Genomic DNA, 57,671 nt, shown 5'->3' on the forward strand with positions numbered 1-57,671 from the left:
TTTTATTTTAGCTTTAACATCTTCGTTTCCACTTTGATACATTTCAATATCTTCTATACTTCTATGTTCTTGATCAGTAGTTGCAATCTCTGTAGAAATATCTTCGAAATGATCAATAAATAATGTCACTCTTGGTTTTACATTACTATCCAATTGTTCAACATCTTTTTCAAATTTTTGATCATTTGTAATACTAGACGATTGATATTTTGATAATATGCTATAAATCATTGTAAATGGATTAGATGCAGTTAAACGTTCATTAACAGCGATATGATTTCCCGAAATAGGCAATCTTTCTAGTTTATCTAATTCCTTTTCATCTTTAATTCTACCTATTAATATCAATTGTTCCTTGGCTCTTGTTAATGCTACATAGATTAAACGCATTTCTTCAGAAATCATTTCTTTTTCATTAATTGCAGAATAAGCGACTGAAGACAACGATGGATAAGCAATATCTTTTTCTACATCAAAGTAATCCATCCCTAATCCATATTTCTGATTCAAAACAACTTGTCCTCTTAAATCTGTTTTATTAAATTTCTTAGATAAACCAGAATATATGACAAATGGAAACTCTAAACCTTTACTACTATGAATTGTCATCATACGTACTACGTTATCGTTTGGCCCTACAATATTTTCTTCACCAAAGTCTTTACCTCTATCAATTAGCTCATCTATAAATCTAATAAATTGATACAATCCACGGAAACTGGAGTTTTCAAATTCAATAGCCTTATTAAATAGTCCATATAAATTTGCTCTACGTCCTCTACCACCTATTAAGCCACTAAAATATTGAATAACAAAATGATCGTTATAAAATTTATCAATTAATTGATAAACCGGATAACGTTGGCTATATTCTTGATAGTGTTGAATATCATCTAAAAAGTGTTTTAACTTTTTAACTAACTTTTTATTAGCAACATCATTATTAATATATTGGTGAATTGATTGATAAAAATAATCATCATTAGGACTAAATACACGAATATTTGCTAATTCATCTTCTGTAAATTGATAAATAACTGAGCGCATTAATCCAACCAAATAGATATCTTGTAACGGATTATCAACTGTACGTAAAAACGATAATATAAGTCGTACTTCTGTCTGTTCGAAATAACCTTCTCTACTGTTCACGTGAAATGGAATATCATTATCTTTAAAAGCTTGCTGTAAATTACGCGCTTGACCATAACTGCGTTCTAATATAACGATATCTTTATATGTCGCAGGTCGATATGAATTAGATTTCATATCATATACTTTTTTATGGTCTAAAATGTCTTTAACTTGCTCAACTATATAATAAGCCTCTTGTTCAGTACCAGTTAAATCACTATCTTCAGAACTCGCTTCAACCATTGTACGTAATTCTACATTATGATTAACATCGTCAAATGGCGCACCATAATATAATTGTGCCGCTTCATCATAAGTAATTTCTCCTACTTCTTCATCCATCATGTGTTTAAATAGATAGTTTGTCGTTGATAATACTTCTTTTCGAGATCGGAAGTTTTGAGACAAATCTATACGCATACCTGCTTCTTGTCCTTCGGTATTAAAACGGTTATATTTTTCGATAAATAAACTTGGATCGGCCTGTCTGAATTTATAAATCGATTGTTTAACGTCACCAACCATAAATAAATTCCCATTAGATTCTTCACCTGTTTTGATACAAGATAAAATCTTCTCTTGAACACGGTTGGTATCTTGGTATTCATCAACCAATATTTCAGAAAAATGTTGACGATACATTTCAGCAATTTGTGAAGGTGAACCATCTTCATTAGTTAAAATTTGTAAGGCAAAATGTTCATAATCCGCAAAGTCTAATACATTTCTTTGGCGTTTGTGTTTCCCAAATTCATTGATAACATCTTTCACAATATCCGATAAATATGAAACTCTTGGCGCTAACAATTGCATGTCATGTTTCAAATCTTCTGCAGTTCTTGAGAAATAATCACTTTTAACTTTAGTAATCATATCTTTATATTTAGTGTACGCAGCTTTCGCATCTTCTAATGCATCTACCATCATGGCATTTTCTTCTTTGATTTTTGTTGTTATAGCTGGAAATCTACTTGCAAATTGATGATTCACAAGCTTTTCAATTTGTAATGTATCATTTTCAAATAATTGACTCATAAATCGTCGTTCTGATTCTATGATTTCTAACTGCTTATCTACACTTTCCATCATTGAAAATAACTCATAACTTTTATCAAGTGATTCTTGTGCAGCATTTATAAAAATCATTGCCAAATCATTTAATAATTTTAATAACTCATCTTGTTGTGATTCATCCATATATGGTGTTGAAAGTTGATTTAACCATTCTTGAGGATTCGGGTTAGCAATACTAAAGAAATAAAGTTGTTTAATAATACTTCTAAATTGTGTATCACTACGGTCATTAGATAATTGTTCAGTTAAATCAATAAATTCTGGTTTCAAATAATCATAATGTCGCTCTAACACTTCATCAATCGTTTGTTCTAAAAGTAAGATATTTTCTGCTTCACTACTCGTTCTAAAATTAGGATCAATATCTAGTACGTCATAATGTTGTTGAATTAATTTCAAACAAAAACTGTGTAAAGTGGAAATCTGAGCTTGATGTATTTTGATACGCTGATTTTTCAAGTGTTCATTATTTGGATCTTCAATCGAAGCTTGTTGAATACGTTGGTCAACTCGATGTTTCATTTCTCTTGCACTTAAATTAGTAAATGTCACTACTAGTAAACGGTCTACATCAATTTCATCTCTTAAAATACGTTGAATAATTCTTTCAACCAGTACAGCTGTTTTACCAGAACCAGCAGCTGCAGCTACTAAAATATCTTGACCTTTGGCATAAATACTGCGCCATTGTGCATCTGTCCAAATAACATCTTGTGGTTTCGTAGGTATCATTCAGTTCCACCTCCATTTTCTTCCATTTGTTGAATCGCTTCTATTGGATTAATGGACTCATCAACAGTGCGATATCTTTTACTATCAATCATGCCATCTACATGACAAACAGATTGGTAACTACAATATTGGCATGGCAATGTTTGTTTATATTTGAGTGGTGCTACTTCTGTATGTCCATCCATAATATGACTTGCCGTTTCAATAAAATTCTTTTTATTATGTTCTATAAATTTGTAAATAGTGTTTTCATCTGCAACCTGACTACTAGCTTTATTTATTGTTCCTTTAGCAGTTAAACCAACTGGCACAATATCAGATTTGAATTTAGGTTCTAATCTAATATCTAAAGCATCTAACACATTTTCATCACTATTAACTAATCCACTCATCTTAAATTTATTAATGTGCTCTTTTTCTAATTTTTCTTGATCAATTTCTAACCAATTTTTCAATTTGAGTCTTGGTTCATGAACATGGAAGTATAGTAAGCCACCTGGTTTAACGATATCTGTTAAGCCTAATCTTTCTTGGTTTTGTAATACGATGTCCATATAAGTCATCATTTGCATTTGTAAACCATAGTAAACTTTTGTTAAATCAAGTGTTGCACTATTTTTTGATGATTTATAGTCAATGATATTAACGTAACTTTGATTTTCTTTTGTATAAGTATCTATTCGGTCAATTTGACCACGTATATTAATAGGAACACCTTGTGTAGTTGTTAATGATTTAGCCATCAATTCTTCATCAGATTTAGGTGATTTACGGAAGCCCGTTTCAAATTGTTGTGGTTTGAATTTCGTATAGTCTCCTTGATATTTCAAAGCACTTAAAGTTGTTTCAACAATTGCGCCTATTCTTCTAGATAAATAACGATAATAAGCTGATGAATTTAATAGATTAAATTGAACTTTAGGTAAAATTTGTTCAAGCGCTTCTGATGTTAATGTTTTGATTTTTTTCTGATCAAGATGTTTAAAGTCTCCATCTATACGATCAGATATATATTTCAATACAGAATGGAAAATATCACCTAAATCAAAGTTTTGTAGTTCATATTTTGTTCGCTCATTTAATCTTAAACCATGTGAAGCAAAATGTTTAAATGGACATTGTTGATATCCTTCGAATCTAGATACACTCGCATTAATCGTTTTACCGTATAAATCCTGTGCCAGTGTTTCACTAAGCTGCTTCGTCTCATTATCGTAAGTTAACGAAGTGATTAAATAATTCAATCCCTCATTAAGACGCTCATCGTCTCTCATTACTTGATATGCATCAAGCCATGTATCTGCTACAATTTCTTCATCTAACCAAGCTCTTAGTGACTCAAACAAATTAATTTTTGTTTGATGAACATGCTCAATTAATGAAATAGGATGTTCTTGATGCATTTGATGAATATTTATTACATCTAAATTGTCATAAATATCTTTTATTTGTGCTAAAAATGGACTCATTTCTTTTTCATCACCTGATGATCCCATCAAGCTATATGAAAATGTAACTCTATTTGTTGCACGAGTCATAGCAATATAGCATACAAATGCTTCATCCATTTGTAAGATATCTGACGTTGGGCTTAATTCTATTTGAACATTTTGTTCGAATAATTTTTTCTCATCATCACTAATTAAGCTTGAAGAAGAAATAGGTTGAGGCATAGAACCATCATTCATACCGACAAGATAGATATGCTTTTTATTATCTACTTTAGCTAAATCCATCGTACCAATGCTTATTTGATCAAGTGTTTGAGGAATCATCACAAATTCTAATTGTTCTAATCCAATATCAAATACTTCTAAAAAGCGAGTTAATGTCATGCTTTCATGTTCAAACACAGTTACCAAATCATCTAGTATTTGAATTAAACCATTCCAAATTTGATCAATTTCTTCAGCTTCTTCATGGTAACCATCATTATCTAAAATATCTCGTTGTGTCATTAACTGATTGGGTAATTCAAAATATTCCATACTTTCATAAAATGCAGTAGCAAACTCACGAACTGTGTTACCTTCATTCATTGCTTGTTCAAAATGAAGAATTTTATCAATCACATCATTTTTTAATTTAACAACTTGTTCGAATGTCTCTCTTTCTTCTTGTGTAAGTTGATGTTCTTTACGACCCATTTTTCTAAAATTATCTACATTAAATAAATCGTCATCTAACCATCTTTTTCCATAAATACCACGTTCTATAGCAAAATTTTCTAATAAATCTATTAGGTGTGTACTATTTTTATATTGGTTAGTCAGCACATCTGTTTTCAATAAACGCATCATTGCATTGATATGCCAATTAGTTTGGATTACTTCGATTAGTGAACGAATCATTTCCATAATAGGATGATGTGTCATTGAACGTTTTGTATCTATGTTAAAAGGAATTTGATATAGCGGTAAAATAGATTCAAATAAATCGGCATATGATACGTCTCGATATAAGATTGCAATATCTTGAAATCTCAATTGGTTATCACGTGTATCTTTAAGAATTTGTCTTGCAATTTCATTAATTTCTTCTCTCATACTAGAAGATTCAAGAATATCGATATGCCCCTGATTTTGTTGAGGCGTTAGTTGTAATGCGTCGAATTGGGATTCTAAAGCTTTTAGATCATTGTGATTAAATCGATAGACTTCATTGAAAAGACGCTTTTGAAGTTGGATATGTAAATCTTGAGCAATCTCTTCTAAATGATTTAAAACTTCAGATGGCTTTCTAAATAAACTGAAAGCATCTTGATTACCATCAGTAGTTAATAATACCGTTACTTTTTTAGCATTTCTTACTAATGCTTGAATCATTTCGTATTCAAGAGTTGAAAAGTTATGGAAACCGTCTATGTATATTTCTGAGCGTTTTAGCCATTCAGATTTATCCATTTGTTCGATAAATTTTCGTAACGAATCTTCAACTGTAATAAAATTGCCGTGAGTTCGAGACTCAAATTGTTTGTATATTAAAGAAATATCTTCTAATTTATGTTTAGTTCTGGTTTGAATATCGTGTGTATTTAGAAATTCATCAATATGTTCAGGTAAGACAGAATATTTTTTAAAATCTTGAATTTGTTCGGCTAATTTCTCACTAAATCCAAAGTATTTGGCTTGTGATTTATATAATTTCATATCTGATTGATATTGTTGTACTAAATGATAAATCATCATTTCAGTTGCCGCTTTAGATAATCGTTGTTCCGTAAATCCCCCAACTTCTTGGAACACTCTATGGCTTAATCTTTCAAAGTGAAGTACCTCTGTTCTCAAACTTCCATTTAATGTTGAATCATTAACAAATGCTTGTTCAAATTGAAAAGTACTTTGAGTTGGAGCGATTAAAATAATTGGATCACCAAGTGGGTCAGTTTTCATTTTATCTTTAATTTCATTAACCATAGCTGTAGACTTCCCTGTCCCAGCTCTCCCTATATATGCATTTAATTCCATAACAACCCTCACTCCTTTGACAACATTTTAACATGGGAGCGGGACAGAAATAACATTTTTACAAAATTTATTTCGTAGTCTCGCCCCGGCAAGGTTGACTAAGTTAGTAAAGTATCACTACTATTTATAATAGTTTAGTGATACTTACACATTAGCTTTAGCTAAACTGTTCAACTAAGGATTACATGAGTTAACACTCATGCATAAGTAATTCTAATTTCTAAAGAAAAAGAATTACTTTATCAGTCAACTACTGCCAATTTGTAACTTATTTCTATTTTTTAAGTTCACTTCATTTTCACAGAATTACATTATTGAACCTAATAGCTATCACTATTAGGTAAGTCATACTAATTTGTTTTACAAAAAGTATGATTTTCCGTTATACATATTTATTCATTAATATATCTACACAATTTTACACACAAAAAGCGATAGACTTAGCGTCTATCGCTTTCAAAATTAATTTTTAGTATTATCAGGATTAAAGTTAGCTTTAAATTCATTTAATGGCCAGAATCTGAACGAAACTTTACCAACAATTTGATCTTTATTAATCAAACCAAATGAACGACTATCTTTACTTACTTCACGATTGTCCCCTAATACTAAGTATTTACCTTTCGGGATGACATTTGATTTAGGGTTAGCATTAGGTAAATCTTTCACTTGGAAAGTACCAGTAATATATTCAATCTGTTTTCGTTTCTCATTATAATTTAAATAAGGTTCATCCTGTTTCTTACCATTTATATATAATTGGTCTTTTTTATATTCTACCTTATCTCCTGGAGTACCAATAACACGTTTAACGTAGTCATCTTTTTTATTAGCATGGAAAACAATGACGTTACCTTTTTTCACATCGCCAATTTTATAACCCATAATGTTTACGCCAACACGTTCCCCATCTTTTAATGTTGGATCCATTGAGTCACCTTTAATTGTATAAGGTTGACCAACAAAATCCTTTATAAACCATACAAGCAAAACTGCTATTGCGATGGCGACAATCCATTCTATAATTTCCTTTTTCAAATTACACACCTCTTATATTCATTTAAAGTCTGTCGTAAATGCATCAAACGGATAATATTTTACACTTACATCACCAATAATATTACTTTTATCAATTAGACCATAACGTCTTGAGTCTGATTTTACACTATCGTTATCATTTAATACAAAATAGTGTTTGGGTGAAATGATATCTCCATCTGAATGTTTCATATTTCTTAACGAAACATTATTCAAATCTCTATTTTTAGCGTACTTATCTTGAACTACTCTATCGTCTCGATAAAGCTTGTTATTTCTAATTTCAATAGATTGTCCTGGTTTCCCAATTATTCTACTAAAATGGATTCGTCCATTATCTTTATACATCACTATATCACCAGTATCTAATAAATTAAATGTGACTTTAATTTTATTAACAATCAATCGGTCACCTTCATTTAATGTAGGTGCCATACTTTGATCCTGTACAACAGCACCTCTGATGATAAATGTTTGAATGAACATTACAATAATAATCGCAAATATTAAGGAAATCAAATATTTAATAACAGTTTTCAACTTTTCACTCCTTAGTAGAGCCCATAAAATGTTTTTCTACCTTTTTACTTACAAACCAAAGTAAGACAAATAATAATAACGTCACAATAGCTCTTATCGGATTAGTGAAAATCGTCGTTACCTCTCGACCCATTATCCCTAATACAGTTATGGAAATCAATTTAGATAATGTTAAAACGATAAAATAATACTTTGTTTTAATATGTGAAAGACTTGCTACCACATTAATCAATGTATTTGGCGTAAATGGAAAACATAATAAAATAAATAGTGGTATTAAACCTTGTCTATCTATAAAACTAATTAATCTTTGTACTGACTTTTTAGTTTTGAATTGTTTCATTTTTTTAGTATTGACTAACCTTTTAAAGATTAAAAACATTGTAAATGTACCTGCTACAATGCCTAGCCAACAAATTATAATGCCTACGACCGCACCATATGTATGCATAATTAAAATGACATAAAGCGTTAAGGGTAAAATGGGAATGATTGCTCTAAAATATATAAGCACAAACCCAGGAATATATCCGAATTGCCGAAATAAATCAAACCATTCTTCTAATTGTTCAAACGACAAAACATCAAATCCTTTCTTGGTAAACATTACCTTATTTATTATAGTTGTAATTATAGTATTTTGAAATAGCAATCTTCTTTTAAAGCAATAAATACATCTGAAGTTTGAGAAAACAAAACCCCTTTACAACATGAAAGGCTAGGACAAGTTAGTCCTAGCCTTATAATTATAACATTTATTTATTATAAAATATATTTTTTATAGATTATAGACGTGCTTCAAGATCTTTTTTCATTTCTTCAAATCCTGGTTTACCTAATAATGCAAACATGTTTTGTTTATAAGCTTCAACACCAGGTTGATTAAATGGATTTACGCCTAATTGATATCCACTCATAGCACAAGCTAATTCGAAGAAGTAAACAACATATCCAAATGTTTCTTCATCTAATCGAGGAATATTAACAACGATATTAGGAACTCCACCATCAGTATGTGCTAATAATGTACCTTCAAATGCTTTAGTATTTACCTCATCAATTGTTTTACCAGCAAGATAATTTAATCCATCTAAATCATCACTATCTTCTTCAATTGTAAGATCATGTTTAGGATTATTAACTTTAACAACTGTTTCAAATAAGAAGCGACGGCCTTCTTGAACATATTGTCCTAATGAATGTAAATCTGTAGTATAGTTCGCGCTTGAAGGATAAATGCCTTTAAAGTCTTTACCTTCAGATTCACCGAATAATTGTTTCCACCATTCATTGAAATATTGCATAGAAGGTTCATAGTTAATTAACATTTCAGTAGTGTAGCCTTTGCTATATAAAAGGTTACGGATTGTAGCATATTGATAAGCAATATTCTCTTCTAATTTATCTGAAGATAATTCTTCACGTGCTTTTGCTGCACCAATCATCATTGCCTCAATATTAATACCTGCAGCTGCAATTGGTAATAAACCAACGGCTGTTAATACTGAATAACGTCCACCAACATCGTCTGGTACTACAAATGTTTCATAACCTTCATTTGTAGCTAATTGTTTTAAAGCGCCTTTTTTCTTATCAGTAGTAGCGAAAATACGTTTTTTAGCTTCTTCTTTACCATATTTATTTTCTACTAATTGTTTAAATAAACGGAAAGCAACTGCTGGTTCAGTTGTTGTTCCTGATTTTGAAATGACGTTTACAGAAAAATCTTTATCTGCTAAATAATCAACTAATTCTTTTGTATAACTAGAAGATAAGTGATTACCTACAAATACAATTTCAGGATAGTCATTATTTGTTCTGAATGAAGAAGTAAGCATTTCAATAGCGGCACGTGCACCTAAATAAGAACCACCGATACCAATAACAACTAATACATCAGAATTGGCTTTAATACGTTTAGAAGCTTCTACAATTCTTGAAAACTCTTCTTTATCATAATCAACAGGAAGATCAACCCAACCAAGGAAATCTTTTCCAGCGCCAGTACCTTCATGTATCGTTTTGTGTAATGTTTTCACGATATCTTTTTGTTGTTCTAATTCATGTTCTCCAAAAAATTCTAAAGTCTTACCATAATCTAATTGAATATGAGTCATCTAAAAAGCCTCCTATGTTTTTACTACTTTAATTCTACTAAGTTTATATTTGCTATTCAATTCACAAGTCTCCTTTTTACTATTAAAAATGAACTTTCAGTGTCATTTCAGTTTCCAAATGTAATCTCTTATCAATACAATATGCATTTTTCTAAAAATTTAATAACTTTAAAAATTCTTTTATATCAGCATATATTAAAGATAATATTGAAAACATCTCATCTATTAAATGTATATTTATGTAGTTTTATGGTTTATTTTTCATTAGCAGTCTGTTATGATGAATTTATATTAAAATTCTGAAAATAATTTGAGGTGTAAATATGAAAGAGAAAATTGTTTTAGCATATTCTGGAGGATTAGACACAAGCGTAGCAGTACAATGGTTAATAGATAAGGGTTACGATGTTGTAGCATGTTGTTTAGATGTTGGAGAAGGAAAAGACTTAGATGTTGTACATGAAAAAGCGTTAAAAATGGGCGCAGTAGAATGTCATATTATTGATGCTACAAAGGAATTTAGTGATGATTATGTAAGTTATGCTATTAAAGGTAATTTAATGTATGAAAATGCATATCCATTAGTATCAGCATTATCACGTCCACTAATTTCTAAAAAGTTAGTAGAAATTGCTGAAAAAACAAATTCAGTCGGTATTGCTCATGGATGTACTGGTAAAGGTAATGACCAAGTACGTTTCGAAGTCGCAATTAAAGCACTTAATCCAAAACTAAAAGCATTTGCACCTGTAAGAGAATGGGCATGGAGTCGTGAAGAAGAAATTGATTATGCAATCAAACATAATATTCCAGTATCAATTAATCATGATTCTCCTTACTCAATTGATCAAAATTTATGGGGTAGAGCTAACGAGTGCGGTATCTTAGAAGATCCTTATGCTGCCCCACCTGAAGATGCATTTGATTTAACGAATGCACTTGAAGATACACCCGATGAATCCGACGAAATTATTCTTTCATTCAAAAACGGTATACCTGTTCAAATAGATGGCAAAGATTATGATTTAGACGATTTAATCCTTTATTTAAATCAATTAGCTGGTAAACATGGTATTGGTAGAATTGACCATGTTGAAAATAGATTAGTCGGTATAAAATCAAGAGAGATTTATGAAACACCTGGTGCAGAAGTGATTTTAAAAGCTCATAAAGCACTTGAAACAATTACTTTAACTAAAGACGTTGCACACTTTAAACCAGTGATTGAAAAGCAATTTTCTGAACAAGTATATAATGGTTTATGGTTCTCACCTTTAACTGATAGCCTAAAACAATTTATTGACAGTACACAACAATATGTCGAAGGAGATGTAAGAGTTAAATTATTCAAAGGCAATGCTATCGTAAATGGTAGACAATCACCTTATACTTTATACGATGAAAAGTTAGCTACTTATACAAAAGAAGATGCGTTTAATCAAGAAGCAGCTGTCGGATTTATCGATATTTATGGTTTACCAACGCAAGTTAATTCTATGTTACATGGAGGCTACAGTAATGAGTAAAAAAGCTTGGGGAGGAAGATTCGAAGCACAACCAGAAGATTGGGTTGATGACTTTAATGCATCAATTGATTTCGACAAAAATTTAATAGACCAAGATATTCAAGGTAGCATTGCACATGCAACAATGCTCGCTAATCAACATATTATTAGTCAAGATGATGCCAAAACCATTATAGAAGGCTTAAAAGAAATCCAAGTAGATGCGCATCAAAATAAAATTGAATTTAAAGCATCGCTAGAAGACATTCATTTAAACATTGAACATGAGCTAATTCAACGTGTAGGAGAAGTTGGCGGTAAACTTCATACTGGTAGAAGCAGAAATGATCAAGTCGCTACTGATATGCATTTATACACTAAAGAAGAAGTTCTAGAAATTATTGAATTAATTAAATCATTGCAGCAAACGATATTAAAAATTGCTAATACCCATATAGACACAATTATGCCAGGTTATACGCACTTACAACGTGCTCAGCCGATATCTTTCGCGCATCATATTATGACTTATTTTTGGATGTTAGAGCGTGATAAATCTCGATTCCAAGATAGCATCAAAAGAATCGACATCTCCCCTCTTGGTGCTGCAGCATTAAGCGGAACAACACATCCTATTGATCGTCACGAAACACAATCACTGCTTAATTTTAGTGCTATATATGAAAATAGTTTAGATGCTGTCAGTGATCGTGACTATATTGTTGAAACACTGCATAATATTTCATTAACTATGGTTCATTTATCAAGATTTTCTGAAGAAATTATTTTCTGGTCCACTGATGAAGCAAAATTCATTACGTTATCAGACGCTTTTTCTACTGGTTCGTCTATTATGCCTCAAAAGAAAAATCCAGATATGGCAGAATTAATTAGAGGTAAGGTGGGTCGTACAACAGGTCATTTAATGAGTATGTTAGTTACACTTAAAGGCCTACCATTAGCTTATAATAAGGATATGCAAGAAGATAAAGAAGGTTTATTCGATGCTATCCATACAATTAAAGGTTCACTCAAAATTTTCGATGGCATGTTAGACACGATGACTGTTAATACTGATCGTCTTAATGAAACAGTTACAAAAGACTTTTCAAATGCAACAGAATTAGCTGATTATCTTGTAAGTAAAAACGTACCATTTAGAACTGCACATGAGATTGTTGGAAAAATTGTATTAGATTGTATTAATAACGGTATTTATTTACTCGATGTGCCTTTAACAGATTATCAATCCTATCACCAGAGTATAGAATCTGATATTTATGATTATCTAAAACCAGAAAATTGTTTAAAACGACGTAAAAGTTATGGTTCGACTGGTCAAGATGCAGTTAAACATCAACTATCAGTTGCTGAAAAATTATTAAAAGCATAAGTTATTTTATAGGAAGTCGTTCAGAATTATAGAGTTGTAGCCTGAGACATTGATTTGTCCCAGGCTTTTTCATTTTGCGTAGAAACCACTTTTTTATATTTATACTTAATAGTTTCACAACTTTTAAAAATAAACATTATATTGTTATACAACTTATAGTATAATTGATAAGTATTTTAAAATTATTGGAAAGGTCATATTATGTGTAAATTTCTAAAAGCTGTCTTATTATTTATTTTAATATCTACAATTTGTGTATTTATTTATTCAAAGTTTCAACCAACAATTGATGCAAAAAGTTCTAAAAAACATTGGTTATCCAACCCTACAAACGAAAAATTTGTAACTATCGCCCATAGAGGTGCAAGCGGTTATGCACCTGAACATACTTTTAATTCTTACGATAAAAGCCATAAAGAAATTGGTGCTTCATATATCGAAATTGATTTACAAAGAACGAAAGATGGGCAACTTATAGCTATGCATGATGACTCAGTAGATCGTACAACCAATGGGCATGGTAAAGTGAAAAATTTAAACTTATCTCAAATAAAGCAATTAGATGCTGGAAGTTGGTTTAATAAGGCAAATCCTAAATTAGCTAAATCAGAATATATAAATGCCAAAGTTCCTACTTTAGATGAGATACTTACTCGCTATGGTAACAAAGCAAATTATTACATCGAAACAAAATCTCCTGATGTTTATCCTGGAATGGAATCTCAACTATTACAAACACTTAAACAGCATGGTTTATTATCCAAGACATCTTTAAAAAACGGTCACGTTATGATTCAATCATTTTCTGAAGAAAGTTTGACAAAAATACACAAGTCTAATCAAAATGTTCCCCTAGTTAGATTAATCAAAAAGCATCAGCTACAACATTTAACAGATAAAGATCTTAAACATATTAAAAGTTATGCAACTGTAATTAGTCCTGAATTCAGTGACTTAACTCGTTCTAATACTTCTCACATCAAAGATTTAGGATTTCTTATCCACCCATTTACTGTTAATGAAACTGCAGATATGAAAAGATTAAATGGCTATGGTATTGACGGTGTTTTCACCAATTATCCAGATAAATACAAAAAGGTATCACATTAATTTATTACAAAGGGAGCGGGACAGAAATAATATTTTCTCAAAATTTATTTCGTTGTCACACCCCGGCAAGGTTGACTAGAGTTGAAAAAAGCTTGATACAAGTGCATTTTCAATTCAGTCAACTACTGCCTATATATAATTGTAGCCTGAGACATTGATTTATGTCCCAGGCTGTTTTTATGTAAAATTACAGTTAAACTTTAATGATATTTTGAAGAATGTATTAATTTTTTTAGAGTTAATTAATTATTCAGTAAATTCTATTTCTAGTATTTGGAAATATTGTCATGATAGTGATAACACACTTATTGAAAGGATGTTATTACGATGAAAATAAACAAATGGGTTTTCGCAAGTGTTGCAACTGTATCTTTATTAGGTATAGCTAATCCTGTATATGCAAGCGGTAATGGACAAACTAATAATGGTCAATATGATCAGCAATCCACACAGTCCTCTTCAAATCAAAATCAATCAACAAATTGGCAAAAAAACCTAACCGGAGAAGCACATACTACAATTGCGCATAGAGGTGCAAGCGGATATGCACCCGAACATACATTCAATTCATATGATAAAAGTCATAGAGAATTAGGTGCTTCATACATAGAAATTGATTTACAAAGAACGAAAGATGGGCATCTTGTAGCTATGCATGATGAAACTGTTGATCGTACTACAAATGGACATGGTCGTGTTGAAGATTATACTTTAGACGAATTAAAGAAACTTGATGCTGGTAGTTGGTTCAATAAACAACACCCTAATTTAGCTAAATCAGAGTATAAAAATGCTAAAGTTCCTACTTTAGATGAAATTTTAAGTCGCTATGGTAAAAATGCTAATTATTATATAGAAACAAAATCACCAGATGTCTATCCAGGTATGGAAAATCAATTAATTCAATCATTAAATAAACATGGTATGCTGACAAATCAATCCCTTAAAAATGGTCACGTCATAGTTCAATCATTTTCTGAACCGAGTTTACAAAAAATGAAACAATTAAGTCCTAATATCCCATTAATTCGTTTATTAGATAAAGGAGAACTAACATCTCAAACTGAATCAGACTTAAAACGAATCAAATCATATGCTATTGGTGTAGGACCAGAATATACAGATTTAAACGAAAACAATACAAAACATTTAAAAGATTTAGGTTTCCTCATTCATCCATTTACTGTTAATAACGAAACATATATGCAACGTCTAAATGATTATGGTGTTGATGGTGTGTTTACCAACTATGCTGATAAATATAAAAATATAAGTCACGAATGAAATATATGAAGAATATAGAGTATATATTAATAATATTCATATATTAAAAAGGCAGTGAAAAAATGGCAACAAGCGAAGAAACATTAAATCAATTTTTGGATCATTTAAAAGACGATCATATTACTACTCGTAAAATGATGGGAGAATATATTATATATTATGATAAGGCAGTCGTTGGCGGTTTGTATGACAATCGTTTACTAGTTAAAGCTACAAATTCTTCACTAAGTACATTACCTAATTATGAATTAGTAGAGCCTTATCCTAATTCCAAAAAAATGATACATTATCCTTTTACGGAAGATAGCGATATGATTTTAAAAGTTTTATCCCAAATTAAAAAGGATTTAACATAATTAATCAAAAAAACATTCACTCAATTATCTTTGAGTGAATGTTTTAATTTAATTTAAAATTATAACAATTTGTGTTTATGCCCAACCACGGTAACGTGCAGCTTCAGCAGTACGTTTAATACCAACGATATAGGCTGCTAAACGCATATCAATTTTTCTATTTTGTGATAATTCATAAATAGTATCAAATGCTGTGATTAATTTTTCACGTAGTTTTTCATTAACTTCTTCTTCTGTCCAGTAATAACCTTGATTATTTTGAACCCATTCGAAGTAAGAAACTGTTACACCACCAGCACTTGCTAACACGTCTGGTACTAATAATACACCACGTTCAGTTAAAATACGTGTTGCTTCTGGAGTAGTTGGACCATTTGCTGCTTCAACTACGATACTTGCTTTAATGTCATTAGCATTATCTTCAGTAATTTGGTTTGAAATTGCAGCTGGAACTAAAATATCGCAATCTAATTCAAATAATTCTTTATTTGAGATTGTTTCTTCAAATAGATTAGTAACAGTACCGAAACTATCTCTTCTATCTAATAGATAATCTATATCTAAACCATTAGGGTCATGTAGCGCGCCATAAGCATCTGAAATACCTACTACTTTAGCACCTAAATCATATAAGAATTTTGCTAAGAAACTACCAGCATTACCAAAACCTTGGATAACAACTTTAGCATCTTTAATATCCATACCTTTACGTTTAGCTGCTTGTTCGATAGCTATAACTACGCCTAATGCAGTTGAGCGGTCACGACCTTCAGAGCCACCTAATACAATTGGTTTACCAGTGATAAATCCAGGTGAATTGAATTTATCTAACGCACTATATTCATCCATCATCCAAGCCATAATTTGTGAGTTTGTAAATACGTCTGGTGCTGGAATATCTTTGTTCGGCCCTACAAATTGTGAGATAGCTCTAACATAGCCGCGTGATAAGCGTTCTACTTCGTGAATACTCATTTGACGAGGGTCACAAACGATTCCGCCTTTACCACCGCCGTATGGTAAATTAACAATACCGCATTTTAATGTCATCCACATTGATAAAGCTTTAACTTCTTCTTCATCAACATCTGGGTGGAAACGTACGCCCCCTTTAGTTGGACCTACAGCATCATTGTGTTGTGCACGATATCCAGTAAATGTTTGAACAGTTCCATCGTCCATACGAACTGGTATACGTACTTGTAACATTCTTAGTGGTTCTTTGATAAGGTCGTACATACCCTCATCAAAACCTAATTTATGCAAAGCTTCTTTAATAATTCCTTGAGTAGAAGTCACTAAATTATTATTCTCAGTCATGATCCTTTTCGCCTCTTTTTTAACTAATGATTTCGCTTTCATTCATTATTGTAACACAACTTTATCCTTTTTAAAGGGGTTACAAAATGATTGTTACAACTTTTTGAACTTATTGAAATACTTGTTTAATTTTTTCAATAGCAATGTCTAATTCTTCTTTAGTAATCACAAGTGGTGGTGCAAATCGAATAACTGTTTCATGTGTTTCTTTACATAATAAACCTAATTCTTTCAATGATTCACAGTATGGTCTTGCATTTTCAGTTAACTCGATTCCGATAAATAATCCACGTCCGCGTACTTCTTTAATAGATGGATGTTCAATTTTTTGTAATTCTGATTTAAAGTATTCACCTAGTTCTAATGAACGACCAGGTAAGTCTTCATCTACAATGACATCTAAAGCTGCTAATGACACAGCACATGCTAATGGATTACCACCGAATGTTGATCCGTGAGAACCTGGTGTAAATACATCTAACACTTCTTTGTCAGCTAATACAACAGAGATTGGTAATACACCGCCGCCTAATGCTTTCCCTAAAATATAAACATCTGGTTTAACATTATCCCAATCAGTAGCAAATAGTTTACCAGAACGACCTAAGCCAGCTTGAATTTCGTCGGCAATAAATAAAATATTGTGTTCATCACAAAGTTCTCTTATAGCTTTTAAATAACCTTCTGGAGGAACATTAATACCAGCTTCACCTTGAATAGGTTCAACTAAAATAGCTGCAGTATTGTCAGTAATAGCTGCTTTTAATTTTTCAACATCACCAAAATCAACTTTGCGGAAACCATCAAGTAATGGACCATATCCTCTTTGATATTCTGCTTCAGATGATAATGATACTGGAGCCATTGTACGACCATGGAAATTACCATTAAATGCAATAATTTCAGCTTGGTTTGGTTCAATACCTTTTACATCGTAAGCCCAACGACGTGCTGCTTTTAATGCTGTTTCAACAGCTTCAGCACCTGTGTTCATTGGTAATGCCTTTTCTTTACCTGATAATTCACAAATTTTCTTATACCATTCGCCTAAATTATCACTGTGAAAAGCACGTGATACTAAAGTGACCTTTTCAGCTTGGTCTTTAAGTGCTTGAATAATTTTAGGATGTCTATGACCTTGGTTTACTGCTGAATAAGCAGATAACATGTCCATATATTTATTACCTTCAGGATCTGTCACCCATACACCTTCCGCTTCTGAAATTACAATCGGCAGTGGCACATAGTTGTGAGCTCCATAATGATTTGTTAATTCAATGATTTCTTCTGACTTAGTCATAATATCTCCCCTTTGTTTAATAAATATTAAAGCTAATTACCAATATCATAACTGATTTTTACCGGCTCTCAAACTGTTTATACAAATATATTTCAAAATTTTCTAATTATAAAGATTAGTTGAGATTTTCTATTAAAATGCTCAAGAAAATAGGATCAACCTTTAGTTTTGAAAGCCCTTACAAATATAATGACACAAGCCTACTATGTTGTACAAGTAAAAGTTTAAAAATTCATCATTATATATAATTTTAAGTTTTAAAAACATTGTGATATCAGTATTATTAGTATATTTTTCATCTGAAAAATTATGATAATTTTCTTTTTGTTTCTATATAAAAAACTAGGATGATATCAATTGGTTTTTGATATCATCCTAGTCATTTAAATATTATTTATCTTTTCTTGGTAATGGATAAAAGCCTTTATTAAATTGTTCCCATAAATTTGGTGGTAATTCATGATTATCTTCACGTTCAGAATCAAAGTTATTAATAATTTCTGATTCTCGACCTTCTTCAATTTTACTTACAAAGTTATAATCTAGAAGTATCTCACGACCTAGTGCAACTAATTCTACACCTACATCTTCAATGGCATTTAAAGCATCATCTGCTGTAAATACTGAACCTATTCCTATTAAAGGCATACGTCCATTAATCCATTTATGAATTAATTTAAGTCTATTTTGTCCTTCGTATTGACCTTCACGTGTTTTAGAATAAACGTCCATAAGAGATACATGTATATAATCAATATCTTTTTTAGTAATTGAATTAATTAATTCTTCTGTGATATCCATTGTAATACCAGGAGATTCTGCTTCTTCTGGTGATAAGCGATAACCTACGATAAAGTCATCTGAAGCATGTTCTTTTTTAGCTTTTAAAACTTCATCAATAACAGCATTAGGGAATTTTAAGTTTTCTGCCCAAACATCGTTTCTTCTATTATAGTAAGGAGAAACGAATTGATGAATTAAATAGTGGTTAGCACCATGTATTTCCACACCATCAAATCCTGCTTCAATAACACGTCTTGTTGCTTCACCAAAATCTTTAATAGTTTGTTCAATTTCCTCAGCGCTCATTTCTCTCGCGTCATGTTCTTCTTGTTGTCCAAAACTTTTTAATGAGATTGGGCTTGGTGCAACGACATCACCATTAGGTGTTAAATTAGGCAAAGCTTGTGCACCACCATGATGTATTTGAACTAATGCTTTTGCACCATTCTTTTTCATTGCTTGTGCTAATTGTTTTAGTCCTTCTATATCAGAGTCATGTGCTACTGAAGGTTGTCCAGGGAATGCTTTACCCACATCATTTACATTACTAGCTGCATTAATTGCAAGTCCTACATCTTTAGAACGTTTTTCAATATAAGTTAATTCAACATCAGAAATGGTTCCATCATCGTTTGAAGAAACATGTGTTAATGGCGCTAAAACAAAACGATTTTTTAGTTCTACACCATTACGTAATGTTACACTCTCAAACAATCGATTATATTTACTGTTCATATATTTAACCTCCACATTTAATAATACATGCGACTATATCACGAAATATATGTACGCTCTATTTTTTTGCTTACAGTCATACACAAAACTTTTCAGTTTATTCATACTATGATTTTTAAGTTGTACTATTTATCAAATACAAAATAAAAACGATAACTTCCAATATTTATTGGAAATTATCGTTTCTATAAGTTCTCTATACTTTTGAAATATAAAGAATTTAAATTACGTCAATTTAATCTTGACGTATAGTACGTTTAGACCGTTTGATCCAGACCGGTAAGCGTTCTTCAAGTGTTTGAAACCCATACTTTTCTGTTTCTTTTATCTCATCTAGCACCGACTGTTTTTCTTTCTTACGTTCATAATTTTTAAAGTAATCGTTATCTTTAAGTGACAAGTTAAGTTTGCCTTCATTATCAATAGATAAAATCTTTGCTTTTACTACTTGTCCCTCAGATAGAAATTTCTTCAAGTTATGGACATAATCATCCATGATTTCTGAAATATGGATAAGTCCTTCAGTATGGTCAGGGGCCTCAACAAATGCGCCATACGGTTGAATACCAGTCACACGTACCTTAATATGTTGACCTTCTTTATAGTGATTATTCAACTTGATAACCCCTTATTTCGTTTTCTTAACACTATTATCATAGCATAAAACAAATTAAGGGACTAACTATAACGTTGAATTTTTTGAATTATTTTGCAATAAATATAACAAAATATAAATCAATAGCTTTTCACATAGTAAAACAAATTATCCCTCAGAATTTTTAATATCGTTTAACTCCTAAGAATAACTATTAAAAAATCACGATAACAGGTAATCAACCTACTATCGTGATTTTTAATTTATATTTAATTCTCACGCGATACTTTTTGACTTTTTCAAAAAAACAATAAGAAGTATCTCGTATTAATTTTTATTCTTCAACGTCTATAGATTCAATAACTACATCGTGAACTGGTTTATCTTGTGGACCTACTTTAGTGTTAGCAATATCTTCTAACGTAGATTCCCCTTCAATAATTTGTCCGAATACTGTATGTTTTTGGTCCAACCATGGTGTTCCACCATTTTCACCATATGCTTTAACGATAGGTTCTGGCCAACCACCATCAGCTAGTTGACTTAACATATTTTGAGGAACTTCTTTCATTTGAACAATGAAAAATTGTGATCCATTTGTATTTGGACCAGCATTTGCCATTGATAAAGCACCATAAAGGTTAAATGCTTCTAATGAAAACTCGTCTTCGAATGCACCGCCATAAATACTTTCTCCACCCATACCAGTTGCTGTTGGGTCACCGCCTTGTACCATAAAGTCATTGATGACACGGTGGAAAGTCACACCATTGTAGTAACCATTTTTAGCATGTGTAACAAAGTTTTCAACTGTTTTAGGTGCAATGTTAGGGAATAACTTAAATGTCATATCACCTTTATTAGTATGCATTACAATTTTAATTTCATCTTCTTGAATCTCTTTATTTAACTGAGGATAGTTCTTCATTAAAATTCTCCATTCATGTTATGATATATGTATATATTAACATATTTGAAAGGAAGTAATATAGAATGTTATATCGATTTTCTCACAAGACTGGAAGTTATGGCGTTTCCATAAAAGAGGAAGATGATGATCAAGTCTTAGTTCAAGTCGAACAAGTGATCAAACATCCTAAACAGGGTGATTTACATTCACCAAATGAATCAGAAGATGTATTCTTTCATGAACGTAGAGCATTAAGTCACTTTGAAAAGAGATATGCTAAGCGTTCACAATTACGTGACTTTAATGTTGAAAAAATGTCATATGAGGAATCATTACAACAAGCCATTTCCAATTTAGAAGAACAACTTAAAGAAAAGAATGATGCCCACGCGAAACGTTCATTGCAAAATTTAGAGCAACTTAAACATGATTATTCAATTCAATACAAACAAAAATTTTATTAAAAATGACGTGTTTCTTCATATTTAAAAGCGATTGAAATACAGTGATTTCAAGCAGTATCACGTTTTTCAGAATGATATGATTCATGTATAATAAATATCATAAACATTTTTAAAGGAGGACAATTTAGTGAGTTTGTTACATATTGCGGTACTATTACCGTTAATATTTGCACTCATTATCCCAATCTTATATAGATTCTTTAAAAGAATTCACATAGGTTGGTTCGTGTTACCTGTCCCCGTCGTCTTATTTATATATTTCTTAACTTTTATTACGACTACTATGTCAGGTAATACCGTAATGAAAATTTTTAAGTGGATGCCACATGTCGGTATGAATTTTAACCTTTATGTAGATGGATTAGGATTATTATTTAGTTTACTGATAACAGGTGTCGGCAGTTTAGTTGTCTTATACTCCATTGGTTATTTAAGCCAATCAGAACAATTAGGGAATTTTTACTGTTATTTATTACTTTTCATGGGTGCAATGTTAGGCGTTGTACTTTCAGATAACCTTATCGTTTTATATTTATTCTGGGAGTTAACTTCGTTTTCAAGTTTTTTACTTATTTCATTTTGGAGAGACAAGCAAGCTTCCATTTATGGTGCTCAAAAGTCTTTAATCATTACTGTTTTTGGAGGACTAAGTTTACTAGGCGGTATTATTTTACTTTCTATTTCTGCAGATTCGCTAAGTATTCGTTATATTATTCAGCATGTAGCTGATATACAAAGTAGTCCTTTCTTTATCTTAGCAATGATTTTTGTACTAATTGGTGCGTTTACTAAATCAGCACAAGTTCCCTTTTACATATGGTTACCAGATGCAATGGAAGCACCTACACCTGTAAGTGCTTATTTACATTCTGCAACGATGGTAAAAGCTGGTTTATATTTAATAGCTAGAATGACTCCTATTTTCGCAGTGTCACAAGGATGGATTTGGACAGTTACTCTAGTTGGATTAATTACCTTGTTTTGGGCATCATTAAACGCTACGAAACAGCAAGATCTCAAAGGGATTTTAGCATTTTCTACTGTGTCACAACTGGGAATGATTATGTCTATGCTAGGTATTGGTGCTGTTAGCTATCACTTTGAAGGTCAGGATAGTCAATTATATATCGCGGCTTTTACAGCAGCTGCATTTCACTTAATTAACCATGCGACGTTTAAAGGTGCATTGTTTATGATAACTGGTGCAGTCGACCATAGTACGGGTACTCGTGATGTTAGAAAATTAGGCGGTTTATTAACGATTATGCCAATTTCATTCACAATTACAGTGATTACTTCTTTAAGTATGGCTGGCATACCCCCATTCAATGGCTTTTTATCAAAAGAAAAATTCATTGAATCCGTTATTGAATTAACGCATGCAAATACCATGAGTTTAAATACAATAGGTATTATCTTTCCAATATTAGCTATTGTTGGTAGTATCTTTACTTTTGTATATTCAATTAAATTTATTATGCATATATTCTTTGGACAATATAAACCAAATCAATTACCTCATAAAGCTCATGAAGCATCGATATTAATGCTTATTTCGCCTGCTATATTAGCAATATTAGTTATTGTATTTGGTTTATTCCCAGGAATTTTAACACAATCAATCATAGAACCAGCAACAGCTTCAATGAGTCAAACTTCTCAAGTGAGTGCTGAGTTCCATTTATTCCATGGTATAACTCCAGCATTTATCACTACAATTTGTATTTATATCGTAGGAATTTTATTAATTTTAACGTTTGCTTATTGGATTAAATTATTACAGGCACAACCTAAACAAATTACTTTTAATTATTGGTACGACGGTTTAGGAAAATATATCCCAACTTATTCTAAAAATATGACTAATAGTTATGTGACTGGCTCTGCTAGAAATAATCTGGTCATTATCTTTGGCTTATTAATATTATTAACAACTGTTGTATTACTTAGCGTGCCATTTACTATTAATTTCAAAAATGTTAGTCATATTAGAATTTTTGAAGTTGGAATTATCGCTTTACTTGTTATAGCAGCATTTTTAATTATATTTGCTAAATCTCGTTTGTTTAGCATTATTATGTTAAGTGCAGTGGGTTATTCAGTATCTGTGCTATTCATATTCTTTAAAGCACCTGACTTAGCCCTTACACAATTTGTCGTAGAATCAATTTCTACTGCATTATTTTTACTATGTTTTTATTTCTTACCTAATCTTAACCGTTACAACGAAACACGTTCATTTAAAGTAACAAATGCATTAATCTCAGCAGGAATTGGACTTGTCGTGATTATTTTAGGATTAATTGCATATGGTAACCGACACTTTGAATCTATTACTCATTACTATCAAGACCATGTCTATGATCTTGCTTCTGGTAAGAATATGGTCAATGTCATATTAGTCGATTTCCGTGGTATGGATACGTTATTTGAATCATCAGTATTAGGTATTGCAGGATTAGGCATTTATACAATGATTAAACTGCGCAAAAAGCATCAACGTCATACAGAAACGAGTGAGGTGAAACGTCATGAACAGACAGAAAAATGATTTAATGTTTCAATATACAGCTGTCATTATTTTCTTCATGATTATGATGTTTGGTTTTTCTTTATTCCTTGCAGGTCATTATACTCCTGGTGGCGGCTTTGTCGGTGGTTTATTATTTTCTAGTGCCTTAGTTATCATTACTATCGCATTTGATATTAAAACGATGCGAAAAATTTTCCCTATAGATTTTAAAATAATTATAGGTATTGGGTTATTATTTTGTGTTGGCACACCAATGGCTAGTTGGTTTATGTCTAATAACTTTTTCACACATGTTACTTTTGATATTCCGCTTCCATTGTTACAACCAATGCATATGACAACCGCTGTATTCTTTGACTTTGGTGTTTTATGTGCAGTCGTAGGAACTGTAATGACTATTATTTTATCGATTGGAGAGAACGAATAGTGGAGATTATTATGATATTTGTTAGTGGCATACTTACAGCAATCAGCGTCTATCTCGTTTTATCTAAAAGTTTGATACGAATCATTATGGGAACTACGCTACTAACACACGCAGCAAATTTATTTCTAATTACTATGGGTGGATTAAAACATGGCGCATCACCTATCCACGAAAAAGGAATTCATAGCTATGTTGATCCAATCCCTCAAGCACTTATATTAACAGCTATCGTTATCGCATTTGCTACTACGGCTTTCTTTTTAGTACTAGCCTTTAGAACATACAAAGAGTTAGGTACTGATAACGTGGAAAGTATGAAAGGAGTTCCAGAAGATGTCAGAGAGTAATATGCTAGCCCTTACTTTAGTTGTACCTATTCTAACGGCAATATTACTCGTCTTTATTGGAAAACGAACATATATAAAACGTTATGTCGCTTTAGCAGGTACAATGATTACTTTAGTTATATCTATTATTAATTTGTATAATGTATTTAAAAATGGACCTATTAAATTGGAATTAGGCTCATGGAAAGCACCTTACAGTATTGTATTTGTATTAGATACTTTTAGTGCATTACTAATCATTACAAGTATTATTATTACTGCACTCATCATTCTATATTCTTATAATTCGATTGGTGTTGACCGAGAAAGATTCTATTATTATTTCTCTGTAATGTTCATGCTTATAGGTATTATTGGTGCCTTTACAACAGGAGATATATTTAACTTATTTGTATTTTTTGAAGTATTCTTAATGTCTTCATATTGCCTTTTAGTTATTGGCACTACAAAAATACAACTACAAGAAACGATTAAATATGTATTAGTTAATGTTGTTTCTTCATCATTCTTTGTTATGGGTGTCGCTATTTTATATTCCGTTGTCGGAACTTTAAACTTGGCACACATCAGTCAACGTTTGAATGAATTATCAGCACATGAAAGTGGCTTAGTAAATATTGTATTTATACTATTCATTTTCGTCTTTGCTACTAAAGCTGGCGTCTTCCCAATGTATGTATGGTTACCTGGTGCTTACTATGCACCACCGTTTGCTATTATGGCATTCTTTGGTGCTTTACTTACAAAAGTAGGCGTATATGCCATTGCCAGAACATTAAGTTTATTCTTTAATAGTTCAGTAGGTTTTTCTAACTATGTCATATTATTCTTAGCGTTATTAACAATTATTTTTGGTTGTGTTGGCGCAGTATCCTACTATGATACGAAAAAAATCATTTTATATAATATCATGATTGCAGTAGGCGTTATTTTAGTCGGTGTTGCTATGATGAATGAAACGGGCATGATTGGTGCTATTTACTACATTATTCATGATATGTTAGTTAAAACATCCCTTTTCTTCTTAATAGGTGTCATGTATAAAATTACAAAAACTACGGATTTACGTCAATTTGGTGGACTAATTAAACGATATCCTGTTCTTGGGTGGACATTCTTTATAGCTTCGTTAAGTTTGGCAGGTATACCGCCACTTAGTGGTTTTTACGGTAAATTGTATATCGTAAAAGCTACATTTGAAAAAGGATTTTATTTAACAGGTATCATAGTATTAATCTCTAGTTTAGTGGTTTTATATTCTGTTATAAGAGTCTTCTTAAAAGGATTCTTCGGAACACCTAAAGGATATGATATATCAACTAAAGTAAATAGTTATGGTTTAATTACTGTTTCAGTGATTGCTGTTGCCATTACTGTATTATTTGGATTATCAGCGGATGTCCTATACCCAATTATTAAAGATGGCGCAGAAACATTCTATGATCCAAGCGTATATATTAATAGTGTATTGGGAGGTAAATAATGATGGCAGTCCAAATTGTTGTTAATTTATTAGTTTCAATTGTGTGGTTACTCATTTCAGATAGCTATACATTAAACAATTTCGTATTAGGTTATTTATTTGGTCTCATATTGGTTTATCTCCTTCATCGCGTAATGCCAGGAAAGTTTTACTTAATTCGTATATATAGAATGATTCGATTAGTCTTTATTTTCTTATTAGAATTAATAAAAGCTAATCTAGATGTCTTAAAAATCATCTTAAAGCCACAAATCACTAATAAGCCGGGATTCTTTGTATATCCAACAGATTTGAAGACAGACTGGCAAATAGTGTTACTTTCCAATTTAATTACATTAACACCCGGGACTGTAGTTCTTGGTATTAGTGATGATCGTACCAAAATCTATATACATGCTATTGACTTTAGTACAACCGAAGAAGAAGTTGAAGGAATAAAATCTTCTTTAGAAAAAGTTGTTAGAGAGGTGGGCGAAGAATAATGACAATTAAAACAATAATTATTATTGCATTAGTCATAGTCGTTTTATCAATGTTGGCTATGCTAGTTAGAGTTATTTTAGGACCCTCTCTAGCAGATAGAGTAGTTGCATTAGATGCCTTGGGTCTACAACTAATGGCCGTTATTGCACTCTTTAGTATTTTAATGAATATTAAATATATGATTGTAGTTATTTTATTAGTAGGTATTTTAGCCTTCTTAGGTACAGCCGTTTTCTCAAAATTCATGGATAAAGGTAAGGTGATAGAACATGATAGAAACGATAGTCATTAGTATTTCTCTTATCTTAATCATTATTGGAGCAATCATCAGTGCTGTAGCTGCTATTGGTTTATTAAGACTTGAAGATATCTATTCTCGTGCACACGCTGCTGGTAAAGCCGCTACATTGGGAGCAATGAGTTTATTAATGGGAGCATTTTTATATTTTATTGGTACTGAAGGTTATACAAACATGCAATTAATCATTGGTATTATCTTCGTCTTAATTACTGGCCCCCTATCAAGTCACATGATAATGAAAGCAGCTTATAATACAAATACACCTTATAGTAAAAATACTAAAGTTGACGAAATTAAAGAAGATTTAAAAGATAAAAAATTATAAATATTATTTGAAAAGGACCAATCGATAAAATCATACTTCGATTGGTCTTTTTAATAATCATTGATACTATTCTAGATTTGGGTAACTTTATCATTCACTACATCTATATCGAATCCTAAATCCTTTAACATATCATAATCTAATTGATTAGGTTGACCACCTGTTATTAAGTAATCACCTACAAATATAGAATTAGCAGCTTGTAACGCTAATGGCTGTAATGAACGTAAGTTAACTTCTCTTCCACCTGCAATTCGTATTTCTTTAGTTGGATTAATTAATCTAAACATTGAAATGATACGCAAACATTTCATTGGTGTTAATTCGTCCATATTTCCAAATTTAGTTCCCTTTATTGGATGTAAAAAATTTATGGGAATACTATCTGCATCAATCGCTTTGAGTGCTAAAGCCATATCTATAATATCCTCATTCGTTTCACCCATACCGCATATAACTCCAGAACAAGGTGAAATCTGGTTTGCTTTCATAACCTCAATAGTATTAACTCGATCTTCATATGTATGTGTAGTTACCACGTTATCATGATAACGTTCACTTGTATTAATATTGTGATTATAGCGGTCTACGCCTGCTTCTTTTAATTGTGAAGCTTGCTCTTCATTGGTTAAACCTAAGCATGCACATATTTTAAGTTGTGGATGTATAGTTTTAATTTCTTGTACGGTATCACAAATATGTTTAACTTCTTTATCACTAGGACCTCTACCACTCATAACAATACAATACGTTCCTATCTGATTTTCATAAGCTACTTTTGCCCCTTCTTTTACTTTCTCCTTATCAACTAAACCATATCTTTGCTTTTGTTTCATTTCTCTAGATTGCCCACAATAACCACAATCTTCAGGACATATACCACTTTTAGCATTAAGTATCATATTTAATTTTACTTTTTTACCATAGTAATGTTTTCTAACGATATATGCTTCATGTAATAACTCCAATGTATCTATTCTGTCGCTTTCGAAGATACTTAGCCATTCTTTTTTAGTAAAATTGTCTTCTTTCATAACTCTTTCTGATAATTTCATTCAATTTTCCCCCTATTATCATAAAATAAATCTTCTTTATGTATATATGAGAATCTAAATACTATTCTATTATAATGTAAACTAATTTATTTTAAAAGTTTACATTATAGCTATGGGTTATTATTTTCATGAAATTGTATTAGAAGTAGAAATGTGCTATAATTTTTAAATCGTAATAATTACGTTTTATATAGTAAATTAGAAAGCGAGTTGATAACATGCACTGGACAATTATTGGTGGTGGCATTCAAGGTACAACAATAGCTTTAAAACTAAGACAAGCCGGCTTATCATCTAACGAATTGACAATAATAGACCCTTATCCTTCATTATGTGAACAATTTAATACTTATACTCAACGTATTAGTATGCCATTTTTAAGATCTCCATTTGTACATCATATTCACCCTGAGCCATTTCATTTAAAACAATATGCTAAATTTAATCAATATACAGGTGCTACATACGGTCCTTATAAACGACCACAGCGTGATATGTTTATGCATCATACTCATGAACTTATCCATCAATATCATTTAAATGAGAGTCACATACAAGGATTTGTTAAACATATAAATCGAAAGCAACATCAATGGCAGTTAGAATTGGCAAACGGTCAAACCATTCAAACAGAATTTTTAATTATTGCACATGGTTGTAACCATCGCGCGAATATTCCACCTATGTTTCAGCAACAACCCGATGTCCAGCATATTTTCAACGAAGCGGAATCGCAAATAAATATTAATCAAACTTCTCATGTCGTGGGAAGCGGAATATCAGCCGCACATTTGACACTTAAATTAATTAATACTAATCATCAACGAACAATTCATTTATGGTTAAATAAAGATATTGAAATTCATGATTTTGACGCCGACCCAGGTTGGCTTGGTCCTAAGAATATGAAACATTTCTTAAATATCGAATCTTCACAGGAACGAATGAGAATTATTAAGGCAGAACGTCATAAAGGATCAATGCCTCACGAACTATATCTTCGTATTAAAAAACATGTAAATAATGGTCGTTTAGTTCTTCATAAAAATGAAATTAAAGATATTAAAGATCATCATATCATTACAACTCACAAATCGATTTATTATGACCATATTTTATTAGCTACTGGATTTGAAAATACTGTCATGAATCAACCTATTATCCAAGATTTAATTACTCAATTGAACGCTCCATTAACAAAATGTGGTTTTCCTAACATATCATATGAGTTAGAATGGTTACCTAATTTATTTGTAGCTGGTGGACTAGCAGATTTAGAACTTGGTCCCTTTGGTAGAAATATTATGGGCGGTCGAGAAGCTTCTGAAAGAATCTGTCATGCATATAATCGCATACTAAAAGAAAAAGTATCCTAATAAACAACAAATTACCCCTATAATTGAAATTATATTTCAACTATAGGGGTATATATTATTTATAAATTTATGAGATATATTTTACTTCAAAGCTTTAATTGCCATTGTCCCTCTCATAATACTAATTAGGTTATCGTTTTCATCTTTAATTTCAATATTCCAAACTTGTGTTGATTTACCTTGGTGGATAATAGTAGCTATTGCAATAACCTTTCCTTCTTTTACTGAATGGACATGGTTAGCATTCATTTCTAAACCTAATGGAATATACTGAGTCGTATCTATTAAATTCGCTGCTCCAAGTGAACAGGCAGTTTCTCCTAAGGCCAAACTCGCACCGCCATGTAAATATCCAAATGGTTGTTTCACTTTATCAGTAACTGGCATTGAAATAACTACTTTGCCTTCTTCTTCAATTTCAACATTCATTTCAAATGTTTCTAACAAATTGGTCAACTTAGAACACCTCTTTTTATACTATAATACCATGGCTGCTATCGTACCAAAAATAATCAATGGTATATTATAGAATAAAAAGTTTGGAATACATGTATCTCTAATATGGTCATGTTGTCCATCCATATTAAGTCCTGCTGTTGGACCTAAAGTTGAATCACTAGCTGGTGAACCTGAATCACCTAATGCACTAGCTGTACCTATCAATGCAATTAAAGCCATTGTATCTAAACCAATTGAAGAACCAAATGGAATAAATAATGAAGCAATAATTGGTATCGTCGCAAATGATGAACCGATACCTAGCGTAACGATTAAGCCTATAATATACATAATTACTATACTTAGTAATTTATGATCACCTGTAATACTTGTTAAACTTTTTACTAAGTTATCTATATCTCCAGTAGCATTCATGACACCAGCAAAACCATTAGCCGTCAATATTACAACACCTATATATGCCATAATTTTGATACCATCTACAAATTGTTCGTCTAATTCGTGCCAACTATATGCACGTGAAATGAAGAATACAAGAACACCTGCTAAAGCACCAAAAATCATTGAATCTGTTAATGTTTGAACAATAAAAGTTGCTAAAATCGCAATGATAGTAACAACTAAAATATATGGTTTTACTTCAGTTACGGTTGCTCTATCATTAATATTTCGCTCTTCATATTTTCTTGGTTTGCGGTAAACAATTAAACCTAAAATTAAACCAACGATATAGCCCATTGAAGGAATTATCATCGCTTTCCAAATCATATTAAACTCGATAGGATGGTGTGCTTTTTGAAAACCACTTTGAATAATTTGATGATATATTTGACCAAAACCATAAGGTATTAAAACATAAGGCCAACATAATCCAAATCCAATGACTAAACCAATGACTCTTCTATCAATATTTAAATCATTGAATAAACTTAATAATGGTGGGATAACAATTGGAATAAATGCAATATGTACAGGTATTAAATTCTGACTCATAATACTCATTGCTAGTAACGCAACGATAATAATTATTTTTACTTTAATTCTTGAAAGTCGACTATTTTCAGAGTGAATTGCATTAATTATTTTTCCAACTAAATAGTCTGTAATACCACTATAGGAAATTAATGCAGCAAATCCTCCTAATAATGAGTAGCTCAATGCGACTTCAGCACCGTCAACAATATTCTTCCCAAATATACTTATAACTTTTTCAACACTCATACCAGATAGTATGCCGCCAACAAGTGCACTAATAAATAAACTTATAACGACATTCAATCTACACAAGCATAAGATAATCATTAATATAACAGCTATAACTACTGCATTTACCATAAGCAAAACCATCCTTTATCACTCTATCGAACTAAAGCGTTTATGGATAATATCATAGCAATTCAATAATATAAAGTCAATATAAAAATAAAACCAATTGCATATTATAATTAACAACAAGAAAGGAGGTTCAAACCTCCTCCCTTAATAAACTAATTCATTGTTTTCAACCATTCTATAATAGTAGGAATCATATAACCGGTTGGTCCCTTTGGTCCTTTATAAGACATTTTATTTATAGTAGCTGGTCCTGCGATATCAAAATGCATATGCGGAATTGATCCACTAAAATGACTAATAAAGGATGCTGCAAATAAAGCTTTTCCTTGTCCATTCGTATGATTAACTAAATCAGCTACGTCGCTATTTTTTATTAATTGTCTTTCAGTTTGAGTAATAGGCAGCTCAAATACTTGTTCATCAACATTTTTAGCCAATTTTAAAATTTCTTGTAGCTGATTAGAAGCATGTGATTCAAATGCAGCAGCTTTATCTTCACCTAAGGCTACAATAGCTGCACCTGTTAATGTTGCAAAATCTAATATAACTTGTGGCTTAAATTGGGTAGCAAAGGCTACAGCATCACCCAATACTAGTCGCCCTTCTGCATCGGTATTTAGAACTTCAACGGTTTCACCATTAAACGCTGTGTATACATCATCAGGTTTCATAGCTTTTTCATTTATCATGTTTTCAGCTGAAGCAATTACACCAATAATATTGATAGGAAGTGCTAATTGATGAGCAACCTTTATCATTGCAACAACATTAGCTGCACCACACATATCGTATTTCATTGTTTGCATGCCTGTTTTACTTTTAATGCTATAACCACCGGAATCATAAGTAATTCCTTTACCAACTAATGCGATTGGATCTGCATCATCTTGACGACCTTGATAACTTAACGTAATGAGTCTTGGACTATGAATAGAACCTTTTCCTACTGCATGTAATAATCGAAATCCTTCATCTTGTATAGTTTGTCCATCTTTAATCTCAACACTAACTGACGTATCTTTAAATAGCTTATCTACACTTTCGGCAAAATATTGTGGAGTTAAAATATTAGGTGGTATTTGGCTAAAGCCACGTGCTATATTAATTGATTCACCTAAAATTTTACCTTCTTGTATCATTGATTCTATATCTTCATGTCTTTGACTTACGCTTATATATAAATTAGGTTGATATGGTGAGCGTTTATCAGATCTATAATTATCAAATTGATAAATAGATTGTTCACTTTGTAATCCCAGTGTTTTAGCTATAATACTGTCATCAATATACTTATTTAAAAATGATGATAATATTAACTCCGCTTCAGTAATAAATTCTTGTTTTAAATATTGAAATAAATTTCCCCATATTTTTAAAAAATCCGCATAATTCAATTGTTTGATATTACCTAAGCCTACTGTTATTAATCTTTTAGGTTGTTCTTGAATATATATGATTGAAGTCGCAATTTTTCCAATGCCACCTTGGATAATATGATTTTGCTTTAATGTTTGTAAATCTTCAATTAATGATTGACCATTATAATTTATATTTTCTAATTGATTTATATGTTCAGGGATCCCAACGATAATATTATGTATATCGTTGGGAGTCGTCGAATTAAAGTGAATTTTCATAAGCGTTTCCTCCTTTTTTATTTTGATTCATTTGTAAATCATTTTATATCATTTCAAAATAGAAAAAATGACTATTACTGAAATAACTATTTAGTGTTTTATTTACAAATCATCTTTTCTTAATAAGCATACAAAAAAGCCTCCAAACTATTAAGTAAGGAGGCTTACATTATTATAAAAAGTTAGAATTTACCTTTTTTGAATGCTAGACCTATGCCACCGATTTTGAATACGGCACGAGTGTCGATAACTTTTTTCATGAACGCTGCTTTTTTACCAGTAATATCTTTACCGTAAACAATACCTACACCGTCATGTGAACCTAATGAACATACTGTACCACGGTCAACATATTCAAATTCTTCTTTAGCTTCACCATTTAAGATATGTTTGATGTTTTTAGCAACATGTTCACCTTGTTGCATTGCAATTTGTGCTGTTGTTGGTAATGGACGTTCTTCACCAGCAGGAACGAATGCAGAACAGTCACCAATAACAAAGATATCGTCATGACCTGCAATTGTAAGATCTTGGTTAGTAACAATACGACCACGTTTAACGCCTTCGAAAGATTCTTCCATTAAGTGGCTTCCACGTACACCTGCAGCCCAAACTGAAGTGCCTGCTTCTAATTGTTGTTTTTCACCATTGATTTCAACAACAAATCCTTTTTCATTACATGCAACGATTGGTGTAGCGATTTTGAATTCAACGCCACGGTTTTCTAAGTAGTTTACTGCATGATTAACTAAGTCATCTGAGAACATTGGTAACATTTTAGGTGCCGCTTCAACACAAGTTACTTTAACTTTGCTTTGATCGATACCATATTTGCTACATAATTCAGGGATTCTGTCAGTTAATTCACCTAAGAATTCTATTCCAGTGAATCCTGCACCACCAACTAAGATGGATAAATCATTTTCATCTTTCTCTTTAGAAGCTGCATAATTAGCAAATTTATCTTCAATATGACGAGATAATTGACGTGTAGTTAAAACGTTTTCGATTTGGAAAGCGTAATCTTTCATACCATCAATACCAAATGTTTCACTAACAAATCCTAATGCTACAACTAAAATGTCGAAGTCATAGATACCTTTGTCAGTTTCTACTTTTTTAGCATTACGGTCAATTTTAGTAACTTCTGCTTTTACAAAGTTAACTTTGTCTTTTTTCAATACACTTTCAACTGGGTATAATAAATCTTCATAATTAATTGTACCTGCTGAAGCTTCATGTAACCAAGTTGCTTCATAGTGATAATCATTTTTGTTGATTAAAGTAATTTCTGCTTCTTCTGCAGAAACTTCTTTTTGTAATTTAGTAACAGCTTGTAAACCTGCATAACCTGCACCTAAAACTAATACTTTTTTACGTTCTTGAGCCATTATTTTCACCTAAGCTTTCATAATATTTTAACTCTAGTGTAGCATAACTAAAAATGATTAAACTTAAATAAGTAACACATTTTAAAACTACGACACACAATAATTATTACGTCTTTTTCATCAAGCTATTTCTCGTGAAGTTCACAGAAAAGACAATATTAAATCCAAGTTTAATTCTATAGCTTTTGTACAATATTTTCAAGCGACAATAGTGCACTTTGTGAAAAATTTAATTTATTAAATTAATTGCTGTATATCGCTTTAACAATCTTCCGGGTTTCCTGCAACTTTAGCTGTTCTAAATGAACTACCACAACCACATGAAGCAATAGCGTTTGGATTATCAATTTGGAAACCGCCGCCCATTAATGATTGCTTAAAATCGATTGTCGTACCATTTAATACTGGGGCATCATGTTTATCTACTAACACTTTTAAACCAAAGAATTCTAATATTTCATCATTTTCGCCTGGTTCAGCTTCTGCTGACATGCCATATGTTAAACCCGTACATCCGCCACCATTAACTTTAATTTTTAAATAGCCATCGGGCATATCATTACTTTGTAACATATCTTTAACTTCATAAGCTGCTGCTTCAGTTAATATAACTGTTTGCATAATCATAACCTCCTATAATAAGTTCGTGAAATCATTTTCTTCTATATGTTTATATATATTATTTAACAAATCGTCCGGTGTATCTCCTTCAACAATATCACCATCGACAAGTGCGTACAAGCCGTCGGAACATATACCGCAATTTTGTAAACATCCATATTCTAAAACATCTATATCAGGATCATTTTCTAATTTTTCATAAACTACATCCCCACCTTTAGCCATATTGGAAATGCAGAATTCAACTAACGGAAACATACGACACCCTCTCTAAAATAATAGTTATAATATTATAACAAACTACCAGTTGTTATGACTATCTTTGAGCTTAAAATGTTAAAAATAGAAATTTTTACAAATAAAACAATATATTCAATTTCATTCGATATATGTTTGTAGTCAATTTGAAAAACCGATATAATAATCATATAAATACATAGTCTATAAAATAAGATGTTAAGGGGTTATTCTTTTCATCATTTTAAGGGGCATAATTGCATAAAATGACATTAAATAAGTGTCTTTCTAAATCAATTGCACACTTATTTATAACAAGATTTTTAGGATAAAGGGGTATACTAAAATGAAAAATATTGTTTTATTAGGCGGGGGTTACGGTAATATGCGCATCATGTCTCGTATATTGCCTAATTCATTACCAGATGGTTATAGGTTAACATTAATCGATCGTATGCCATTTCATGGCTTAAAACCTGAATTTTATGCACTAGCTGCTGGAACAAAATCTGACAAAGATGTTCGTATGGAATTTCCTGGAGATTCTAAAATGAATACTGTCTATGGGGAAATTAATGAGATTAATTTAGATGAACAAATTATTTCAGTAGGTAATTCAAAAGTCGATTATGATGAGTTAGTGATTGGTTTAGGTTGTGAAGATAAATATCACAACGTTCCAGATGCTGATACATACACACATAGTATTCAGACACTATCAAAGGCTCGCGAAACATTCCATAGTATTAGTGAATTACCTAATGGGGCTAAAGTTGCTATTGTCGGTGCTGGTTTAAGCGGCATTGAGTTAGCAAGTGAGCTAAGGGAAAGCCGTGCTGATTTGGAAATTTTATTATACGATAGAGGGTCTCGAATCCTAAGAAACTTCCCAGAAAAATTAAGTAATTATATTGCAAAATGGTTCTCTAAACATAATGTAACAGTTGTACCTAACTCAGTTATTGATAAAGTTGAACCAGGTAAAATATATAATAATGGTGTTCCTGAAGATGTAGATTTAGTTGTGTGGACAGCAGGTATTCAACCAGTTGAAGTTGTTAGAAATTTACCAATTGATATTAACAATAATGGTCGTGTTATTTTAAATCAGTATCATCAAATTCCAACATACAAAAACGTTTATGTAGTTGGGGATTGTGCAGATTTACCGCATGCACCAAGTGCTCAATTAGCAGAGTTACAAGGTGAACAAATTACTGATGTCATGAAAAAACAATGGAATAATGAGCCTTTACCTGAAAAAATGCCAGAACTTAAAGTTCAAGGCTTCTTAGGTTCACTTGGTGATAAACAAGGATTCGCTTATATCATGGATCGTACCGTTACAGGTAGACTTGCTTCCATCCTTAAATCAGGCGTACTTTGGTTATATAAATATCATAATGGTTAAAAATATAAATTAAGACAGCCTGGGACATAAATCAATGTCTCAGGCTAAAATTTTATATTGGCAGTAGTTGACTGATTTGAAAATGCACTTGTATCAAGCTTTTTTCAATTCTAGTCAACCTTGCCGGGGTGGGACAACGAAATAAATTTTGGAAAAATGTTATTTCTGTCCCACTCCCTCTTTTTCTATAGATAAAAATTAGACATTTTAATATTTAAAATGTTGCTCCACAAATTGTGTTATTTGTTTCGTTTGAATATATCCATCTGCCACATACTCATCGTTCATAGTAATTAATGGATAAAATAATTCATCTTCTTGAATACGTTCAATAAATTGTTGATCATGATCTGTTAAATTTTCTGTATCTTTTTCAATATCGATATATGTAAATTCAAATTGATGTTGTGGAAATTTTCGCTTAAGTAATGGTTGTAACCAATCGAATGTATCTTTTGATGTCGGTGCATTAACACAACTCGCACATACAATATCTGCCCCATAAACAACAACACTTATTTTAGTCATTGAAATCCCTCGTTTTGATTTATAGATTTTTCGTTCTTAATCTATTATAATGTACTAATAATGATAATGAAATAATATACTTGAAAGGAGACATATCTCATGCCTACTGAGAATGCGACAATGTTTGATCAAGTAGCTGAAGTTATAGAACGTTTACGTCCATTTTTATTACGTGATGGCGGCGACTGTACATTAGTTGACGTTGAAGACGGAATTGTTAAATTACAACTACATGGTGCTTGTGGTACATGCCCAAGTTCTACAATTACTTTAAAAGCTGGTATTGAACGTGCTTTACACGAAGAAGTACCTGGTGTTATCGAAGTTGAACAAGTATTCTAATTTGTTTACAAGTAATTATTTACTTTGTTTTACAAATTATGAAAATCTTCATATATTATAGATATTTAAGACATAGTAACCACTCAGATGGATTGAATTCAATCATTTGAGTGGTATTTTTATGTCTCTGAAATTTTGGATTTGTTTTATTTTTATTAAAGTTAATAAAATCATTCTTTTTTCGTTTCATCATTATAATAATGGCATTCGAATAGATCTATGATGGCTTTTAAATTATTGTCCACGTATTTATCTTTGTGCTTAGTAAGGTAGAAATTACGAAACACGTCTAACTCGATAGAAGCAAGCACTTCTTTTGGTTCTTTTTCTAATACTGATTTAGAAATTACTGTAAATCCCTTACCTGCTTTTACCATATCTACTATCACTTGATTTGAATTAATTTCCACCAAATAAGGATGCAATTCTAATCTAGTTAATCCAATTTCCTGATACACCCTTGTTCCAGATCCTTGTTCTCTCACATAACATACTTGATTCTTATCAAAGCCTATTTGCCTATTATAAATTAAAACCATTTCATCTTGGGAAATACATGCTAAATCAAGTGTGTTATCTTGAATTTCACGTTCAATAATGCCAATATCAACAATATTATGTTTTACATTATCTATGACCGTATCTGAATTCATTAAATAAGCATTAACATGTAAGTCTGGATATTCATTAGCAACTTTAATTAATTTTTCAGATAAATATTGTTCGCCGTATGTGTAACTACTACCTATCGATATTGATCCAGCAATAATATTAAGGTCATTTTTTAGATCATGCCATAACTCTTGTTCAATATTTTCACGTTGCAACGCATAACGTAGAATCTTTTCTCCATCTGATGTTAAACATATTGTTGGCCGAGTAAACTCAAAAATTTTAACATTATATTTTGCTTCTAATCTTTTAATATCTCGACTAATCGATGGTTGAGATGTATATAGATTCTCGGCCGCTTTAGTAAAATTAGCTGTTTTGACCACTTCTATTAATACTTTGTAAGGATCCATGTACTTTCTCCTTGTTCTATACTCATTTATATTTTTAATATGATTATAACAAATTTGATATAGATAGTATGTTAAATATTTATTTAACGATATAATTATGTAATGCTAAACTTTTCGTAAAGGAGGAACATGTCATGAATAAAATTAAGGATAAGCACTTTATTATAGGTATCTTATTTACATTTATCATCGCAATCATAAGTCTTGTATTATCTAAATTACCTGTCCTTAGTCAAATTGGCGGTTTATCAATCGCAATTCTTATTGCTATACTTTATCGACATTTCAAAGGATATCCAGAAGATTATAAAAGTGGAATAACATTTTCATCTAAATACTTATTAAAAATTGCGATTGTCTTTTATGGTCTCAAATTAAATATCGATGAAATATTAGGACATGGTGGTCAATTATTATTAATGGATGCGTGCGTTATTGTTTTCAGTATCCTATTCACCTATTTTATTAGTCGCATAGTAAAAGCAGATACTTCAATAACAACATTATTAGGCGTTGGTACTGGTATCTGTGGTGCAGCCGCTATCGCAGCAATAGCACCAATTATAAAATCAAGAGACAAAGATACAGCTATTAGTGTCGGCATCATTGCATTAGTAGGGACTGTCTTCTCATTAATTTATACATTTATTTATTCAATCATTCATATCTCCCCTGTACATTTTGGTATTTGGTCTGGAACTAGCCTTCATGAAATTGCACAAGTTGTTTTGGCTGGTAATTATGCTGGGGTAGAATCTCTTAAAATAGCTTTATTAGCAAAATTAGGACGTGTATTTTTATTAATTCCAGTTATATTAATATTTATTTTTATTGTGAAATTTAAGAATAAAAATGATAAACAAGCACACCATATTGATTTTCCGTATTTTTTAATTGGATTTATATTAATGGCATTAATCAATACATATATTCCTATCCCTCACGCATTATTAAAAATAATAGAGGTAGTAACTAATATTTTCTTATTAATGGCAATGGTTGCATTAGGATTAAATGTATCATTCAAAGATTTAAAATCAAAAGCTTTAAAACCGTTATTCATAATTATTTTTGTATCTATTTGTTTATCAATTATAAGCTATTTTATTTCTACTTCTTTATTCTAAAAAATACGCCTTTCAAGTATACTTCGATGAACTATTTGTCATCTTAGATTCTTGAAAGGCGTTAATTATTAATTTGATTCTTTTTGTTTGTGTTTGTCTTTATCAACTTGAGGTTGTTTTTTGTCATTCATATGTTTGGCAATTTGTTGATCTACATAGACCCAACCTTTCCAACCAATATGAACCGCGTCACTAATGACATATTTTTCATAATCTTTATCAGTCATATCGTATATTTTACCGCCATTATCAACGACAGTTGAATGAATTTTTTTGTACACTGCTTGGCGTCTATCACTATCGATACCAATATGATCATACCATTTACCATTTGATGGGATACTTACATATTGTACATCTGCGCCAGCTTTATTCATTGTTTGAACAAGTAATTTTAAATCTTGGAACTCTGGAGAATTAACGTTAAATTCATAATCACGATTTATTTTACGTTTATTTTCTTTGATCAGTTTCCAATATGGGTCTCTAATATGATAATCATTAGTTTTGGTATTATTTTTACCAATTACTTCTGCTTTGTCTTTCATTTGGCCCCATGATGCTTTTTCATCAGTTGCAGGTTTAACATGAGATAAAGGTGGTTTAGTGATAGAGAATAATGATTTAATTGCTTCAATCTTAATTAATTGATTTTCTTTAAATGCTGAAATATAGTGACCTGATACATTATGTGGATCTTTAGCAACTTTTCTTAAATACGCTTTGTTATGTACATGCGGGAATTGCAATAAACGTTTGGCATAACGTTGTTTCAATTCAGCAGGCATATTTTTTTGATTAAACATCGTGTTAATTTGATTTTGAGACATACGAGCATCAAAGTTTTGGTTTGTTAATCCATGATTAGTAAACCATTGTGGTGAGATAATAAAAGTTAATTTTTTACCTTTTAAATTATCATACTGAGATGCAAGTTCTACTGCATTAATTAAATCTGTTGACCCACCAGTGCCTAGTAAAAATACTGGTTTATCTGAATTGTGCTTATTTAACGCAATTGCTGGATTAAATGGATCATCTTTACCTAATTCACTTGAACCATAAACTGGATAATATTTATCCGACTTATATAGTTGATTTTGAATGAGCGTGCCTTTTAATACTTGATCTGTTAATGAAATTCTATTATTAGCAAGCGTTTTATCATTAATTAGCCCTGTAAATAATTGTGCGGGTAACAGAACAAATATAATAAATATAACGCCGCTAATTAGAATGGGTAAAAAAGGTTTTAATTTCATCGTAGTTCTTCTAATGCTTCCACAATTTTATTTGGTGTAGCCCACTCATCACGATCAAAGTCCATAATAGAAACTTCGATATCTAATTTATTTTGAATTTCTAATAATAAACCTACTGTTTGGAAAGAATCAATAAAACCTTCTTCGAAAATTTCTACATCTGGATTTTCTTTTACAATATCGTTTTCTGCAACCTCTGCTAATAAGTCTAATACTTGTTCTCTAAATTCCATAATTAATTACTCCTTTATTAAATAAATTTACCTGAGAAAATTAAAAAGCCGAACGTTACAAAATGGAATGTGATGACAACACTTAACGCGTTAGTCCATTTATTTTGCCAACGTGGAGGATGATTTTTTCTCCATTTTTCATAATAACCATAACCTATAAATAATGCTGCATGGTATAAGCCATAAATAATATAATAAACTTCTAATCCGTGCCAAACTCCCATGATAAAGAAATTAAGGAAGAAAGCCATGTTTGACATAGCCAATTGACTCTTAAACATCTTCTTACGAGACATATAAAATAATGATCTCATATAAATACAGTCTCTAAACCAAAATGATAAAGTCATATGCCATCTATTCCAGAAATCTTTAATATTTTTAGATTGGAAAGGTTTATTAAAGTTTGGTGGTGTTTTAATGCCATATAAATAACTGAGTGCTATAGCAAATAAACTATAACCTGCAAAATCAAAGAATAGATAGAAACTGTATGCATACATATATAACCACATGTGTGTAAATCCATGTAAATTCATTTGCAGTGGGTTAATCGCATATACTTGAATGAAGTAAGCGATAATATATTTATACAAGAAACCTAACATAATCATGTGAATTGCTTTTAACACTAATTCTCTATATTCCCCACCAGTAGGTATCTTTTTATCATCTTTAACAAAACGTTTATATCTATCAATTGGTCCAGATGAGATAGTTGGGAAGAATGAGATAAATTGAATTAATTTGCCAATTTTGATTTCTTTAATTGAACCATCTCTGATTTCCATGATTAGTTGAACACTCTTAAAGGTAACGTATGAAATACCTAAGAAACCAACGAATTCAATTAATTTACTTTCATGGAAATGAATTTGATGCCCACCTAACCATGTACTTTGTAATACTTTAACTAGTGCTAATGGCAATATTGACAGAACCATGATAATCACAAATTTTGAAAAAGTATTATTCTTTTGTCTAGATTTATAATAAAACATGATTAAGCCAACTTGCCAAATAACATATATGATAAAACTGATTAATTGAACACTTAAATACTTTTGACCAAACAAATTATGTTTATCTGATGAAAATATCAGTATAACCATTATTGCTGTCGTAATACCGTTATATATATAGCTTCGCTTACCTAAAAAGCCAAGAATTATAACAGGAATTAGTACAATGAATGAAATTAAGAAGAATGTAAACGTGCCATAAGGTATCATCCGTTAACAACCTCTGCAATCTTCTTACGATCTAGTTTACCATTAGATGTAAGTGGTAATTGCTCCATCCAAACAAACTTTTGAGGAATCATATATTCTGGTAAGCGCGTTTTAAGTTCATCTTTGATGTTCTTTGTCATTTGTCTATCATCTTCTACTTTTTCAGTTGCAACAACAGCTCCTATAAGATGAGTTACTTTGTCATTTTTATAAACAGGAACTACAATAGCTTCTCTAATTAGTTCAGAATCTCGTAATTGTGATTCTATCTCTTCCAATTCCATACGGTAACCATTCAATTTGATTTGGAAGTCTATACGACCTTGAATAAACCATAAACCATCTTCTTCTTTAGCTTTATCTCCTGTGTGATATGTTCTCACTCTATCTTCAAAGTTAAACACGGCAGCTGTTTTTTCTTCATTTTTTAGGTAACCAACACTTACACTTTGACCTTGAATGACTAATTCACATTCATCAGTTGTCGTTAATTTAGTGCCAGGTCTTGAAACACCTACTGGAAGTGGATTATATTGCTTAAGAATCTCTGGCGTAATTTGTATACTAGTCACCGCTACAGTAGCTTCCGTAGGACCATAAGTATTGTATATAACACCATTAGGGAATCTATCAACTAATGCTTTAGCTGTTCTGTGTCCAAGAATTTCTCCACAGAAAAAGAAATGATTTAAACTACCATATTGTTCTTCATTTAATGTTGGTAGTAATAAGCACATTTCAATAAATGATGGCGTAGAAACCCATATATTAATCGGCGTAGCTAATAACATATCATTTAATAGTTTTGGTTTTTTAATCATGTCTTTATCAACAAGATTTAAAGTGCCACCAGAAACTAAACATGGGTAAATTGCCATAACTGATAAATCAAATGAAAATGGCGCTTGGTTCAACCATTCTTTCCCATTACCTAATTGATTCAATGAATTCATCCATTCAGCAAATTCAACAAGACTAGCGTATTCGATCTGAACACCTTTTGGCTCACCTGTAGAACCTGATGTGAAAATAGTATATACAACATCATTATCCTTCATTTGACTATCAAAAATAATTGAGTCTTGTGAATTAACAACATCTTCAATCGTAATCATCTGTACATGTTGATGATCTAATTCACAATCGGTTGTGTTAAAAATATATTCTGGTTGAACTTTATCGATTATCATCTTCACTCGCTCTTCTGGTACAGATGTATCGATAGGCACATAGCCGCAACCTGCTTTAATCGCACCAATCATACCTACAATCATATAAGGTGACATATGACCAAATAAAATCATAGGTTGTTGACTGCCTTGTAATCGATGTGCAAGCTTACTAGAAGCTTCATCTAATTGCTTATATGTTATTTCATCAGTCGTATGTCTAACTGCTACTACATCTGGTTGTTCTTTACTCAATTGACTGAGAATATTAATAATATCTGTCATAGTTTTCTCCCTCATTAAAATTCATTATAAATGAAGTTATTATGTGTATCTCCACTACCATATATTAAATATAAAGCGATAAATATTGCTAAATATAATAAAGTTAAAAGATACGGCTTCATTGCTAGGTAATATTTATTCGTAGGTTCCTTACCTTTAGTTTTCATTGGGCAACTCTCCTAAAATTTACTTATCATAAACCAAAGTTCTTAATCGTCTGTATTCAATGTAAATAATTTTAATATATAATAGCCGTTTTATATTTTTTTACAATTCATTATACTCATGTTTCGAATAAAATTCAAAATTATTTTTAGCATAAAAATTTAAGTTAATTACTCCAAGTTGCGTAAGCTATAAATATAGTATGAGCATATTACTTATTGAATAATATTATTTTAAATCTTACATTGTAATTAAACAATTACAGACGGTATAACAAAATTGTTAGATTGAGCTATTTTAAACATAATAAAAAGCCTATCTATTTAATTAAACTAAATAGATAAGCTTAAATTATAATTAAAACTATGAATTTACTGGGGTAATTGCAGATTTATTATTTAATACTGCTTTAATATTATCCACGCATAATTGAATCATATTATTCCGTGTATTTTCAGATGCACTACCAATGTGTGGAAGAATCACAGCATTAGGCATTTTTAATAGTGGATGATCCATAGCAATTGGTTCTTGTTCTAACACGTCTAAACCGCATGCTAATAACTGTCCTTTGTTTAAAGCATTTACTAAATCTTCTTCATTTACAATGGCACCTCTACCAATATTGATAAATATTGAATCAGATTTCATTTTTTCAAATGCGGATGCATTAAATTTATGTTTGGTTTCATCTGTTAAAGGTGCAGTACATACCACAAAGTCACTTTCTTCAAGTAATTCATCAAATGAAACCCATGTAGCACCCAATTCGTTTTCAGTCGCTTCTTGTCTTGAACGATTATGATATAAAATCTTAGTATTAAAGCCTTTCAAACGTTTAGCAAAAGCCTTACCAATATCTCCCATACCAAAAATACCAACAGTTGAACCATATACGTCTTTACCAGATAATAAATATGGCCCCCAACTTTTCCATTGTCCTTCTTGAATATATTGTTCAGCTTCTACAATGCGACGAGCAGTTGCTAACATAAGTGTAAAACCTAATTCCGCAGTCGTTTCAGTTAAAACTTCTGGTGTATTAGTCACAGTGACACCTTTTTGTTTGGCAACATCAATATCTATATTATCGAAACCAACAGCCATATTGGCTACTACCTTTAAATTTGGTGCTTCATTTAAGCACGTTTCATCAATTTTTTCACTTAAAGTAACAAAACAAGCTGTTGCATCTTTGATAGATAATAAGAATTTTTCTCTAGGCATGGGTATAAATTCTTCATTCCATACTTCGACTTCTGCAATTTCTTCTAACTGTGCTATAAACTTTTGAGGAATTTGACGTGTTACAACAATTTTGTTCAATCTTTGAGCCCCTCTCACCAAGTTAATTTGTTAATTCAACAATTGTTTCATTTAAATCTTTAAAAGAATATGTTGGTGGAATATCTTTTGTCTGAATTTCTTCTAGTGTAGTCACACCTGTTTGAACATGAATAGTATCGATACCAACGTTTATACCAGACATAATATCTGTGTCATACAAGTCTCCAACCATGGCCACTTCTTCTTTATTAAGTTGTAATAGTTCTAAAGATTTATTCATAATTATCGTTTCTGGTTTACCAATAAACTGTGGTTGTACTCCTGTAGATACTGATACCACACTTGTAATTGCACCATTACCTGGTAAGAATCCTCTTTCTTTTGGTATAGAAACATCAGGATTTGTTGAAATAAATGTTGCTCCTTTTCTGACAGCAAGTGTTGCTATAGCAAGCTTTTCATAAGTAACATTTTCATCAAGTCCGATAACAACATAATCAACATTTTCATCATTTTTAACTACTAGACCCGCTTCAGTCAATGCAGAATGTAGACCTTCACCGCCTAACATATAGACAGATGCACCTGGAGATTGTTCAGAAATATAATCTGCTGTTGCTAAAGCTGATGTAACAATTTCATCAGGTGTTGCGTCGATATTCATTTCATGCAATTTATCTGCAACTTGATCTGGCGTCTTGGTAGAATTATTTGTTACATATAGATGTGGAATTTGATGTTCATTTAAATAATCGATAAATTGACTTGCACCATCAATTTCATCAGTTCCTTTATACATCGTCCCATCTAAATCTATTAAATATGCCTTGTATTGCTTCACTATTTGTTCTCTCCTTTGCCAAATGCAGTAATTGGAACATTTTCATTATTTAAAAATTGAATAACTTCATCAATAAATTGTTTGTAGTAAGGTATTGCTTGATCAAATAACGGTTCAATTTCATTAGTATCAAGTTGAATATAGTTATGTGCAAATTGCTTTCTTACATCTACAGTTTTATTAATATTTTCTTGAGTTTCTTTAGAAATAACATTTTCTAATTCTAAAATATCAATCACGTCTTTATAGTTACCAGGATCTCTTAGAATAAATCCATCAATAATCATATTTCCAATATCTACTGATGATTCAATTAACATTTGTGCGATTCTTTCAAAAGCATAATGATTATCTTTGTTTTGATTATAATCTTCTGTTAATTGTCTTAAGTAATTTAGTTTTTCTGAAAGTTTATCTTTATCTACAAAATACATTTCCTAATCACCTCTTATTAACTTTATAATATCATAATTTTGCAGTACACTTCATTTCTCGTTATACTTAGGCGTAGTATATTTCGTTTAAAGGGGTTCTACAAATGATTGATATGTATTTATATGATGATGAAGAACAAAGCCAAGTTCAATTTGTTGGATTTGTTGGTGAACATAGTCGATATGACTTAATGCTCGTTCAAACAGACCGACATTATGGTAAAACTTTGGTATTGAATATGCAAACTAATAAATTTGGTATTATTGGATCTGATGATATTGAAGAAGAAGGTTATATCGCTCATATTTTAGGTGTATCTGAAGAAGAAGGCGATGAAATCATTGAATACCTTAATGAAGTGATTCAATAATAATTTTGATATAAATAAAAAGTAAATCTCCCTCCATGTACGTTAATGTATTTGAAGGGAGATTTTTTATATTTGTTATTATAAATTAAAATTGATAAATCACTTTTCAGTATCTTGGATAGTTGGTTGTATTTTGACATCATGTAATTTATCATCTTGATCAATAACGGTTAAGTCTTCTGCTTGTTGTTTCACTTCATTTTCTGATAAATGTTTAACTACAAAATAGGGACATCCAAAATTACAATATTCTAATAAATAATCTTGTATACTAGAGAATCTTTTACTAATTTCTGCTTTTTTATTAGTATCCTTAAAGAAACCTTTTAATCTTAATTGGTCATAACCAAAATCTCCTACTACATAGTCATATTTATCTAAAATATCAGAGTATCTATTTGCGAATATTTCTTCATCGAAACAATCTCTATAATCTTCTATTAATTCAAAATACTGTTGCTCTACTTTTATCATAATTTCACCTAATCTATTTCACGATATATTATATCGCTATTTTAACAACACTATATATTTTCATTCAAATCTTTAAACTATTTAGTAAAAACAAGAACCACTTTATTTATTTTCATAAAAAAGTGGCTCTACAGATTGTATATTATTAACTATTTAATTGCTCTTCACCTTGACGTTGTCTTTCTTTGGCAGCTTCGTTAACTTGTTCATCTGCATGGTAAGAACTACGTACTAACGGTCCAGCTTGACAATGTTTGAAGCCTTTATCCATAGCTACTTTTCTCATTTTACCGAATTCTAATGGCGTGTAGTATTTTTCAACTTTTAAATGTTTACGAGATGGTTGTAAATATTGACCAATTGTTAAAATATCTACATCATTGGCACGTAAATCATCCATTGTTTCATAAATTTCTTCCATTGTTTCCCCTAAGCCAACCATTAAACTTGATTTTGTAGGAATATCTGGCTGTAATTCTTTAGAACGACGTAAGAATTCTAATGTTCTATCATAAGTTGCACGAGCACGAACTCTTGGTGTCAAACGACGAACTGTTTCAATATTATGATTTAAGATATCAGGTTTAGAAGCCATTAATGTTTCTAATGCTTCATAATCCCCACCCATGTCTGAAGGTAAAATTTCAATTGTAGTGAATGGGTTTCTTGCTCTAACTTTTCTAACTGTTTCAGCATAAACGTTTGAACCTGCATCACGTAAATCATCACGTGCAACTGCTGTAATAACAACGTGTTTTAAATTCATTAATTCAACTGATTCTGCTACACGTTCTGGTTCATTTAAATCTAATTCATTAGGTAAACCAGTTTTAACTGCACAGAAACGACATGCACGTGTACATACAGCACCTAAAATCATAAATGTAGCTGTACGTCTTTCTCCCCAACACTCATGTATATTTGGACACTTTGCTTCTTCGCAAACAGTGTGTAAATTCTTTTCACGCATCATTTTCTTAAGGCCAGTATAATTCTCGTTCGTGTTCAGCTTAATTTTCAACCAATCCGGTTTTCGTAGTATTTCCTCATTTTTAGTAGCCATAACAACGCATACCCTCCTGTTTAATCTCTCTTTATGTTATTATAACGAAATTAATCATAAATTAAAATCTAATCTACAGTTATTTTAAAATTGTAGTAACTTTTGTTCGAATATATCTCTTAAAAATTCTGGCATTATATATTCTGTTGGAAGCCCTTTTAACATTGGAAAATATCTACCAAACGTGTACATATCAACTGTACCTAATACATATGATTGATTATCTTGAATTTCTTTTCCATTTATAAAGTAGCGACCTTCTGATTCAATAAAACCTATATTATATAATACATATCCTCCAAAGATATCCCCTCGGAATCCAAGTCCCTGTGCATGTTCATGCATGTACTCTTGTTTCTGACTTTTAATAATTACTTTTTTTAATTCTTCACCTGTTAATTTAACTCTAACCACATTAATAGGATGAGGTAACATTTGATGAATATCAAATTCGGTAATTTCGTCAGAATCTAGTCCTTTAACTATTAAACCAGCATTTATAATTGTACAATCTGCATTCGTAAATTCATAGACACTTTCAGCTAATAAATAAGACGTTTTTGTGATAACATCTGTTTTATTTTCTAATTTGATAGGATGGTTGACTACTGGTTTACTCATTAATGCTTTGCCTTCACTATCAAAATCTGTTTCAATATGGGGCAATTGTTCTAATGGATGCAAACAAGCCGTCTTACTAGTTACCTTTTTATCTTCAATATCTAAATTTACTTCACCTAAAAAATGTCCATATTTACCTGCTGCAGCCATTAATACTCCATTATTCATTTCTCCATGTTCAAAATAGTGATGCGTGTGACTTCCAAGTATTAAATCTATTTCAGGTATTTCCTGACATAATTTTTCATCAAAGAACACACCAACATGGCTCATCACTATCAAAATATCATATTGATCTTTATGATCATTAATTTCATCTTTAATAGCTTCTAATGGATCAGTTACTACCCAATCTAATGCTCTATAAAACGGCGTAAATGGAGCTGTAGCAGCAACAAATAAAATTCGTACTCCGTTGATTTCCTTTATATAAGATGAAGACATGTGGTTAGGTAAATGTCCTTCTTCATCAAATAAATTTGCACAAATTACTTTAAATTGAGCATCGGTATATAAATTTTGTAAGGCTTCATGCGAAATAGTCATGCCTTCGTTGTTTCCAATTGTCGCAATATCACATTGCGCCTCATTAAGAAGTTCTATATTCTTTTTACCTAATGTAGCTTGGGTAATCGGTGCTGATAAATCAACATGATCACCTATATCTAAATATAGTGAGGGATGTTGAAGTTGGGAGCGATGATCTGCAATATAAGATTGAATACGTGCATATTCATTAAGATGACTATGAATATCATTTGTATGATAAATAGTTAACTTCACAGTACTTCCCCCTTTTCTATTTGTTTTGATAAGTCTTTACGTAATGTATCGAGTAATAACTTTTATAGTAGATTATGCTATTAACAATTAATTTAAATAATTGATTTGATGATTAAGTAAGCACCTATTAATAACATCACTGTACGTAATAATGTTACCACTGTATCAGACTTGATTGAATGATTTACTTTAACACCTATTTTAGCACCTATATAACTTGAAATAATTAATACTATTGAATAATCCCAAGCAACATGTCCTTGTATAATATGTCCGATTGAACTCATGACACTTGAGAAAAATATCATCATCATACTTGTACCAACAGCAACATGTGGTGGAAATCTAAAAACAATTAACATTAACGGAGTCATTAATGCACCACCACCAATACCAAATAGTCCAGTAAGGATACCTATGAATAAAGTTGCGACAAATGCTATTAAAGGTGGAACACTATAATGATAGGTTTTACCTTCTGCATCAATATAGGTCTTTTCATATTGTGGCTTATTAAAAACTTTAAAAGGTTTAATTTTGTTTCTTACTATTAATAAAATAGCAACCAAAATCATAAATATCCCAAAATAAAGGTTAAATGATTTTAATGTTAAAAACTGACTCAAAAAAGAACCTAATAATGAACCTGGTAATAAACCAAATAAAAAAATAGAGCCATTTTTAATATCTACTTGTTTAGTTTTTAAATAGCCTAAAGAAGATGATAAACCTGTAACAATAAGTATAACCGAAGAAGTACCTATTGCTATTTGAGTAGTAATACCGTGTAAAATATTATGATCTACTCCTAAATAGACAAGTGTAGGAACAATAATGATTCCGCCACCAATACCTACAATTGAACCAATAATAGCAGATAGACCACCAATAATAATTAATAAAATAATTGTCAATAACATACTTGTTTCGCCTCTTAAAATAGTTTTAATTGTTGTGGTGCTAAACCTTCATAGTCAATGTCAAGCATATCTTGATATGTTTTTGCATTTTGTGCGGCATGACCACCTGAATTGTTATTAAAAACAACATAAACCTTTTTAGCTTTTTGTTCTAAAATTTTAACCTTTTGTGCTAAGTCATATAATTCTTGGTCATTATAATTATATAAGTATCTTACATCTCGCCATTCTTGATCTGTCATATCTTTTTTAGTCCAACCATGTACGTTCCTACCATGATATCTTACAAAAGCAATATCGCTAGTTATTCTATTTACTAATGGGATACTTCCATCTTTGACTTGTGGTTCATCAACAACAGCATGAATAATTTGATGTTCAGTCAAAAATGTTAATGTCTCTTCTTTAAATCTTTCATTAAACCAAGATTGATGTCTAAATTCAACACATATAGGAAAATCTTTTAACTGTTGTTTCACATATAAAATATATTTAATGTTTTGACTTGAACAATCGAACCAAGGTGGAAATTGCACCAAAACCATAGCTAATTTTTCATTTTCTTGTAATGGCTTTAACATTTCTTTAAACTTATCAAACAATTCTTGACGTGTTTCTGCAAAATCTCTAAAATCTGCATGCAATGTTAATGCTTGATGAATTTTAACTACAAATTGAAATCGTTTTGGTGTTTCATTTATCCATTTTTGAATATTTCTTTCTGGTTGAATTGCATAATAAGATGCATCTAGTTCAACTATTGGAAAGTGACTTGCATATGTTTTAAGTTTATCGGTTTTTCTCTCTAAATCTTCGTATAACGTATCATGATCTCCCCAACCAGTTAGACCTATATTTATCATTTATATCACCAAACTTATGATACCACAGAATAAATTCGCAATTCACTTTATCAATACGAAATTTACAGATTCTTATTAATTGGTGTACCATAATAAAATTACAATCGAAAATTAAATAGCCTGCGACAATGATGTATGTCTCAGGCTATAATCGGTAGAACAACCTAGCTTAACTTAACGTGTATATGTCACTAGACTTATAAAATCGTAGTGATATTTTATTTTAAGTTCTTTGCTATTAGGTTTATTTGATTAATTATACGATCCATTAATTCTTCTGCTTTTTGTTTTTTAGCTAGACGTGGTGATTGTCCACTCCATATATGAGTTAATTCACTTTCGCCTTGCTGTACTGCAGTTTTACGAATTTGATTTGTCAGTTGATTTTGTATTGGATATTCAGGAATTTCACCTTGATATTGACTCATTTCTTTAACGAATTGATTATTAATACCACGTGCATTTTTACCGCTAAACACATTGGTTACGATGGTATCTGTTTCTTTACTATTTAATATGGCTTCTTTTAGTAAATCATTAGCTCCGCTTTCATTAGAAGTTAAGAAGGCCGTACCCATTTGTGCACCTTGAGCACCTAACATAATACTTGCTAATAGACCTCTTTCATCCATTATACCTCCTGCAGCAACTACAGGTATCGACACGTGATCAACAACTTGAGGTACCAATGACATCGTTCCAATCATTGGCTCTTCACTATCCCCTAAACGTAAAAATGATCCTCGATGTCCTCCCGCTTCACTACCTTGGGCTATAACAATATCCATACCAGCTTTTTCATTTTCTATAGCTTCTTCTACTGTTGTAGCTGTACCAATTAATATTACATTATTTTCTTTTAGTTTCTCGATAATTTGATGATCAGGAATTCCAAAGGTAAAGCTACATACTGGAACTTTATATTCAATAACTTTATTTACAGCATCTTTAAATTTTTGGCTTTCCTCAATATTAACCACAGGTTCTTCTAAATGAAACGCTCTTCTATATGGTTTCAACCATGCATTCATATGTTCAATTTGGTCTGGGTTGACACCTGTGTTTTCTTTAGGTACAAATAGATTCACACCAAATGGTTGTTTTGTTAATGATTTAACTGTTTGAATTTCACTTTCTAACTTTTCAATACTAAAATAACCCGCACCAATCGTTCCTAATCCACCTTTTTCACTAACAGTTGCTACTAAAGATGGGGTCGTACTACCTGCCATACCAGCTTGAATAATAGGATATTGAACCTGTAATGTTCTCGTTAATTGATTATTATTCCACATTTGATTCACCAACTCTTACTAATTATTTTCTATTTCTATTTGGAAATGTTTGTTTCTTTAACTTTTCTTCTTCCTCTTTATCTAACTCATCTTCTATTTCCATACCTAGCAATGTCTCTATTAAATCTTCATGAGATACTATGCCATCAGTACCACCAAATTCATCTAATACTATAGCTAAATGCTTTCTTGATACTGTCATTTTTCTAAGTACCCATTCAGCTTTATTATGTTCATTCACGAATAATGGTTTTGATGAAAATTTTGTGATTGATTCATATTTTTTCTTACTCCATGCTAATAAGTACTTAGAATGGAATACGCCTACAATATCATCTATATCTTCATCATATATTGGATACCTTGTATATGGTTCATTCATTACCGTTTCATATGCCTCATCAAATGACGTAGTTTTGGGAAATGCAACGACATTCACTCTAGGTGTCGTATCAACATCTTTGACCTTTAAGTTTTCAAAATCTAGTACACCTTTGAGTCGATTTTGTTCTGTTTCATTGAATGCACCCTCACGTCCTGCAATCATTAACATTGTTCTTATTTCTTCTTTAGAATACTTACTTTGTTCCTTTTGTCCTTTTGACAATAATTTATTAATACTATCTGTAATAGCATTTAATATTTTAGTTATTGGTTTAAGTATAATAACTAAAATATTAATAACTGGATAAACCAATCTTGATATTTTATCTGGAAATGTTGCTGCGATTGATTTAGGAATAACTTCAGATACCAAAATAATGACAACAGTAATTACAGCAGATGCTATACCCACATTGACGCCAATGTTAATTGCTAAAATCGTTACTAATGTAGGTAAAATGATATTTGCAACATTATTACCTATCAATATAGTAGTAATAAATTCAGTTGGTTTATCTAATAGTCGGGATAATCCCTGTGATTTTTTATCTCCATTTTTGGCTTCAGCTTGAAATTTTGTTCTATTTGCTGCAGTTAATGCAGTTTCACTTCCTGAAAAGAAAAATGATAATAAAATTAAAAATATGATAGCTATAATCATGAAGCATGCTCCCCGTTCATAATAGTTATATAAATATTGAATTATAAATTTATTCCCCTGAACAAACTTTTGTAAACTATTACAATATGCTGCTTTAATTAATATAATATTCAACTTCTGTGAGTAACCATGAATCATAAAAAGTGGACAATAAATAGAGTTTAGTCAATTTATTATCCACTTCTATTTGCTATTTAATTTCATACTAAATTTAAACAAATCATAAATTAGTAACTAAAAAAACACCAAGCTATTATACCTATACGTAAAATAGCTTGATGTTAGTAGAGGAAGTTAGCCGATACTGCCTTCCATTTCGAATTTAATTAATCTATTCATTTCTACCGCATATTCCATTGGTAGTTCTTTAGTGAATGGTTCAATGAATCCCATAACAATCATTTCAGTCGCTTCTTCTTCTGAGATACCACGACTCATTAAGTAGAATAATTGTTCTTCTGAAACTTTAGATACTTTAGCTTCGTGCTCTAATGAAATATTGTCGTTAAATACTTCATTATAAGGGATTGTATCTGAAGTTGATTCATTATCTAAAATTAATGTGTCACATTCAATGTTTGAACGTGCACCTTTAGCTTTACGTCCAAAATGAACAATACCACGATAGATTACTTTACCACCGTTTTTAGATATAGATTTAGAAACAATTGTTGAAGACGTATTTGGTGCTTTATGAATCATTTTAGCTCCAGCGTCTTGTACTTGTCCTTTACCAGCAAATGCGATAGATAATGTACTACCTTTTGCACCTTCACCTAATAATACACAGTTAGGGTATTTCATAGTTAATTTAGAACCTAAGTTACCATCAACCCATTCCATATTACCATTCTCATGAACAAATGTACGTTTAGTAACTAAGTTATAAACATTGTTTGCCCAGTTTTGAATTGTAGTATAACGGACGTGTGCATCTTTATGGACAATAATTTCAACTACAGCTGAGTGTAATGAACTTGTTGTATAAACTGGTGCAGTACAACCTTCAACGTAGTTTACTGAAGCACCTTCATCAGCAATGATTAAAGTACGTTCGAATTGACCCATATTTTCAGAGTTAATACGGAAGTATGCTTGTAATGGTGTATCTAATTTAACGTTTTTAGGAACGTAAATGAATGATCCACCTGACCATACAGCTGAGTTTAACGCCGCAAATTTATTATCTGCAGCTGGAATAACAGAAGCAAAGTATTCACGGAATAAGTCTTCGTTTTCACGTAATGCACTGTCAGTATCTTTGAAGATAATTCCTTTTTCTTCTAATTCTTTTTCCATATTATGGTAAACAACTTCTGATTCATATTGTGCAGAAACACCTGCTAAATATTTTTGCTCAGCTTCAGGAATACCTAATTTATCAAATGTACGTTTGATTTCTTCAGGTACTTCATCCCATGAACGCTCAGTGTGTTCTGATGGTTTTACATAATAAGTAATATCATCAAAGTTTAATTCTGATAAGTCGCCACCCCATTGAGGCATTGGCATTTTATAGAATAATTTTAAAGCTTTCAGACGGAAATCTAACATCCATTCTGGTTCATCTTTCATTTTAGAAATTTCTCTAACTATATTTTCAGTTAGACCTCGTTCTGATCTGAAAATGGAAACATCTTCGTCGTGGAAACCATATTTATAATCCCCAACATCAGGTGCTTTTTTAGCCATTTCAATCACTCCTTATATATATTTAAACGTCATGCGCGAGATTTTTAATTACAAGTATAAAATTGTCATCATATTATAACAATGATTATCGAAAGTAAAAAGCCAACATCATTGATATCTAGTTATTGTTTACCCGTTATGTCATTAAGAAACATAACTATTAATCTTCTGTTGTCCCTTCTGTCTTACCTTCTTTTTCGACTGTTCCTTTTTCGAGTGCTTTCCAAGCTAAAGTGGCACATTTTATTCTTGCAGGGAATTGAGAAACACCTTGTAATGCTTCAATGTCTCCCATTTCTTCAGTAATTTCGTAATCTTCACCTAGCATCATCTTAGTAAATTCTTGACTCATTTGCATAGCTTCAGCTAACGTATGACCTTTTACTGCTTCAGTCATCATAGAAGCACTAGACATAGAAATTGAACAACCTTCGCCTTCAAATTTAGCATCATTTATAACGCCATCTTCTATATCAAATGTAAGTCGAATACGATCACCACAAGTAGGGTTATTCATATCAACAGTCATCGAGCCATTATCTAATACGCCTTTGTTTCTAGGATTTTTATAATGATCCATAATTACAGATCGATAAAGTTGATCTAAATTATTAAAATTCATATGAGAAAAACTCCTTCGTTTGTTTCAATGCATATACTAATTGGTCGATGTCTTGCTTATTATTATAAATATAAAAACTTGCTCTAGCTGTAGAAGAAACGCCTAACCATTTCATTAATGGTTGTGCACAATGATGTCCAGCTCTCACTGCTACACCTTCAGTATCAACTGCTGTTGCTACATCGTGTGGGTGAATGTCTGTTAGATTAAACGTAATGACACCTGCACGTCGATCTTTAGGTGGCCCATAAATATCTAAGCCTTCAATATTAGACATTTGTTCGTAGGCGTATTCTGTTAATTCTTTTTCATGTTGATGAATTGCTTCGAATCCTAATTGTTGAATATAACGAATTGCTTCAGCTAAACCAATTGCTTGTGCAATTAATGGTGTACCAGCTTCAAATTTTGTTGGTAAATCAGCCCAAGTAGCATCATATTTACTTACAAAATCAATCATATCTCCACCAAACTCGACGGGTTCCATATCTTTTAATAAATCACGTTTGCCATATAAAACACCGATACCTGTAGGCCCTAACATTTTATGCCCACTAAAGCTATAAAAGTCAGCGTCAATATCTTGCATATCTAGAGCCATGTGAGGAGCTGCTTGAGCACCATCTACACTAATCACCGCACCATGTTGGTGAGCAATTTCGGCTATGGTTTTTACATCATTGATTGTACCTAGAACGTTAGATACATGGGCAA

56 protein-coding genes (2 of these 56 only partly in view) are annotated in these 57,671 nt (G+C 31.2%); 18 read left to right on the plus strand and 38 right to left on the minus strand.

Features of this window, described 5'->3' with window-relative positions:
• The 6 genes from addA to N524_RS0102690 form a co-directional block, all read right to left on the minus strand.
• Positions 1–2,940: the 5' portion of a helicase-exonuclease AddAB subunit AddA gene (gene addA / locus N524_RS0102665; protein WP_029055581.1), read on the minus strand. Its footprint begins 720 nt before the window's first position; 2,940 of the gene's 3,660 nt are visible here — the first part of the coding sequence; its start codon is at positions 2,938–2,940; the stop codon falls past the left edge of the window.
• Positions 2,937–6,407, minus strand: a complete 3,471-nt coding sequence (addB, locus tag N524_RS0102670) for a helicase-exonuclease AddAB subunit AddB (RefSeq protein WP_029055582.1) — start codon at positions 6,405–6,407, stop codon at positions 2,937–2,939. The genes addA and addB overlap by 4 nt, the downstream gene beginning before the upstream one ends.
• A 462-nt stretch (positions 6,408–6,869) precedes the next feature.
• A complete protein-coding gene (lepB, locus tag N524_RS0102675; RefSeq protein WP_017637416.1) occupies positions 6,870–7,445 on the minus strand; it encodes a signal peptidase I in 576 nt (191 codons plus the stop codon).
• Positions 7,446–7,463: 18 nt separating this feature from the next.
• The gene (gene lepB / locus N524_RS0102680) at positions 7,464–7,985 is read right to left on the minus strand and encodes a signal peptidase I (RefSeq protein ID WP_017637417.1); all 522 of its coding nucleotides are present in this window, start codon (positions 7,983–7,985) and stop codon (positions 7,464–7,466) included.
• A 4-nt stretch (positions 7,986–7,989) separates the two neighbouring features.
• Positions 7,990–8,565, minus strand: coding sequence for a TVP38/TMEM64 family protein (locus N524_RS0102685; protein WP_017637418.1), 576 nt, complete (start codon positions 8,563–8,565; stop codon positions 7,990–7,992).
• Between the two features lie 205 nt (positions 8,566–8,770).
• Positions 8,771–10,102 carry a glucose-6-phosphate isomerase gene (locus N524_RS0102690; RefSeq protein ID WP_029055583.1) on the minus strand — a complete coding sequence of 444 codons (1,332 nt, stop codon included), beginning with the start codon at positions 10,100–10,102 and terminating at the stop codon, positions 8,771–8,773.
• Between the two features lie 323 nt (positions 10,103–10,425).
• Between N524_RS0102690 and N524_RS0102695 the strand changes: the two genes are divergently transcribed.
• From N524_RS0102695 to N524_RS0102715, 5 genes are all read left to right on the plus strand, one after another.
• Positions 10,426–11,628, plus strand: coding sequence for an argininosuccinate synthase (locus tag N524_RS0102695; RefSeq protein WP_029055584.1), 1,203 nt, complete (start codon positions 10,426–10,428; stop codon positions 11,626–11,628).
• Positions 11,621–13,000 (plus strand): argininosuccinate lyase, encoded by a 1,380-nt coding sequence (argH, locus tag N524_RS0102700; protein WP_029055585.1) that lies wholly within the window; start codon positions 11,621–11,623, stop codon positions 12,998–13,000. The genes N524_RS0102695 and argH overlap by 8 nt, the downstream gene beginning before the upstream one ends.
• Before the next feature lie 201 nt (positions 13,001–13,201).
• Positions 13,202–14,110: a glycerophosphodiester phosphodiesterase gene (locus N524_RS0102705; RefSeq protein WP_029055586.1), complete on the plus strand. Its 909-nt coding sequence runs from the start codon at positions 13,202–13,204 to the stop codon at positions 14,108–14,110.
• Positions 14,111–14,437: 327 nt separating this feature from the next.
• Complete coding sequence (locus N524_RS0102710; protein ID WP_029055587.1) at positions 14,438–15,394, plus strand: glycerophosphodiester phosphodiesterase; 957 nt, start codon at positions 14,438–14,440, stop codon at positions 15,392–15,394.
• Positions 15,395–15,456: 62 nt separating this feature from the next.
• Complete coding sequence (locus N524_RS0102715) at positions 15,457–15,750, plus strand: TfoX/Sxy family protein (RefSeq protein ID WP_029055588.1); 294 nt, start codon at positions 15,457–15,459, stop codon at positions 15,748–15,750.
• A 75-nt stretch (positions 15,751–15,825) separates the two neighbouring features.
• Here the strand turns inward: N524_RS0102715 and N524_RS0102720 are convergent, their stop codons facing one another.
• The 5 genes from N524_RS0102720 to N524_RS0102740 all read right to left on the minus strand — a co-directional run bounded on the left by N524_RS0102720 (position 15,826) and on the right by N524_RS0102740 (position 21,411).
• A complete protein-coding gene (locus N524_RS0102720) occupies positions 15,826–17,070 on the minus strand; it encodes a Glu/Leu/Phe/Val family dehydrogenase (protein WP_029055589.1) in 1,245 nt (414 codons plus the stop codon).
• A gap of 109 nt (positions 17,071–17,179) precedes the next feature.
• Entirely contained in the window at positions 17,180–18,370 is a 1,191-nt protein-coding gene (locus N524_RS0102725; RefSeq protein ID WP_017637427.1) for an ornithine--oxo-acid transaminase, read from the minus strand.
• A gap of 390 nt (positions 18,371–18,760) precedes the next feature.
• Positions 18,761–19,888: an NADH-dependent flavin oxidoreductase gene (locus tag N524_RS0102730; protein WP_029055590.1), complete on the minus strand. Its 1,128-nt coding sequence runs from the start codon at positions 19,886–19,888 to the stop codon at positions 18,761–18,763.
• 235 nt (positions 19,889–20,123) lie between these two features.
• Positions 20,124–20,504 (minus strand): S1 domain-containing post-transcriptional regulator Ygs, encoded by a 381-nt coding sequence (gene ygs, locus N524_RS0102735; protein ID WP_017637429.1) that lies wholly within the window; start codon positions 20,502–20,504, stop codon positions 20,124–20,126.
• Positions 20,505–20,817: 313 nt separating this feature from the next.
• Positions 20,818–21,411, minus strand: coding sequence for a peptidylprolyl isomerase (locus N524_RS0102740; protein WP_029055591.1), 594 nt, complete (start codon positions 21,409–21,411; stop codon positions 20,818–20,820).
• 65 nt (positions 21,412–21,476) lie between these two features.
• On the opposite strand from N524_RS0102740, the gene kapB reads away from it, so the two are divergent.
• The 8 genes from kapB (at position 21,477) to mnhG1 (ending at position 27,756) form a co-directional block, all read left to right on the plus strand.
• Positions 21,477–21,857: a sporulation phosphorelay system protein KapB gene (gene kapB / locus N524_RS0102745; protein WP_029055592.1), complete on the plus strand. Its 381-nt coding sequence runs from the start codon at positions 21,477–21,479 to the stop codon at positions 21,855–21,857.
• A 127-nt stretch (positions 21,858–21,984) separates the two neighbouring features.
• Positions 21,985–24,408 carry a Na+/H+ antiporter subunit A gene (locus N524_RS0102750; protein ID WP_017637432.1) on the plus strand — a complete coding sequence of 808 codons (2,424 nt, stop codon included), beginning with the start codon at positions 21,985–21,987 and terminating at the stop codon, positions 24,406–24,408.
• The gene (gene mnhB1 / locus N524_RS0102755; RefSeq protein ID WP_029055593.1) at positions 24,389–24,817 is read left to right on the plus strand and encodes a Na+/H+ antiporter Mnh1 subunit B; all 429 of its coding nucleotides are present in this window, start codon (positions 24,389–24,391) and stop codon (positions 24,815–24,817) included. The genes N524_RS0102750 and mnhB1 overlap by 20 nt, the downstream gene beginning before the upstream one ends.
• On the plus strand, positions 24,817–25,164 hold the full coding sequence (mnhC1, locus tag N524_RS0102760) for a Na+/H+ antiporter Mnh1 subunit C (RefSeq protein WP_017637434.1): 348 nt from the start codon (positions 24,817–24,819) through the stop codon (positions 25,162–25,164). The genes mnhB1 and mnhC1 overlap by 1 nt, the downstream gene beginning before the upstream one ends.
• A complete protein-coding gene (mnhD1, locus tag N524_RS0102765; protein ID WP_029055594.1) occupies positions 25,151–26,647 on the plus strand; it encodes a Na+/H+ antiporter Mnh1 subunit D in 1,497 nt (498 codons plus the stop codon). The genes mnhC1 and mnhD1 overlap by 14 nt, the downstream gene beginning before the upstream one ends.
• Before the next feature lie 2 nt (positions 26,648–26,649).
• A complete protein-coding gene (gene mnhE1, locus N524_RS0102770; protein ID WP_026083494.1) occupies positions 26,650–27,129 on the plus strand; it encodes a Na+/H+ antiporter Mnh1 subunit E in 480 nt (159 codons plus the stop codon).
• Positions 27,129–27,422, plus strand: a complete 294-nt coding sequence (gene mnhF1 / locus N524_RS0102775) for a Na+/H+ antiporter Mnh1 subunit F (protein WP_017637437.1) — start codon at positions 27,129–27,131, stop codon at positions 27,420–27,422. The genes mnhE1 and mnhF1 overlap by 1 nt, the downstream gene beginning before the upstream one ends.
• A complete protein-coding gene (gene mnhG1, locus N524_RS0102780; protein WP_017637438.1) occupies positions 27,400–27,756 on the plus strand; it encodes a Na+/H+ antiporter Mnh1 subunit G in 357 nt (118 codons plus the stop codon). Before mnhF1 ends, mnhG1 begins: the two co-directional genes overlap by 23 nt.
• A gap of 71 nt (positions 27,757–27,827) precedes the next feature.
• On the opposite strand, the gene bioB is transcribed toward mnhG1, so the two are convergent.
• Positions 27,828–28,811 carry a biotin synthase BioB gene (gene bioB / locus N524_RS0102785; RefSeq protein ID WP_029055595.1) on the minus strand — a complete coding sequence of 328 codons (984 nt, stop codon included), beginning with the start codon at positions 28,809–28,811 and terminating at the stop codon, positions 27,828–27,830.
• Positions 28,812–29,029: 218 nt separating this feature from the next.
• Between bioB and N524_RS0102790 the strand changes: the two genes are divergently transcribed.
• Positions 29,030–30,187, plus strand: a complete 1,158-nt coding sequence (locus tag N524_RS0102790) for an NAD(P)-binding domain-containing protein (RefSeq protein WP_029055596.1) — start codon at positions 29,030–29,032, stop codon at positions 30,185–30,187.
• Between the two features lie 81 nt (positions 30,188–30,268).
• Here the strand turns inward: N524_RS0102790 and N524_RS0102795 are convergent, their stop codons facing one another.
• From N524_RS0102795 to N524_RS0102820, 6 genes are all read right to left on the minus strand, one after another.
• Positions 30,269–30,643, minus strand: coding sequence for a PaaI family thioesterase (locus N524_RS0102795; RefSeq protein WP_017637441.1), 375 nt, complete (start codon positions 30,641–30,643; stop codon positions 30,269–30,271).
• A 21-nt stretch (positions 30,644–30,664) separates the two neighbouring features.
• The gene (locus N524_RS0102800) at positions 30,665–31,981 is read right to left on the minus strand and encodes a Na+/H+ antiporter family protein (protein WP_029055597.1); all 1,317 of its coding nucleotides are present in this window, start codon (positions 31,979–31,981) and stop codon (positions 30,665–30,667) included.
• A gap of 152 nt (positions 31,982–32,133) precedes the next feature.
• Entirely contained in the window at positions 32,134–33,618 is a 1,485-nt protein-coding gene (locus N524_RS0102805) for a M17 family metallopeptidase (RefSeq protein WP_029055598.1), read from the minus strand.
• A gap of 182 nt (positions 33,619–33,800) precedes the next feature.
• Positions 33,801–35,009: an NAD(P)/FAD-dependent oxidoreductase gene (locus tag N524_RS0102810; RefSeq protein WP_017637444.1), complete on the minus strand. Its 1,209-nt coding sequence runs from the start codon at positions 35,007–35,009 to the stop codon at positions 33,801–33,803.
• A gap of 261 nt (positions 35,010–35,270) precedes the next feature.
• Positions 35,271–35,630, minus strand: a complete 360-nt coding sequence (locus N524_RS0102815; protein ID WP_017637445.1) for a HesB/IscA family protein — start codon at positions 35,628–35,630, stop codon at positions 35,271–35,273.
• A gap of 12 nt (positions 35,631–35,642) precedes the next feature.
• Positions 35,643–35,888, minus strand: a complete 246-nt coding sequence (locus tag N524_RS0102820; protein WP_017637446.1) for a YuzB family protein — start codon at positions 35,886–35,888, stop codon at positions 35,643–35,645.
• A gap of 325 nt (positions 35,889–36,213) precedes the next feature.
• Between N524_RS0102820 and N524_RS0102825 the strand changes: the two genes are divergently transcribed.
• Positions 36,214–37,278 (plus strand): NAD(P)/FAD-dependent oxidoreductase, encoded by a 1,065-nt coding sequence (locus N524_RS0102825; RefSeq protein ID WP_029055599.1) that lies wholly within the window; start codon positions 36,214–36,216, stop codon positions 37,276–37,278.
• Positions 37,279–37,485: 207 nt separating this feature from the next.
• Here the strand turns inward: N524_RS0102825 and N524_RS0102830 are convergent, their stop codons facing one another.
• Positions 37,486–37,806 (minus strand): YuzD family protein, encoded by a 321-nt coding sequence (locus tag N524_RS0102830; RefSeq protein WP_017637448.1) that lies wholly within the window; start codon positions 37,804–37,806, stop codon positions 37,486–37,488.
• A gap of 99 nt (positions 37,807–37,905) precedes the next feature.
• Here N524_RS0102830 and N524_RS0102835 point away from each other — a divergent pair, with 99 nt between their 5' ends.
• Complete coding sequence (locus N524_RS0102835) at positions 37,906–38,148, plus strand: NifU family protein (RefSeq protein ID WP_002433501.1); 243 nt, start codon at positions 37,906–37,908, stop codon at positions 38,146–38,148.
• A 170-nt stretch (positions 38,149–38,318) separates the two neighbouring features.
• Here the strand turns inward: N524_RS0102835 and N524_RS0102840 are convergent, their stop codons facing one another.
• Entirely contained in the window at positions 38,319–39,173 is an 855-nt protein-coding gene (locus tag N524_RS0102840) for a LysR family transcriptional regulator (RefSeq protein ID WP_017637449.1), read from the minus strand.
• Between the two features lie 134 nt (positions 39,174–39,307).
• On the opposite strand from N524_RS0102840, the gene N524_RS0102845 reads away from it, so the two are divergent.
• Positions 39,308–40,300: a YeiH family protein gene (locus N524_RS0102845; RefSeq protein ID WP_017637450.1), complete on the plus strand. Its 993-nt coding sequence runs from the start codon at positions 39,308–39,310 to the stop codon at positions 40,298–40,300.
• 68 nt (positions 40,301–40,368) lie between these two features.
• Here the strand turns inward: N524_RS0102845 and dltD are convergent, their stop codons facing one another.
• From dltD to N524_RS0102885, 8 genes are all read right to left on the minus strand, one after another.
• The gene (dltD, locus tag N524_RS0102850) at positions 40,369–41,562 is read right to left on the minus strand and encodes a D-alanyl-lipoteichoic acid biosynthesis protein DltD (RefSeq protein ID WP_029055600.1); all 1,194 of its coding nucleotides are present in this window, start codon (positions 41,560–41,562) and stop codon (positions 40,369–40,371) included.
• Positions 41,559–41,795, minus strand: a complete 237-nt coding sequence (gene dltC, locus N524_RS0102855; RefSeq protein ID WP_029055601.1) for a D-alanine--poly(phosphoribitol) ligase subunit 2 — start codon at positions 41,793–41,795, stop codon at positions 41,559–41,561. Before dltC ends, dltD begins: the two co-directional genes overlap by 4 nt.
• Positions 41,796–41,812: 17 nt before the next feature.
• Entirely contained in the window at positions 41,813–43,027 is a 1,215-nt protein-coding gene (gene dltB / locus N524_RS0102860; protein ID WP_029055602.1) for a D-alanyl-lipoteichoic acid biosynthesis protein DltB, read from the minus strand.
• Positions 43,024–44,481, minus strand: a complete 1,458-nt coding sequence (dltA, locus tag N524_RS0102865; protein WP_029055603.1) for a D-alanine--poly(phosphoribitol) ligase subunit DltA — start codon at positions 44,479–44,481, stop codon at positions 43,024–43,026. Before dltA ends, dltB begins: the two co-directional genes overlap by 4 nt.
• 14 nt (positions 44,482–44,495) lie before the next feature.
• Positions 44,496–44,648 (minus strand): teichoic acid D-Ala incorporation-associated protein DltX, encoded by a 153-nt coding sequence (locus N524_RS0102870; RefSeq protein ID WP_017637455.1) that lies wholly within the window; start codon positions 44,646–44,648, stop codon positions 44,496–44,498.
• A 361-nt stretch (positions 44,649–45,009) separates the two neighbouring features.
• On the minus strand, positions 45,010–45,972 hold the full coding sequence (locus N524_RS0102875) for a 2-hydroxyacid dehydrogenase (RefSeq protein WP_029055604.1): 963 nt from the start codon (positions 45,970–45,972) through the stop codon (positions 45,010–45,012).
• Between the two features lie 22 nt (positions 45,973–45,994).
• Positions 45,995–46,774, minus strand: a complete 780-nt coding sequence (locus N524_RS0102880; RefSeq protein WP_017637457.1) for a TIGR01457 family HAD-type hydrolase — start codon at positions 46,772–46,774, stop codon at positions 45,995–45,997.
• Positions 46,774–47,208 carry a DUF86 domain-containing protein gene (locus N524_RS0102885; RefSeq protein WP_029055605.1) on the minus strand — a complete coding sequence of 145 codons (435 nt, stop codon included), beginning with the start codon at positions 47,206–47,208 and terminating at the stop codon, positions 46,774–46,776. Before N524_RS0102885 ends, N524_RS0102880 begins: the two co-directional genes overlap by 1 nt.
• A 104-nt stretch (positions 47,209–47,312) precedes the next feature.
• Here N524_RS0102885 and N524_RS0102890 point away from each other — a divergent pair, with 104 nt between their 5' ends.
• Positions 47,313–47,579 carry a DUF3055 domain-containing protein gene (locus N524_RS0102890; RefSeq protein WP_017637459.1) on the plus strand — a complete coding sequence of 89 codons (267 nt, stop codon included), beginning with the start codon at positions 47,313–47,315 and terminating at the stop codon, positions 47,577–47,579.
• 99 nt (positions 47,580–47,678) lie between these two features.
• Here the strand turns inward: N524_RS0102890 and N524_RS0102895 are convergent, their stop codons facing one another.
• The 10 genes from N524_RS0102895 to N524_RS0102940 form a co-directional block, all read right to left on the minus strand.
• On the minus strand, positions 47,679–48,053 hold the full coding sequence (locus N524_RS0102895) for a YutD family protein (RefSeq protein WP_017637460.1): 375 nt from the start codon (positions 48,051–48,053) through the stop codon (positions 47,679–47,681).
• Positions 48,054–48,198: 145 nt separating this feature from the next.
• The gene (gene lipA / locus N524_RS0102900) at positions 48,199–49,116 is read right to left on the minus strand and encodes a lipoyl synthase (protein ID WP_017637461.1); all 918 of its coding nucleotides are present in this window, start codon (positions 49,114–49,116) and stop codon (positions 48,199–48,201) included.
• Positions 49,117–49,200: 84 nt separating this feature from the next.
• Positions 49,201–50,520 carry a bifunctional metallophosphatase/5'-nucleotidase gene (locus tag N524_RS0102905; RefSeq protein ID WP_029055606.1) on the minus strand — a complete coding sequence of 440 codons (1,320 nt, stop codon included), beginning with the start codon at positions 50,518–50,520 and terminating at the stop codon, positions 49,201–49,203.
• A 92-nt stretch (positions 50,521–50,612) separates the two neighbouring features.
• Positions 50,613–51,440 carry a sulfite exporter TauE/SafE family protein gene (locus tag N524_RS0102910; protein ID WP_017637462.1) on the minus strand — a complete coding sequence of 276 codons (828 nt, stop codon included), beginning with the start codon at positions 51,438–51,440 and terminating at the stop codon, positions 50,613–50,615.
• A 14-nt stretch (positions 51,441–51,454) separates the two neighbouring features.
• Positions 51,455–52,303 (minus strand): DUF72 domain-containing protein, encoded by an 849-nt coding sequence (locus N524_RS0102915; RefSeq protein ID WP_029055607.1) that lies wholly within the window; start codon positions 52,301–52,303, stop codon positions 51,455–51,457.
• A 218-nt stretch (positions 52,304–52,521) separates the two neighbouring features.
• Positions 52,522–53,598 (minus strand): NAD(P)H-dependent flavin oxidoreductase, encoded by a 1,077-nt coding sequence (locus N524_RS0102920; protein ID WP_017637464.1) that lies wholly within the window; start codon positions 53,596–53,598, stop codon positions 52,522–52,524.
• 22 nt (positions 53,599–53,620) lie between these two features.
• Positions 53,621–54,643, minus strand: coding sequence for a hemolysin family protein (locus tag N524_RS0102925; RefSeq protein WP_017637465.1), 1,023 nt, complete (start codon positions 54,641–54,643; stop codon positions 53,621–53,623).
• A 294-nt stretch (positions 54,644–54,937) separates the two neighbouring features.
• Positions 54,938–56,335: a Fe-S cluster assembly protein SufB gene (sufB, locus tag N524_RS0102930; protein WP_017637466.1), complete on the minus strand. Its 1,398-nt coding sequence runs from the start codon at positions 56,333–56,335 to the stop codon at positions 54,938–54,940.
• Positions 56,336–56,495: 160 nt separating this feature from the next.
• Entirely contained in the window at positions 56,496–56,957 is a 462-nt protein-coding gene (sufU, locus tag N524_RS0102935; protein ID WP_017637467.1) for a Fe-S cluster assembly sulfur transfer protein SufU, read from the minus strand.
• Positions 56,947–57,671, minus strand: partial view of a cysteine desulfurase gene (locus N524_RS0102940; protein WP_176745282.1) — the 3' portion only. Its footprint extends 526 nt past the window's final position; the window shows 725 of its 1,251 coding nt (coding positions 527–1,251); its start codon lies beyond the right edge, outside the window; the stop codon is at positions 56,947–56,949. Before N524_RS0102940 ends, sufU begins: the two co-directional genes overlap by 11 nt.

Origin of the sequence: Staphylococcus sp. URHA0057 (assembly GCF_000620265.1) — a bacterium.
Taxonomy (GTDB): Bacteria; Bacillota; Bacilli; order Staphylococcales; family Staphylococcaceae; genus Staphylococcus; species Staphylococcus pasteuri.

Excerpts from the sequence above, each read along its gene's own strand:
- addB (WP_029055582.1), bottom strand. The coding sequence starts at position 6,407 with ATGGAATTAAATGCATATATAGGGAGAGCTGGGACAGGGAAGTCTACA.
- N524_RS0102915 (WP_029055607.1), bottom strand. The coding sequence starts at position 52,303 with ATGATAAATATAGGTCTAACTGGTTGGGGAGATCATGATACGTTATAC.
- N524_RS0102870 (WP_017637455.1), bottom strand. The coding sequence starts at position 44,648 with ATGAAAACTAAAGGTAAGGAACCTACGAATAAATATTACCTAGCAATG.
- N524_RS0102695 (WP_029055584.1), top strand. The coding sequence starts at position 10,426 with ATGAAAGAGAAAATTGTTTTAGCATATTCTGGAGGATTAGACACAAGC.
- N524_RS0102805 (WP_029055598.1), bottom strand. The coding sequence starts at position 33,618 with ATGAAAATTCACTTTAATTCGACGACTCCCAACGATATACATAATATT.
- dltB (WP_029055602.1), bottom strand. The coding sequence starts at position 43,027 with ATGATACCTTATGGCACGTTTACATTCTTCTTAATTTCATTCATTGTA.
- lipA (WP_017637461.1), bottom strand. The coding sequence starts at position 49,116 with ATGGCTACTAAAAATGAGGAAATACTACGAAAACCGGATTGGTTGAAA.
- N524_RS0102720 (WP_029055589.1), bottom strand. The coding sequence starts at position 17,070 with ATGACTGAGAATAATAATTTAGTGACTTCTACTCAAGGAATTATTAAA.
- N524_RS0102810 (WP_017637444.1), bottom strand. The coding sequence starts at position 35,009 with ATGGCTCAAGAACGTAAAAAAGTATTAGTTTTAGGTGCAGGTTATGCA.
- N524_RS0102845 (WP_017637450.1), top strand. The coding sequence starts at position 39,308 with ATGAATAAAATTAAGGATAAGCACTTTATTATAGGTATCTTATTTACA.
- N524_RS0102835 (WP_002433501.1), top strand. The coding sequence starts at position 37,906 with ATGCCTACTGAGAATGCGACAATGTTTGATCAAGTAGCTGAAGTTATA.
- N524_RS0102885 (WP_029055605.1), bottom strand. The coding sequence starts at position 47,208 with ATGTATTTTGTAGATAAAGATAAACTTTCAGAAAAACTAAATTACTTA.
- N524_RS0102730 (WP_029055590.1), bottom strand. The coding sequence starts at position 19,888 with ATGAACAGTAAATATAATCGATTGTTTGAGAGTGTAACATTACGTAAT.
- N524_RS0102910 (WP_017637462.1), bottom strand. The coding sequence starts at position 51,440 with ATGTTATTGACAATTATTTTATTAATTATTATTGGTGGTCTATCTGCT.
- N524_RS0102710 (WP_029055587.1), top strand. The coding sequence starts at position 14,438 with ATGAAAATAAACAAATGGGTTTTCGCAAGTGTTGCAACTGTATCTTTA.
- argH (WP_029055585.1), top strand. The coding sequence starts at position 11,621 with ATGAGTAAAAAAGCTTGGGGAGGAAGATTCGAAGCACAACCAGAAGAT.
- N524_RS0102840 (WP_017637449.1), bottom strand. The coding sequence starts at position 39,173 with ATGGATCCTTACAAAGTATTAATAGAAGTGGTCAAAACAGCTAATTTT.
- N524_RS0102725 (WP_017637427.1), bottom strand. The coding sequence starts at position 18,370 with ATGACTAAGTCAGAAGAAATCATTGAATTAACAAATCATTATGGAGCT.
- N524_RS0102820 (WP_017637446.1), bottom strand. The coding sequence starts at position 35,888 with ATGTTTCCGTTAGTTGAATTCTGCATTTCCAATATGGCTAAAGGTGGG.
- mnhF1 (WP_017637437.1), top strand. The coding sequence starts at position 27,129 with ATGACAATTAAAACAATAATTATTATTGCATTAGTCATAGTCGTTTTA.
- dltC (WP_029055601.1), bottom strand. The coding sequence starts at position 41,795 with ATGGAATTTAGAGAACAAGTATTAGACTTATTAGCAGAGGTTGCAGAA.
- N524_RS0102790 (WP_029055596.1), top strand. The coding sequence starts at position 29,030 with ATGCACTGGACAATTATTGGTGGTGGCATTCAAGGTACAACAATAGCT.
- N524_RS0102800 (WP_029055597.1), bottom strand. The coding sequence starts at position 31,981 with ATGGTAAATGCAGTAGTTATAGCTGTTATATTAATGATTATCTTATGC.
- mnhE1 (WP_026083494.1), top strand. The coding sequence starts at position 26,650 with ATGGCAGTCCAAATTGTTGTTAATTTATTAGTTTCAATTGTGTGGTTA.
- mnhD1 (WP_029055594.1), top strand. The coding sequence starts at position 25,151 with ATGTCAGAGAGTAATATGCTAGCCCTTACTTTAGTTGTACCTATTCTA.
- N524_RS0102715 (WP_029055588.1), top strand. The coding sequence starts at position 15,457 with ATGGCAACAAGCGAAGAAACATTAAATCAATTTTTGGATCATTTAAAA.
- N524_RS0102920 (WP_017637464.1), bottom strand. The coding sequence starts at position 53,598 with ATGTGGAATAATAATCAATTAACGAGAACATTACAGGTTCAATATCCT.
- dltA (WP_029055603.1), bottom strand. The coding sequence starts at position 44,481 with ATGACAGATATTATTAATATTCTCAGTCAATTGAGTAAAGAACAACCA.
- N524_RS0102815 (WP_017637445.1), bottom strand. The coding sequence starts at position 35,630 with ATGCAAACAGTTATATTAACTGAAGCAGCAGCTTATGAAGTTAAAGAT.
- sufU (WP_017637467.1), bottom strand. The coding sequence starts at position 56,957 with ATGAATTTTAATAATTTAGATCAACTTTATCGATCTGTAATTATGGAT.
- N524_RS0102890 (WP_017637459.1), top strand. The coding sequence starts at position 47,313 with ATGATTGATATGTATTTATATGATGATGAAGAACAAAGCCAAGTTCAA.
- N524_RS0102740 (WP_029055591.1), bottom strand. The coding sequence starts at position 21,411 with ATGAAGAACTATCCTCAGTTAAATAAAGAGATTCAAGAAGATGAAATT.
- N524_RS0102690 (WP_029055583.1), bottom strand. The coding sequence starts at position 10,102 with ATGACTCATATTCAATTAGATTATGGTAAGACTTTAGAATTTTTTGGA.
- mnhG1 (WP_017637438.1), top strand. The coding sequence starts at position 27,400 with ATGATAGAAACGATAGTCATTAGTATTTCTCTTATCTTAATCATTATT.
- kapB (WP_029055592.1), top strand. The coding sequence starts at position 21,477 with ATGTTATATCGATTTTCTCACAAGACTGGAAGTTATGGCGTTTCCATA.
- N524_RS0102705 (WP_029055586.1), top strand. The coding sequence starts at position 13,202 with ATGTGTAAATTTCTAAAAGCTGTCTTATTATTTATTTTAATATCTACA.
- dltD (WP_029055600.1), bottom strand. The coding sequence starts at position 41,562 with ATGAAATTAAAACCTTTTTTACCCATTCTAATTAGCGGCGTTATATTT.
- mnhB1 (WP_029055593.1), top strand. The coding sequence starts at position 24,389 with ATGAACAGACAGAAAAATGATTTAATGTTTCAATATACAGCTGTCATT.
- N524_RS0102825 (WP_029055599.1), top strand. The coding sequence starts at position 36,214 with ATGAAAAATATTGTTTTATTAGGCGGGGGTTACGGTAATATGCGCATC.
- N524_RS0102830 (WP_017637448.1), bottom strand. The coding sequence starts at position 37,806 with ATGACTAAAATAAGTGTTGTTGTTTATGGGGCAGATATTGTATGTGCG.
- N524_RS0102925 (WP_017637465.1), bottom strand. The coding sequence starts at position 54,643 with ATGATTATAGCTATCATATTTTTAATTTTATTATCATTTTTCTTTTCA.
- bioB (WP_029055595.1), bottom strand. The coding sequence starts at position 28,811 with ATGAAATTATCAGAAAGAGTTATGAAAGAAGACAATTTTACTAAAAAA.
- sufB (WP_017637466.1), bottom strand. The coding sequence starts at position 56,335 with ATGGCTAAAAAAGCACCTGATGTTGGGGATTATAAATATGGTTTCCAC.
- N524_RS0102895 (WP_017637460.1), bottom strand. The coding sequence starts at position 48,053 with ATGATAAAAGTAGAGCAACAGTATTTTGAATTAATAGAAGATTATAGA.